This window comes from bacterium, from assembly GCA_036504735.1.
In the GTDB taxonomy this organism is placed as follows: Bacteria; Electryoneota; RPQS01; order RPQS01; family RPQS01; genus DASXUQ01.
Window position 1 is genome coordinate 115344 of record DASXUQ010000017.1, and the last position, 57671, is coordinate 173014.

Genomic DNA, 57671 nt, shown 5'->3' on the forward strand with positions numbered 1-57671 from the left:
GCACGCTAAGAAATGGCCGGGACAGGACCGAACTGTTGCGCTCGATCCGAATTGCGCCCGTGCTGCCACTCCTCTGTTCGACGATGAATATCCTCGCGGTATCGCCCAACGGGGCCGTTACCAGGACGGGCCGCGACAGCCCGGAGGCGACGCGAATGGTGTGAGAAGCTTGGGCGGGAGTGATCTTCAATAGACAAATGACTAAGTAAGCACAGGTTAAAAGTTGTCCCAAATAAGGTCGTTGCATACGGTGCTCCTTTCGCTTGTTTAACCATCGGGAGAATTACCGGCCCCAAGTGCGCACTTGATCCGCAAGCTATAGATTCTATATTGAAGGAACGTGAGTCGACGAGCGGATGTTTCTTGCTGGAGGTCCTGATCCTATGAATGAGCGCATCGAAGTTATTCAGGGAGACATTACCCGTCAGACGGTGGATGCCATTGTCAATGCCGCAAACAGTACCCTGCTGGGTGGGGGTGGAGTGGATGGGGCGATTCACCGCGCCGCCGGACCGGAACTGCTCGAAGAGTGCATCACCCTCGGCGGCTGCGACACCGGCGATGCCCGCATTACCAAGGGCTACAGGTTGCCGGCGCGGTTTGTGATCCACACGGTGGGACCGGTCTGGAAGGGCGGCGAGTATGAGGAGGATGACCTGCTGGCCAAGTGTTACCGAAGCTCACTGAAGCTGGCCCTCGAGCACGGCGTAAAGAGCATCGCCTTTCCCGCCATCAGCACCGGAGCCTACCATTTCCCGCTGGAGCGGGCCACGCAGGTCGCCGTGCGTGAAGTCCATGAGTTCTTGAGCAAGAACTCGACTTTGGAGAAGGTGGTTTTTGTGTGCTTCGACTCCCAAGCCTTTGAAGCCTATCAGGAAGCCTTACGGGAGACCGGTATTGTCTCCCATTCGTAGCGGAGTTCTGCTGGCACTTCTGGCCGCCGTCAGCTTTGGCGCGACAGCGCCGCTGATACAAAAGTTCGGACAGGGCACCGGTCCTTTCGCCACAGCGGCGTTGCTGTATGCGGGTGCGGCTCTGGCGGCGCTGACCTTCCGCCGGGGCATCTCCGAGGAGGCCCCACTGAGCCGGCGGCATATTCCCCGTCTGCTGGCTGTGGCCTTTTGCGGTGCCTTTCTGGCGCCGGTGTTTCTGGCCTGGGGACTGCAACGCAGCAGTGGCACCGCAGCCTCGCTCATGCTCAATCTCGAAGCCGTGTTTACCTTCAGCCTTGGGTTGATTGTCTACCGGGAATATGTGGGGACCAAGGTCTGGCTCGCGGCTAGTCTTATCACCGCCGGTGCGGCTTTGCTGGCTTGGGGAACATCTGCGGCGGGACCTGCGTCCATGCTTGGTCTGGGAGCGGTGGCTCTGGCAACGGCTTTCTGGGCCTTGGACAATACACTTTCGCGGCCCCTTTCCGACTTGAATCCTGCGGCGGTCGTCAGTGGCAAGGGGCTAATCGGCGCGGCGCTCTCTGTGGTCCTGGTGCTGGTCTTCGGAGAAGTCCTCCCGCTGCCCGGTGCCGCTCTTGGCCTGCTGCTTTGTGGAGCCACGGGATACGGGCTAAGCCTGCGGTTCTATCTGCTGGCACAGAGACGGCTCGGCGCGGCCCGCACCGGGTCGGTGTTTGCCGCCGCTCCCTTTGTGGGGGCCTTAATTGCCTTGGGCCTTGGGCAGACGCTGGGTGGGATTGCTGTGCTGGCCGCCGCAGGGCTGATGCTCTGCGGATTGTACCTGCATTTGACCGAGCAGCATGAGCACCGGCACAGACATGCGGCCTTGGAGCATGTCCACGCGCACCATCATGATGACTCTCATCACGAGCACCGTCACAACGCGCCGGTGGTGGGCACACACAGCCATGCCCATCGGCATGATCCAATGGAGCACAGTCACTCTCACGCATCCGATAGCCATCACCGCCACAGTCACGGATAAAACACAGAGAGGCATGGGGCATAGAGATCTCAATTCGGTCAAAAATTATAAGCCGTTGACTATATTTGCTTTGGGAAAACGGTTCGATTTATCGTAAGTTTTTAACAAAAGTGAAATTAGTCGTTTTTGCCGTGTCGTTCTCTACCAAATCTGCCAATTCTTCATTATTTTCTGGAGAATCGTCCCCACTTAGGCGTATTATGGTGTGAGGGGCCGTCCAAACAGCGGCTCCGATCGTGTATGTCATCAGGCTGTAATTACAAGGTAACAACATGAGTCTTCCGACAGAGCAGGAGACGGGGCGGGCAACCGCAAACCGCAGAGTCCGCACACAGGAAGCCGAACCTTCGCTGTTCGAGGCCTTCGATCCGCTCAAAGGTGAGCGGCTGGAGATTATGAACCCGAACGGTGAGATTGCCAATCCGCGCTGGATGCCCCGGCTCTCCGAGCAGAAGCTGGTGGAGATCTACCGGATGATGCTCCTCGCGCGCATCGCCGACACCAAGGCCGTCTCCTATCAGCGGCAGGGCCGGCTGTTTACACTGCCTCCCAGTATGGGACAGGAAGCGGCGGCGGTGGGCAGCGCTTCGGTGCTGGAAGTCAAGGACTGGATTGCCCCGGCTTACCGGGAACTGGGCGCGCTGCTTACGCACGGCGTTCCGTTGTGGAAAATATATCTGTATCACAGTGGCAGTGAATTCGGCGCGGTCTATCCCGAGAACGTGCGCGTGCTGCCGCAGTCCGTGCCCATCTCTTCGCAGTTGCTGCATGCGGCGGGCATCGGCCATGCGATCAACTACAAAGGTTTGAAGGAAGTTGTGATCACCTACTTCGGCGACGGCGGCACGTCCGAAGGCGATTTCCATGAAGCGCTGAACTGGGCGGCGGTCTTCAGTTGCCCGGTGATTTTCTTTTGCAACAATAATCAATACGCCATTTCCCATCCGCGCACGCATCAGACCAAATCGGCCACACTGGCGCAGAAGGCGATTGCTTACGGGATGCCGGGAATTCAGGTCGATGGCAATGATATCTTTGCCGTGTATCGCGCGACCAAAGATGCCGCGGATTATGCCCGGGCGGGAAACGGCCCGGTGATGATTGAAGCGGAAACCTACCGCCTCGGCGCGCACACCACGTCCGATGATCCGACGCGTTACCGCCAGCCCGACGAGGAAAAACTCTGGCATGAACGCGATCCGCTGCTCCGCATGCGCCGCTATCTGGAAGCCCAGAAGCTGTGGAGCGAGCCGCAGGAACAGCAGGCCGCGGAAGAAGCCACCAAGATTGCGGATGAAGCCTTTAAGCAGGCGTCGGCTGTCCCAATGAACACACCTGAGGAAGTGATGAGCCATCTGTTTGAGACGCCTCCCGAAGAGTTGAAGAAGCAGCTTGCTTCCCTGAAAAGCTTCCTGAGCTGGAAGGAGGGCCGCTGACATGGCCGTTATGACGATGGTGCAGGCGATTACCTCCGCGCTGGATGCCAAGCTCGCCGATGACGAGAATGTGCTCTGCTTCGGGGAAGACGTTGGCGTAGAGGGCGGCGTCTTCCGTGCGACGGAAGGTTTGCAGAAAAAATACGGTGTGAAGCGTGTGTTTGATACGCCGCTGGCGGAATCTTCGATTGTCGGCGCGGCGATTGGTATGGCCATCGCGGGATTAAGGCCGGTAGCGGAAATTCAGTTCGACGGCTTTGTGCATCCCGCGACCAACCAGATCGTGTCGCATCTGGCGCGCTACCGTTACCGGACACGCGGCAAGCGACCCATGCCGGTCGTTGTGCGCTTTCCCAACGGCGGCGGTGTGCGCGCGCTGGAACTGCACAGTGATAGCAACGAAGCCATCTATGCCCATTTCCCCGGACTGAAAGTGGTGATGCCGTCCACGCCGTACGACGCTAAGGGGCTGCTGATCAGTGCGATTGAGGACAATGATCCGGTGATCTTCATGGAGCCCAAGCGGGTGTATCGCGCCATCAAGCAGGAGGTGCCGGAAGGCATTTACCGCATTCCCATCGGCAAGGCGCGTGTACTGGCTGAAGGCAGCGACCTCACCGTGGTGGCGTACGGCGCGATGGTGCGCGTGGTGCAGCAGGCGATGATCGAGGCCAAAAAGGAAGGCATCTCGGTTGAACTGATTGACTTGCGCACGATCTATCCGATGGACACGGCAACGATTGTCGAGTCCGTGAAGAAGACCGGGCGCATTCTGGTGGTGCATGAGGCTCCCGAGAGCTTCGGTGTGGCGGCGGAAATTATCGCTCGCGTCAACGAGCAGGCCTTCTATTATCTGGAAGCGCCGCCTGCCCGTTTGACCGGCACCGATACGATTCCTCCGCTGCCGAAGAGCGAGGATCTCTATTTCTTCCCGCCCGAGCGCGTCCTTTACGAGATCAAGAAAACCCTCGAAAGCTGAAGGTGCAAGCACATGGCATTTGTCTTTAAGTTTCCGGATATCGGCGAGGGCATCCACGAGGGCAAAATTCTCGAGTGGCGCGTCGCGCGCGGCCAGATGATTAATGAAGGCGATCCGCTCGTTAAGGTGGAAACGGATAAAGTGGTGGCGGATATTCCTTCTCCTCGCACTGGGATGATCAAGACCCTGTTCGGCAAAGTCGGACAGGTGATCAACGTCGGCGACGTGCTGGCGGAACTGGATGCGCAGGGCGAAGAAGCCAGCGCCGAAGAAGTTGCCGCGGCTCCCACCAAGAAAGAAGAATTGAAGGAAGCCGGCTACGGTGTGGTGGGCGAAATCGAAGTCGCCAAGACCGACGCCTTTTTGCCTGCAACCGGTGAGGGCTTCGAAGAAAACGGCGGTGGCACCACGACGGTAGAACGCAGGCATGTGCTGGCGTCACCTGTCGCCCGGCGCATGGCGAAGGATCTGGGCGTGGACCTGCGCGCGGTGCAGGGTTCGGGTCCCGCTGGCCGCGTAATGAAAGAAGATATTGAACGCGCGTCACAGCGGCGAACGCCAGCATCTGCGCCGTCCGCACCCGCACCGCGACCGGCGGCACCCGCACCGGCGCCGCGTCCCGAGTATGCCGAGCGTGAAGAGTTCGAAGATCTCACGCAGATCCGCAAGACCATAGCCGCGCGGATGGCGCAATCCAAGTATACGGCACCGCATTTCACGGCCTTCGATGATGTAGAAGTATCGAGACTGGTCGAGATCCGCCGAGAACAGAAGGACGTGCTGGCCCAGCAGGGGATTACGCTATCGTATCTGCCGTTTATTGTACGCGCCGCCGCCGTGGCGCTGCGGGAACACCGCAAGTTGAATTGCCGACTCGATCTGGACAACAACCGTGTGGTCTACCACAACTATGTCAACATCGGCATGGCGGTAGATACTCCCGACGGGCTGATTGTGCCTGTCATCAAGGATGCGGACAAGAAGAGCATTCTCGAACTGGCGATGATCATTCAGGATCTGGGCACTCGCGCACGCGAGCGCAAGTTGGCGCTGAGCGAGATCCGGGAAGGCACGTTTTCGATTACCAACTTCGGTTCACTGGCCGGGCGCTATGGAACGCCGATCATCAACTATCCGGAAGTGGCGATTCTCGGCATTGGCCGCATTCAGGAACAGCCGGTGGTCCGAAACGGTCAGATCGTTCCCGGCCAGATGCTGCCGCTATCGCTGAGCGCCGATCATCGCATTGTGGATGGCGGCGACGTCGCCCGTTTCCTCAAGGATCTGATGGCCTTTCTGTCCGATCCGGTCAACCTGCTGCTGAGATAAGGAGCATCTATGAAAACCTTCGATGTGGTGATCATCGGCGGCGGCCCCGCGGGATACGTGGCGGCCATTCGCTCCGCGCAGCTTGAAATGACCACGGCGATTATCGAAAAGTCGCGCCTCGGCGGCATGTGTTTGAACTGGGGCTGCGTCCCTTCGCGCCGCTTGATGGAGAGTGCGCGGCTGTACCGGCGCTTCCTGAGCGCCGGTTCCTTCGGAATCGAAGGCGCGGATCCCGATCACATCCATTTCAACTGGCAGAAGTCCCTTCAGGAGAAAGACAAGATCGTCACGCGCCTCGTCAAAGGCGTCGAGTTTCTGATGAAGAAGAATCGCGTGGAGGTCATCAGTGGCGAAGGGCGGCTCCTGAGCAATGCGCGCGTGGAAGTGAACGGCGAAGCCATTGGCGCGGGCAAGATCATCATTGCCACCGGTTCGCGGCCTAATCGCGCGCCGCTGGCACAGTTGCCCGACGCTCTGGTGATGGAAATTGACCAGCTTTACTCCAGTCCGACTCTGCCGGATAACATTGTGGTCGTCGGTGGCGACGTGGTGGCCTGCGAAACCGCGTCCCTGCTCAGTCTGCTCGGCAAGAAGGTAACGATGGTGGCCTCGCAGGAGCGGCTGGTGCCGTGGATGGACGACGCGATCATCAAGTTTGTCACCGACCGTTTCAAAAAAGACGGCATTCGGGTGCTGATGGGCTCTCCCGTGCCCGTGGCGGCCAAGGGCGGGATCAAAGTCGGAAGCGAAACGATTGCCTGCGACCTGGTGCTGAACGCGTCGCGGCGCACGGCAATTCTGCCGGATTTCGGCGACGTGCCGGTGGATCTGGAAAACGGCTTCATCCGCGTGAATGAATTCATGCAAACCAGTGTGCCGTCCGTCTATGCTGCGGGTGACGTGACGGGGCAGATTTTCGCTCACATCGCGTCGGCACAGGGCGCGTGCGCGATCAATCACATGGCCGGATTGCGCGAGCCTGTGGACTACCGCACCATGCCGACAACCATTTATATGGAGCCGGAAGTGGGGTCGGTGGGCCTGTCCGAAGTGCAGATCACCGATGCAGGCACCGAGTATGTCAAGGGCGAGTTTCCCATGTCGGTGAACAGCCGTGCGATGGTGGAAGGCACCCCGGAAGGCTTTGTGAAAATGCTGGCCGATCAGAAGTACGGTGAACTGCTGGGCGTGCATATTGTGGCCGAACATGCGGGCGACCTGATTGCCGAGGCGGCCATGTGTATTAAGACAGAAGGCACGCTGGATGATCTGTCGCGCGTGGTGCATGCTCATCCGACGGTGAGCGAGACGTTGCTGGAAGCAAGTTTCAAAGCGATGGGCAAGCCCCTGCATGTGTGATGCGCGAGAGTGATGCTGTGAATCTGCTGCCTTACGATTTGCCCGATGCCGGTTTGCTCTACCCATCCAACGGGGATGCAGGCCGCGCCTGTGTGTTTGTCCCCGAGCGGGTGCTGGTGGTAATCGGCAAGGGTTCCGACCCCGAACTCGAAGTGCACGCCGACACCGTTCTGCGGGACGAGGTGCCTGTGCTGCGGCGTGGCACCGGGGGCTGTGCGGTGGTACTGGCGCCGACGATGCTGGTGGTGGCCTTTGCGCTTTATGAAACGGAGCAGGGCAAGTCCTCCGACTACTTCCGCGCTTTCAATGATATGATTATCCGCAGTCTGGAGGAATTGGGAATCTCCGACATCGTGCAGGCGGGCATTTCCGATATCGCTCGCCACGGACGCAAGATCGCGGGCAGCGCCCTCTACCGCAATAAGACGACGATCTTCTATCATGCGGTGATCAATCTCTCCAGCGGAACAAGTCTGATGGAACGCTACCTGAAGCATCCGCCGCGCACTCCCGACTACCGCGAGAACCGTTCGCATGAAGATTTTGTGACCTCGCTGGCGGCGGAAGGATTCGTGATCGACACCGAACTGTTCAGGGAGAAGGTGGAAGTGGAATTCCGCACCTATCTTCAGAAAGCACACGCCGCGTGAAACCCGGACTGACCAAAGGCCTGAAGCACACGTACGACGTCACGGTCACGCCGGAGATGGTGGTGAATTTCGCCGGGCACGCGCTGCATCCCTTTTATCCGACGTATTGGGCGTGCCATCATGCCGAGTATACCTGCCGGCTGCTGTTGGAGCCGTTTCTGGAAAGCGATGAGGACGGCATCGGCTCGGGTCTGTTCATCCGCCATCACTCGCCGACGCTGGTGGGGCAGACGATCCACATTGTCGCCACCGTGACTCATGTGCGCGGAGGCAATCATCTGGTCTGTCATTTCGAAATGACCGAGCGTGGCCGCCGCGTGGCGCACGGACATGTGCATCAGGTGATTCTGCCCCGGGAGCGTATCGAGCAGATGCGTGCGGACCTCGAGCGGGAGCAGCGCCTGCAAACCGCCGACACCAACTTGTGAGGGTTTATGTACCAATTGATTGCGCTGTTTAAGCAGCCGGCGGATCCCGACGCCTTCGAACGCGCGTATCAGCGGGAGCATCTGCCGCTGGCGCGGAAAATCCCCGGCGTGATCTCCATCGAACTCTCCAAATTCACGCCCGGCAAAGACGGCCCCGCGCGCTACTATCAGATGTCCGTGCTGACCTTTGCCGACAAAGACGCCTTTAAGACGGCGATGAAGTCTCCCGAGAACGCCACGGCGGGCGCGAACCTCCAGGCCTTTGCGGCGGATCTTGTGGAGTTCTTCACGGCGGAGAAGGTTGCGGCGCATGAGTGACCCGCAATTCCTGCGTATCGAGCGCGCCGAATCCGTCGTAACAATCTTTCTCAACCGTCCCAAGCAGCTCAATGCGCTGAGTCTGGCGCTGATGGATGAGCTGGTGGCCGTGCTTAATGAGCTTGAAGCGGACGATGCGGTGCGCGCGGTGGTGCTGACAGGCAACGAGCGGGCCTTTGCCGCGGGTGCGGACATCGGCGACATGGCCGAAGCGACGCCTGTCACTATGCTGCAGCGCGACCAGTTTGCCAAATGGGACCGCATCCGCCGTTTCAAAAAGCCGCTGATTGCCGCCGTGTCGGGATTCGCGCTGGGGGGCGGCTGTGAGCTGGCCATGCTCTGTGACATGATTATCGCCTCCGAGAGCGCACAGTTCGCCCAACCGGAAATCAAGATTGGCGTGATGCCCGGCGCCGGAGGAACCCAGCGGCTGACGCGTGCCGTCGGCAAAGTCCGCGCAATGGAAATGGTGCTGACGGGTCGCCCGATTTCGGCAAAGGAGGCGCTGGCCGCCGGACTGGTCAATCGTGTGGTACCCATCGAGGTCTACCTTTCCGAAGCGCAGAAGCTGGCGCGGGAGATTGCGGCCATGCCACCTGTAGCGGTAAGGCTCGCCAAGGAATCGGTGCTCAAATGTTTTGATTCCTTCCTGCAGGACGGCCTCGAGTTCGAGCGCAAGAATTTCTATCTGCTCTTTTCCACCGAGGACCAGAAGGAAGGCATGGCGGCATTCTTGGAGAAGCGCGCGGCAGAGTACAAGGGACGGTAGAACCTGACAGGGGAGGCGAGCGTGGCGGACTTCGAGACAATCCTGTACGACAAAGGCGGCGCGGTGCTGACGATCACACTGAACCGCCCCGACCGCTACAACGCGCTCACGGAGCAGATGCATAAGGAACTGAGCGCGGCCTTAAAAGAAGCGGCGGCGGATCAGGGCGTGCGTGCAGTAATTCTCACCGGAGCGGGCAAGGCCTTTTGCAGCGGACAGGACCTGAAGGAGATCAAGGATCAGCCGGGCCGCAATCTGGGCGATTCGCTGCGCAAAAACTACAATCCGAATATTCTGCGCATCCGGCAGCTTGAAAAACCGGTGATTTGTGCGTTGAACGGCGTGGCGGCGGGCGCAGGGATGAGCGTTGCACTGGCCTGCGACGTGATTATCGCCGCCGAATCGGCAAGCATGATACAGTCCTTTGTCAATATCGGCCTGGTGCCGGATTCAGGTTCGACATGGTTCCTTGCGCAACAGGTCGGTTACTATCGCGCCTTCGAAATCACCTCCAGCGGTCGCAAATTGAACGCGGCGGAACTGAAGGAATTGGGATTAGTACACGAGGTGGTGTCCGAAACCAATCTGCTGCCCCGTGCGCGCGAACTTGCCGCGCATTACGCCGCCGCACCGACGAAGGCGATTGGTCTGATCAAGCGCGGCCTTCATCGCATGTTCACCTCCGACTTGCCCGCCGCGCTGGAGTATGAAGCTTACTTGCAGGAGATCGCGTCGCAATCGGAAGATTACCGCGAGGGCGTCGTGGCCTTCAACGAAAAGCGCAAGGCGGTGTTCAAGGGCGCGTGAGGCATAGTCGAACGATTAATCATAAGATTACAGGAGCACATCATGACGGACCAGGAAAAGGATCAGCGAATAGTCGAAAAGGTCTCGCGCGGGGACACGGTCAACAGCCCCGACGAGATGAGTGAAGGCTATAAGCAGAGTCTATCGCATTTGATGCTCATGCAGGCGGATTCGGAATTGGCGGGGGCGTTCGGTTACGTGCCGTGGATCATGAAAGCGATCTCCACCAAGGAGATGCTGACCGTCTCGGCCATCACCCACGATGAAGTGCGGCACGCGCGGGTCATGTATCAACTGCTCGAAGAACTGGGCGTGGACGTCGAATCACGCGTCAAGCAGTTCGATTACACGCTGCGGGTCGGCGACGAGATCGAACTGGGCACGACCCGTCCGGCCACCGATCAGCGCGTGAATATCTTCTATTATCCGATTCCCACGTGGTACGATTTCATCATGTTCAACGTGCTGCAGGATCGTGGCGCGGGACACCAGTTGCAGGATGCGACGGAGAGTTCCTACGGGCCGTGGCGCGCAGTGATGGAAGGCATCATGAAGGAAGAAGAGATGCACATCGCGCACGGCGACTACTGGCTGAAGCGGCTGGGACGCGACCCTAAACACAAGGAAGCGACGCAGGAAGCGCTCGACCGCTGGTTCCCCCGCGTGATGAACGTCTTCGGCAGACCTAACAGTCCGCGCAATGCGACCTATCGCAAGTATGGCCTGAAGAAACGCGACAATCATGAAGTGCGCATGACGTTTGCCAAGGAAGTATTCGGCGTGGTCGACGAAGCCGGACTGAAGCATCCGGTGTGGGACGCTCCCGCGGATTGGGAAAAATTGCCGGCCGATGGCGTGGTGGCGGGGTAAACATGTCCAAGAAGAAGATCACCCGCGAAACCACCGTCGCCGAAATCCTCGCCGTCAATCCGGCGCTGATCGAAGTGTTCGACGACTGGGGTTTGCACCTCGTGCCGTCCACCGCCGTGGCGATGAATGCTCCGCTTTACAAGGCGGCCTCGTGGCATGCGATCCGCGACGCGGACAGGCTGGTGGCCGAACTCAATTCCAAACTGCACCAGGACCCGCACCAGACCGTTTTGAACACCAACGGGCATAACGGCCACACATGAGCGATGTGCCGTTCCGCAAAGTCTGCCGTGTCGAGGATGTCCCCGATGGCCGGGGAATCACCGTGCAGCTCGATAATAGTGAGCTGGCAATCTTCCGCGACAAGGAGAAACTCTGGTGCACCGAAGGCCGCTGCCCGCACGCCTTCGAACTGATGAGCAAGGCGGTGCTCGAAAACGGCACGGTGGAATGCCTTGCGCACCACTATTGCTATGAACTGACGTCAGGCAAGGCCATCAAACCTATACCCGGCGCGGCATTTCTGAAGCTCTACCCGCTGAAAGTGGAAGACGGCGACGTGCTGGTTGCCTTCGAAGGAGGCGACGATGAGTGGTGATCGCATCGAAGGCAAACGGTTGCGCCTGCGTCCGGCGAGACGCGAGGATATTCCCGTCCTTTATGAATGGTACCGCGATCCCAAACTGATGTCGCTCTATGACGGCATCGCTTTCTCCGCCGAAAGCCTCGACACGTTCCGCGATCAATACGGCTTCTGGCTGGACAACGACGTGGACTTCGGTCTCGCCGGATCTTTCATCATGGAATTGCTCGAGACGGGCCGCGCTATCGGCGAATGCTCGTGGATGATGGTGGACCGCACCGGACCGGACAGCCCCGGCATCTATCAAATCGGTGGTTTGATTGGTCCGCCCGAACTGCGCGGCAAGGGCCTCGGCACCGAAGCGCTGCGGCTGCTGCGCGATTTTCTGTTTGCCGAACAGGACGCGCACCGCCTTGAAGCGCTGACCGTGGCCTTCAACACCGGCGCGATGAAGACGCTGCATCACAACGGCTTTGTGCGCGAAGGCGTGCTGCGGGAGGCCGTGATGGTGGACGGTCAGTGGCGCGACCGCGTCATCTTTTCCCTGCTCCGGCGGGAATGGGAGAGCGGCGCGGCTCCTCAGACCGATTTCCCGGCCGATTAAGCGATTCATATTCCCTAAACCTATTCGAGATTTTATGACCACCTTAACACCGATTCAAGAAAAAAAAGCTACCGATACCGTCTATTCCAATCTGATCGGCGGCAAGCGCGTTCCGGCCAAATCAGGGCGAACGCTTCCCATTACCAACCCCGCCACGGGAGAATCCCTCGGCACGTGTCCGGCCTCGGATGCGGCGGATGTGGATGCCGCGGTGAAGGTCGCGCGCAATGCGCTCGATGGCAAGTGGGGACGCATGGCGCCCGGCCAGCGCACCAAACTGCTGTTTCGCGCCGCGCAGCTCCTCGATGAGCGCGCCGCCGAACTGGCCGAGATCGAAAGCCGCAACAACGGCAAAGTCGTAGCCCATGTGATGGGCGAAATCAAGCAGGCGGTGGAGGATCTGGAGTTCTTTGCCGGCGCGGTGACCAAGGTCAGCGGCTCGGTTCCTCCCCTGCACGGCGCGTTCTTCGGCTATACGGTCAAAGAGCCGGTCGGCGTGGTTGGCGCCATCACGCCGTGGAACTACCCGCTGATGCTCGAAGTGTGGAAGCTTGCCCCCGCCCTCGCTGCCGGTTGCACGGTGGTGCTCAAGCCTTCCGAACTCACACCCATCACGGCCAATCTGCTGGCGGAGATTCTGCTTGAAGCGGGAATCCCCGAGGGCGTGGTAAATGTGGTGCACGGTCTCGGCGCGGAAGCCGGCGCGGCGCTGGTATCCCACCCGGATGTGGACAAGATCACCTTCACCGGCGGCACCGTGACGGGCCGGGCGATCATGCGCGAGGCCGCGGCCACCATGAAACGGCTCACGCTGGAACTGGGCGGCAAATCTCCCGCCATCGTGTGTGAAGACGCCGTGTTCGAAGATGCGCTCTACGGCTCGCTCTTTTCCATCTTCTATTCGGCGGGGCAATCCTGCGAAGCCCGCAGCCGCATTTACGTCCACGAATCCATCTACGACAAGTTCGTGGACCGCTTCGTGTCCGCGGCGCAGGCGCTGAAGGTCGGCGATCCGATGGACAAGGCCACGCACATCGGCGCGCTGGTGTCTCCCGAACGCATGGCCTTGATGGATTCCTTTGTGGAAGCGGCCAGGCGCGACGGCGGCAGGATTCTGACCGGCGGACACCGCCTTACCGAAGGCCCGCTGGCTCGTGGCAACTTTTATGCGCCGACCGTCATCGACAATTTGCCGGAGAGCAGCCGCTGCGTGCAGGAGGAGATCTTCGGCCCTATCGCCGTCATTTCCAAATGGACAAATGACGAGGAAGTCATCGGTATGGCCAACGGCGTTATCTACGGCCTCGCTGCCGCGGTGTGGACGCAAAACCTGAACCGCGCCCAGAAATTCGTTCGCGCCATCCGGTCGGGAATCGTGGCGGTAAACACCTTTGCCACGGCGTTGCCCGGTCTGCCTTTCGGCGGCTACAAGCAATCCGGTTTCGGCAGAGAACTGTCTCTGGAAACCATGGAAGCCTATCTGGAAACCAAGACCGTGTTGATCGGAGCCAGCGGCAAGCCGGTGAATCCGTTCGGTCTAAAAGCGTAATCCAAAATCATACTGGAGTTCTTATGTATGCCATTATTGGGGCCACCGGCAATACCGGACGCGTCATTGTGGAGGAGTTGCTTTCTCATGGGCAGAAGGTGCGAGCCATTGCCCGCAATGCTGATCATCTCAAAGCACTGTCCGCCAAAGGGGCGGAGGCATTTGTCGGGTCGGTAGATGACGATGAGGCCATGACTCGCGCCTTCACCGGCGCGACGGCGGTGTATGCGATGATTCCGCCAAACTACGCCGCGCCGGGCGGATTTCGCGCCTACCAGAATGAAGCCGCCAATGTGATCGCCACGGCCATCGAGCGCACGGGGGTGAAGTATGTGGTGGTCCTGTCCAGCATCGGCGCGGAACACGCGGAGCACACCGGCCCGGTCAAGGGCCTGCACGATTTCGAGCAGCGCCTGAGTAAACTGTCCGGCGTGAACGTGCTCTTTTTGCGGCCGACGTTCTTCATGGAAAATACTCTGGCCAATATCGGTCTCATCAAGCAGATGGGCATCAACGGCGGGGCGGTCAAGGCGGACCTGCCGATTGCCATGATTGCCGCGCGCGACGTCGGCATGTACGCCGCCAAGCGTCTGCTGGCCCTCGACTTCTCCGGCAAGACCGTACAGGACCTGCTGGGTCCGCGCGAGATTACCTGGACCGAAGCGACGCGGATCATCGGCGACGCCATTGGCAAGCCGGAACTGCGTTACGTGCAGTTTCCTTATGACGACGCGGTGAATGGCATGGTCTCGATGGGACTGCCCCGGCAGATCGCTGAACTGTTCATCGAACTCAGCCGCGCGGCCAATGATGGACTGATTGTGCCTTCGAAGCCGCGCTCTCCCGAGAGCACGACGCCCACGCCGTTCGAACAGTTTGTTGAAGAAGAATTCGCGCCGGCAATCATGCGGCCCTAAGCACTTTTCTCACCGCGCGCCTCCGCGTCGGGATCTCCGGTTTTATCTTCGCTCACGTCGTTCCTTTCCATGTCTGTTATCGCTTCATCAGTGTCCGACGGCTTCACCGCGGTGCGCGTTTCCTGCGCGCACTGCGGCTTGCCCGTGCCCGCCGCTCGGCGGTCTGTCAGCCGTGACGAGCAGTTTTGCTGCACGGGCTGCGAAGCCGTGTGGCAAATTTTGCATGAGTGCGACCTGACCGAGTATTACCGGCTGCGTGACGCTTATGGCGAAGACTCTCCCCGCGCCGCACACATCAGCGGCAAATCCTTTGACTATCTGGACGATCCGCACTTCCTCGCCCGCTTCGCCTCGCCGCGCGACAAGGGCGGTGTCCGCGTGGAATTTTATCTTGAAGGCGTGCATTGCATCGCCTGCAGTTGGCTGGTGGAGAAAATTCTGCTGGAACGCGAAGGCGCGCGTTTTGCACGGCTGGATCAGGGCAAGGCCACGCTTGAAGTGATCTTCGACCCGCTGACGGTCAAACTCAGCCGTCTGGCCACGGCGCTGGACCGCATAGGCTATACGCCGCACGCCATTGCCGAGGATGATCTCTCCTCCGCGCGCAAAAAAGAAACGCGCCGTCTGCTGGCCCGCATGGGTATTGCCGGAGCCTCGGCGATGAACATCATGCTGCTGGCCATTTCCCAGTACGGCGGCGACTACACGGGTATGGACGCCGGAATCTCCGCGCTCTTCCGCTGGGTAAGTTTCGGCCTGGCGCTCCCTGCCGTGCTCTATTCAGCCTTCCCCTACTATCGCGGGGCGTGGAGCGGACTGCGGCGGCGAATGCTGCACATGGACCTGCCCATCAGTCTCGGCATTGTTTCCGCGTTTCTGGTCAGTGCTGTGGCAACATTTCAAAATCGCGGTGAAGTTTATTATGACAGCGTCTGCATGCTCATCTTCCTGCTGCTGGCAGGGCGGTTGCTTTTGCAGCGCGCAGGCCGCTGGGCCTCCGATGCCGGGGAGCGGTTGCTGGCGTTGACGCCACGCACGGTGCACGTGCTGACAGAAAATGGACTGCAAGACACGCTGCTGGCCGAGGTCGGCCCCGGTGCATCGCTCCGCATTCTTCCCGGCGAAATCGTGCCGGTGGACGGCACGGTGCAGAGCGCAAGCGGCTGGACGCGGGAGTCTCACCTGACGGGAGAAGCCGCGCCGGTAAAACATGTTCAGGGTGAGCTGGTGTATGCCGGTTCAGTGGTTGAGCAGTCGCCGCTGGATATCTGCGCAACTGCCGTAGGCGAGACCACGCGGCTTTCACGGCTGGCCGCCATGATGCAGGATGCCGCACAGCGCCGCGCACCGATCCTCTCCCTGATGGATCGTATCGCCGGCTATTTCGTTGCGGGCGTGCTCATCCTCGCGGGCTTGACGGCGCTGGTATGGGCGTTCAAAGACCCATCCAAAATTCTTTGGAACACCGCCGCGATGCTGGTGGTGGCCTGCCCCTGCGCGCTCGGGTTGGCGACGCCTGTCGCGCTGGCCGTAGCTATGGGCCGCGCGGCGCGTCGGGGAATCTTCATTAAAGGCCATGACGGCGTGGAGCGTCTCGCTTCGGTCGATCATGTGATTCTTGACAAGACCGGGACACTGACCGAAGGCAGACTTTCCGTTGTTGACGCGCGTTTTGCCGGCGGCAGCACGGAAGCCGGGATTCTGAAAGCGGTCGCTGCGCTGGAAAAGCTCTCGGGCCATGCTATCGCCACGGCCTTTCAGGAAATCGAAACCTCCGACAGCCGCGTGGAGGCCTGCCATGTGCATCCCGGCGCGGGGGTAGAGGGGGATGTGGATGGCGTCCGTTACGCCGTCGGCTCCGAAACCTTTGTGCGCCGTCATGTGCCGGCAATTCCCGCCGCGCTGTCCGCCTTTGCCGCCGAATGTGCTGCCCGTGCCTTAAGCGTGGTCTGGGTCGCCCGGGGAAGCGAAGTTGTTGCCGTGCTCGGTTTGGGAGACCGCATCCACAGCGACGCCCGCGCTGCCGTCGAACGTGCCCGTTCTCTGAACCTTGAGCTGGAAATTCTCTCCGGAGATCAACCGCAATCGGTGGCACATGTCGCCGCGGAGTTGCATATTAGCCAGTGTGCCGGGCACGTTTCACCGGAACAGAAGCTGGAGCATGTGGAGAACCTGCTGCGACAGGGGCACCGCGTGGCGATGGTGGGGGATGGGGTCAATGACGCCGCCGCCCTCAGCCGCGCCACGGTGGGCATTTCCGCTGCGGGCTCTGCCGAAGTCGCGCGCGATGCGGCTGATGTGTTTATCTCCGCACACCGTGGACCGGCGGCCATTGCCGACGCCTTGAGCCTCTCACGCCGCGCCATGAGCGTCATCCGCCTCAATCTGGCGATTGCCGTCGCCTACAATCTTTTCGGCGCTGCGCTGGCGATCACCGGCCATGTCGGCCCGCTGGTTGCCGCGATCCTGATGCCGATTTCCTCGCTGACCGTCCTCTTAATTGCGAGCCGGGCCTGACCCATGAATATCATCTACCTGCTTCTGCCTCTCGCCCTCGGACTCGCCCTCGTCTTTGTTCTCTTTTACCTCTGGGCAGCCCGCCACGACCAATTCGACGACCTCGAATCGCCGGCCCGCCGTATCCTGTTCGACGATACTCCTCCACCGCAAAAATCTACAAAAAAATAATTCAGTGATCATCGCGCTATGACAAACATCTGTCCCCTTTCGGATGGGGAGGCTCGGGAATGACATCACAAGGCTCCCCCTCTCTCGAAACCTTTGCTTATGATGACGCCATCACCCGCAAGTTCACCCTTGCCGCCCTCGTGTGGGGCGTGGTGGGCATGGCAGCGGGCATCATTGTCGCCGCCGAACTGGCTTTCTATCAACTGAACGGCGGCATTCCGTGGCTCACCTTTGGCCGCATGCGCCCGATTCACACCAATGCGATCATCTTCGCGTTCGCCATGAATGCGATCTTCGCCGCGGTGTACTATTCGACGCAGCGGCTCCTGAAGACGCGCATGGCGTCAGATCTTCTTTCCCGCATCCATTTCTGGGGATGGCAGGTCATCATCGTGCTCGCGGCGGTATCGCTCTCGTTGGGACTCACCAGTTCCAAGGAATACGCCGAACTCGAGTGGCCGATTGATATCCTGATTGCCGGCGTGTGGGTCATTTTCGGCATCAATTTCTTTATGACCATAGCGAGGCGGCGGGAACGGCATCTGTACGTCGCACTCTGGTTCTACATCGCCACCATTGTCACCATTGCCCTGCTGCACATCGTCAATAATTTGGAAATTCCGGTCAACTGGATCAAAAGTTATTCGTTGTACGCGGGAGTGCAGGATGCGGTTACACAGTGGTGGTATGGCCACAATGCGGTGGGATTCGTGCTTACCACGCCGTTCATCGGTATGATGTATTACTTCCTGCCCAAAGCGGCGGGGCGTCCGGTGTACAGCTACCGTTTGTCCGTCGTGCACTTCTGGGCGCTGGTATTTGTTTACATCTGGGCCGGCCCGCACCACCTGCATTACACGTCGCTGCCCGACTGGGCGCAGACGCTGGGCATGGTCTTCAGCCTTGTGCTCTGGATTCCTTCCTGGGGCGGCATGCTGAACGGTCTTCTGACTCTGCGCGGCGCATGGGATAAGGTGCGCGAAGATCCGATTTTGAAGTTCATGGCCGTGGCGGTCACCTTTTACGGCATGTCGACCTTCGAAGGTCCGATGATGGCCATCAAGTCGGTGAACTCCCTGACCCACTACACCGACTACACCATCGCTCATGTGCATGCCGGCACGCTCGGCTGGGTGGGCTTCATGGTCTTCGGCGTCTTCTATTACATGATTCCCCGCCTCTGGCGCCGGCCGCTGTTCTCGCAGAAAATGGCCAACACTCATTTCTGGATCGCCACCATCGGCATCCTGCTCTACATTATTCCCATCTGGACGGCGGGTATTATGCAGGGGCTTATGTGGCGCGGTTTCGACGCCGATGGCATGCTGCTCTATCCCAACTTTATCGAGACCACGCAGAAAATTCTGCCCTTTTATCATCTGCGGTTGCTGGGCGGTCTGCTTTATCTTTCCGGCTTCTTTGTGATGCTCTACAACCTGCGCAAGACCTGCGCCGGAGCCACAGACCTCTCGGATGAGCGCGCGCAGGCGCCGTCGCTGGCCGTGCAGGCCGCGCCGCAACTGGGTCCGCGCACGAGCTGGCATCATTTGCTGACCGGACAGCCCCTTGCCTTTACCATGTTTGCGCTGATTGTCGCGACCATCGGCGGTGTGGTGGAAATCGCGCCCATGCTCATGCCCAAGAGCTATGTGCCCTTGTATGCGTCCGCTGCGGTGCCGTATACCCCGCTGGAACTGGAAGGCCGCGACATCTATATCCGCGACGGCTGCAATAATTGCCATTCGCAACAGATTCGTCCCATGCGCGACGAAGTGCTGCGCTACGGTGACTATTCCAAGCCGGGAGAGTCGGAATTCGACCATCCCTTCCTGTGGGGTTCGCGCCGCATCGGACCGGACCTTGCGCGCGTCGGCGGCAAATATCCCGACAACTGGCACTACCTGCACTTCCAGAATCCCCGCGCCACAACGCCCGGTTCCATTATGCCGGCCTACCCGTGGTTCTTCAAGAACAAGCTGAACACGGAAAGCACCGTCGACAAGCTGAATGTCATGCGCCGCCTCGGCGTACCCTATACGGATGACGACGTGAAGAACGCCTTGCCGGACCTGCACAATCAGGCCGCACAGATCGGCGCGAGACTTGCTGCCGAAGGCTACACCGGCATGGAAGACAAGGAGCTGGTGGCGCTGATTGCGTACCTGCAACGGCTGGGCAAGGTGCCGCCGCCGCATTTCGTCGCGGAGCGCCCATGATTCACGATGTCTTCAGCCACCTTGGATCGGTCTGGCCGCGCGTCGGCCTGCTGATCTTCCTGCTCTTTTTCGCAGTCGTACTGGCGTGGACGCTGCGCGGCGGACGCCACCGCTTCGACTATGAACGCAGTCTGCCGCTGGATGACGGACTGCAACCCCAGAACGCTGATTCCGACTCGCAGAGGATTTCCCATGAGCAAGGATAAACACACACCCGCCGATCACGCGCAGGACGACCGCGTGCTGCCGGATCATGATTACGATGGCATCCGCGAAGAGGACAACTCGCTGCCCAAATGGTGGGTGGGCCTGTTCTTTCTCCTCATTCTCTTTTCGCTGGTCTACATTCCCGTTGTGCATGTGCTCGATATTCTGCCGCGCGGCGAGTTGCAGAGGTCCGTAGCCCTCGCCGCGCGCGTGCAGGAACAGCGGCAACTTGCGCTCGAAGCCTCCGGTGCGCTGGATAAAGACCCGGTCGCGGCTGGACAGAAATATTTCAAGACCTTCTGCATCAACTGCCACGGTGCCTACGGTGAAGGTGGTCTCTGTCCGAACCTCACCGATGCCTATTGGATTCATACGCCCTATGCCGACAGCATTCGCATGGTCATTACCAATGGTGTGGCGGCCAAAGGCATGCCGACGTGGGGACCGGTGCTCGGTGACCGCAAGATCAAGTGCCTCGCCGCCTATGTGGGCACGCTCTATCTCAAGCCGCCGCCGGTTCCCGGCAAGAAGGCCGAGGGCATCGAGTATGATCTGGCCGCCATTCGCGCATCCGAAGGAACGAAACTTGCCGTAGCCGCCGATACGACTGCAAAGAAGAACTGATGGACTCTCATGCACTGCATCCACCGGACCTGTCGGTGACCATCGGTGAACATGGCCGCCGCAAATGGGTCTATTCCGACGTCGCTCATGGCCGCTTCACCCGCGCGCGTACCATTCTCTACAGCGTGCTCGTGCTGTTCTATGTTGCGGCGCCGTGGCTTTCGATTGCCGGTCAGCCCTTTCTACGGTTTGACATCCCTGCTCGCCGCTACAGCATTATCGGTATGACGTTTGTCCCCACCGACCTGTATCTGCTCGCGCTCTTTCTGCTTCTGGCCGCACTGGGAATGTTCTTTTTTTCCGCGCTGCTGGGGCGGCTGTGGTGCGGTTGGACCTGTCCGCAAACGGTTTACCTTGACGGCGTATTCCGCCGCATCGAACGCTGGATCGAAGGCACGCCGCTACAGCGCCGCAAACTGGATAATGGCCCGCATGATGATACCTACTGGGCAAAGAAGCTTGCCAAGCACACGCTGTTCGGTGCGTTCTCGCTGTTTCTCTCGCTCAGTTTCACCGCCTATTTTGTTGGGCCGCAGGCCAGTTTCGGCATGGTGCTGGGATCCGTGGCGGGACATTCTGCGGCGCTTATCACGGCGCTGATTATTGCCGCGGCATCCTACGCCAACTTCGCCTGGTTTCGCGAGCAGTTCTGCACCTTCCTCTGTCCCTATGCCCGCTTCCAATCGGTCATGCTGGATGACCACTCGCTGATTGTCGGGTATGATCCCCAGCGCGGCGAGCCGCGCGGCATGCTGCGCCCCACCGATCTGGCCAGTCGCGGCGATTGCATCGACTGCAAGCGTTGTGTGCAGGTCTGCCCCACGGGAATTGACATTCGCGACGGCCTGCAGTTGGAATGCATCAGTTGCACCGCCTGCATTGATGCCTGCGATACCGTGATGGACCGCATCGGCAAACCGCGCGGTCTGGTACGTTATGATTCCCTCGCGGGAATTGCCCGCAAGCCCCGCCGCGTCATCCGTGCCCGGGTACTGCTCTACGCGGTGGTGATGGCGGTACTGCTCGTGGGCTTCATCACCCGCCTTTCCAGTCGCGAAGCAGTGGCGCTGACGGTAGCGCGCGCGCCGGGATTGCCCTACCTTGCGCAAAATGACGGCAAGGTGCGCAACACCTTTAACCTTTACATCACCAACACCGAAGCCCATTCGGAAACCGTCACGGTCTCTGTCATCGGCCCTGCGGGGGTGGACCTGCTTGTTCCCGGCCAGCCCTTTGAAGTGGGTGGGGGAGAGCGCATCAACGCCGAAGCCTTTGTAATGCTTCCGGCGGCGCAAATCCGTTCATCGGAAACTCCCCTCACCTTCCGCCTGACGCAGGGGGACAACTTGTTAAGCACGCAGCCCGCCGTATTTCTTGGCCCCATTCACTCGACGGCAAAATAGACTTATGACTCCACGCTCTTTTCGTATTCGCTTTTGGCCGACCGGCCTGCTGATGTCCTTTACCGCCTTCATCGCCGTGGATGTCGCTTTCGTCACTACGGCCTTCCGCCATCAGCCGCAGATGGTCAGTGAGCATTACTATGCGGACGGCTTCAATTTACGGCAGATCGCCGAACGCAAAGCCGCCACGGATGCCACCGGCTGGGCCGTGCACGCACGCTGCCTTCCCGCAACGGAGTCGGAGAGTCCGCTGGTGGAACTGAACGTCACCGGGCGTGACGGTCTGCCCTGCGATTCTCTTGCAGGCACAGCCAGCTTCTACCGTCCCAGTGACAAATCGCTGGACATCCAGCCGCTCCCCTTGCGCTTCATGGGCACAGGCCGTTACTTCGTTGTGCTTCCGCACCCGCTTGCCCACGGTGGATGGCAGGTGGTGGCGCACCTGGCGCGCGGCTCTCAGCAATCGGACATGCGGCTCAATCTGTTTGCGGAGAACTAAGTGGACGCTGCGCTTGCTCCTGATCTGGCCGCTGCCTTTGCCACGGGGTTGCTGAGTTCTTTGCATTGCATCGGCATGTGCGGGCCGCTGGCCTCTCTCGGCTGCCGTGCAGGCCTCTCGCGTTCTTCCATAATCGCGCCGCTGCTTTTTGTTTCCGGCAAAATTGTCAGTTATTCCGTGCTTGGCTTGCTGGCAGGCTTCGCCGGTGCGGTGCTTATTGGTACGAACCTGCTTGGGAAGGCTACAGCGATTGCCTCTCTGGCTGGCGGTGCGCTGATGCTGATCATTCTGGCGCTGAACCATTTCCAGGTCAGCTCTCGCCATCTTACCCGGCTCTCGGCGGGGATTGCCAAAAGTTCGTTGAAAACGGGCCGCCGCGCCCCTCTGTATCTGGGGATCGCGGCGGCGCTCTTGCCGTGCGGTCTGCTCTATGCCATGGTCGCGCGCAGTGCCGCCGCCGGAGCGCCGCTGGCCGGAATGACCCTCATGCAGGCTTTCGGACTGGGTACCTCTCCGGCTCTGATAGGCGTGGGCACTCTGCTACGCCTGATTCCGCCGCGCTGGAGCAGGTTCGGAAGCATCGCCGCGGAAATCGTCATGGCCCTCACCGCTCTCATTCTCCTCTGGCGCGGCATCGCCGGCTTTACCATGACTCCCGTGCATCACTCCTGCTGCCCCTAAGTTGACTTCGGCAGTCGAACGCATGAACAGGCCTCGCAATCTTGCGAGGCCTTTGCCTTTAGTCTGCCCGGCTGTTTCTGCGCATTATCCTCTCGCGCTCTATCCGTGCCTTGTAACTCCCGGGCACACCCGGAATCTCGGAACCGCGCTTCTCTGCCCAGCGAATAAGAAGAGTATCTTCCCGACGCGCAGCCGCGCGCGGCAGGCTATGGTTCTGATAGAATGTGATTCATGTATTAAGAAGAGAGGATGTTACGATGCGTATCAGGAACCTGCTTTTGCTCGCCATTTTGACGTGCGCACTTTCGCTCCCGGCACTGGCCTCGCGGTTCTTCACCGCCCATCTAACCGGCTCGCAGGAAACACCGCCCAACGCCTCACCGGCCGCGGGCAACGCAACATTCTTTCTGGATGACACGGGCGACAGCCTCCATTTCAATTTGGCTTGGAGCGGGCTTACGGGTACGTTCACGGCGACACACATTCACCATGCCCCTCCGGGTGTGCCCGGGGCAATCGTCTTCAGCTTGGTTCCATTTGTTCAGGGCAACACTGCCATCGGTGCATGGGCTATTCCCGAGTCCAGCAAAACGGACCTCCGCGCGGGTAATCTCTATGTCAATGTGCATTCTTCCGTGTTCCCCGCCGGAGAGATTCGTGGCCAAATTCTGTCCGGCGCCGACACGGCTCAGTTCGAGAACGATGAAGTTGGACGGGGATACTGCATCCACCTGCAATCTGATACCTCGGCCCCGTCGGTCATTCGCCTGATCGGTGTGAGAAGTGGACAGCGTCCGGTGGTTACGATCCGTCTTGGCTGTCTGTTCAACGGCACGCCCTGTGATACGGTCAACGATGAAGGCGGCGGCATCGATACCAGTTGCACCCCTGCCACCCAGTTTGTGCTCTCGCCCGATTGGGTCTTCGCCGACAGCGTCTTTACGCGGACCATAACCGGTGACGGCTGTGTCTGTGTCACCCTTGACCAGATCCTGCCCGTGGAGTTCGGGCGTCTGACTGCGGAGGTAGAGGGCAACTCGGTGGCCCTGAACTGGAATACCGCATCGGAAAGCAACCTGAACTACTTCGAGGTCTCGCGGAATGTCGTCGGCCACGATCAGGCTATTCTGCTCGGCCGGGTCAACGCCAGCAACACGCCGACAGGAAGCACTTACCGTTACCTCGATGAACATGCCATTGCCGGTGTCACCTATCGCTACACCTTAAGCGTCGTGGATATGTCCGGGGCAAGCACCACACTGGCGAGTGTGAATGCCACTCCCGGCGGAAGCGCCACAGAGGTCACCAGCTATGCCCTCTATCCGAACTACCCCAATCCCTTCAACCCGTCGACCCAGATCAACTTCGATCTGAAGGAAAACGGCACGGTGATGCTCACCGTGTACGATTTGCTGGGCCGCCACGTGGCCGATCTGGTCAACGCTGCCATGGCGGCGGGGCATCATTCGGTGGCTTTCGCCGGCGCCAGCCTGCCCAGCGGCGTCTATGTCTATCGTCTCGAGGTTAACGGCTTCACAGACCAGAAGAAGATGGTGCTTCTGAAGTAATATCACCGGCGCTGCGTTGTCATAAGAAGAGCGGACCTTTCGGGGTCCGCTCTTCTGTCATCCTGCTGTTTCAACCGCCAAAACCTATTTCAGCAACAGCACCTTCTGTTGGGCGATCTGGTCTGCCGCCTGCAGCCTCACCACATACACCCCGCTGGCCACGTTGACCGGATTCCACATCGCGCGGTGCTCTCCGGCGCTGACGCTGGAGTTTACCAAATCCGCAATATGCCGCCCCAGCACATCATAGACTGCAAGCCGCACGTAGCCTGCCGCCGGCAGACTGTACCGGATGTTTGTCGATGCGTTGAAGGGATTCGGATACGCTGCGTCCAGCATAAAGTTCTGCGCGGGTTTGGCCGCTGGCTCGGCACTGAGTTGCCCTTGGTACACGGTCAGCAGGTGGTTGATCTGAGAGGGTACCACATCGGAGAGCTGCGGATACTCTTCGGGAGTCATTACGGCGCCGCTTGCGAAGTAAATCCGCAAATCGTAGTGCCCATCCTCATTCAGCACGAAATAGTTGTTGAACCCGTCCCGAGCCACGTTGGAGTAATTGAGTTCAGACACCTTCAAAAGGGTAGACCCGCTGTGCGGATAGACTTCGACACGCGTGTGCCAGCGGTCCTTCTCCCCGTTTGGGCCAAGAACATTCACTTCCAGCCGATTGGAATGATGGATCAGGTCGTTGCGGAACAACCGGTCAGGCAGGTCCTGCTGAGCGAGATAGAGATCAAGGTCCCCGTCCCTATCGTAATCCGCCCACAGAGGAAAGCCATCTGCGGCAAAATCCATCCCGAGTTCCGGCGCAATATCCGTGAAGTAAATATCCATACCATTCAGGCTGTCCATCCGGAAAAATTGATTTGCCGCCTGACCATCTCCACAGCCGCCCGGACGCGCGGCATAGAAGTCCATGTCTCCGTCCATGTCATAGTCCGCCACGGCATACCGTGCTCCGTACGGGAAGCCTCCCCAACTGCCGGTCGTCGTGCCGTGCACCGTCATTTCGGTAAAGGTTCCGTCGTGGTTGTTGTGCCAGATGCTGTGATAATTGGTGCCGGGAGTCAAGAGATCAGGATACTTGTCATCGTCAAAGTCTACCCAAGCGCAGCCGAAGTCCGAAGGTATCCCGGCCAACCCGGCGGCTGCGGTTGAATCCCGAAAGACTCCGTCGCCCACGTTTATGTACAGGTGATTGGCCCCACCAATCGTCGTGGTATACAGGTCAATATTGTGGTCCAGGTTGATGTCGCTCTCGATGAAGAATGCGCCCCAATCAAGATTCGGCAACTGCGACCTTGCTGTGACATCCGTAAAGTGATTATTCCCGTTATTCAGATACAAAGCCCAGGAATCACTGAACTCCAGCATCAGATCCATCCATCCATCATGGTTGATATCCAGCCAGGTGGGACGGGTTCCGCCGTAACGGGGTGTGATCCCCAGTTCTTCTGTGCGATTCACATAAGTGCCGTTTTCATTGACCAGCAGACGGATGTGCGAACTGTAGCAGTCAATATACACATCGTAGTCGCCGTCGTGATCGAAGTCCATCGGCACGCAAGTTCCGGCATCCGCGTCTGAAGGCAGACCAATATCCGTCAGTCCGGTAAAATGATCGCCGTCGTTACGAAATAACATGCTGGGTTCAAAAAAACGATGGGTTCGCAGGAGGTCCAAGTCTCCATCGCCGTCATAATCATACCAGAATACTCCTCCGCACGACCCGGTCTGATTCAACCCCAGTTCCGGAGCCACGTCCACAAAGGCCGGCTGGGCCAGTGCGGTTGTCGCCCACAAACACACGACCAATGCGCCGATCCAGAGCCCTGCCGCAGTGCATAGCTTAGTAGTGCTTTTCATGTTCGCCTCCCGTGATGGTATTCAGGCCCGATGTCTTTTCGGATACTGCGGTCTTGCCGCACATTCACCGTCTACTGCCTTCCGCCAACTACCATCTGCAATTTTACTACCAAATTCCTCGAAAGTCAATAATCGGGATGTTCCTGTCCGGATTCTTCATTTCAACATAACATGCTGATAATATGAGGCTGGCGTACCACTGCCGGCAATCATGCAGGAAAGGTGCTGTATCCTATCGTCCAAAGGCCCTGGTGTGCCTCCCCGCAACATCCACAAAAAAACCGGTGGTTGATCGCTCAACCACCGGTCTCCCGCCTTGCCCGCCTGGACAACTCAAAATAGATAGATCGTAAAGAAGAGAAAGATCCAAATCAGATCGACGAAATGCCAGTACCACGTCGCGGCGATGAAGCTGAAATGCCGCTTCGGATCAAAATGCCCCAGCCGCAGCCGGATCCATACTAGCATGAGAAAAATCAGCCCCACGGTCACATGCAGCCCGTGGAACCCGGTCATCGAGTAGAAGGATGTTCCATACGTGCCGCTGGTCTGGGTAAACTTGTCGTAGACTTTCAAAAAGCCCCAATCATATCCCTGAAAGCCTAAGAAGACGACGCCCAGCACAATGGTGAGCAGCACCAGCCAGCTCGCCGCGCGGCGCTTGTCGCGCAACAAGGCCGTATGTGCCCACTGCATCGTGGCGGAGCTGAACATCAGGATCAGCGTAGCTATCGCCGGCAGATGCGTCGCCAACTTGGGCGCGCCCTGGGGCGGCCACTGCGCCGCGTGAAACCGCGCGTAGTAATGGTGCGCAAACAGCGCTCCAAAGATCGCCGATTCCGATGCCAGAAAGAGCAGCACCCCCATGCGCAGGCCGCGATCCTCCTGCATTACATTGGGAATATGCTCCATCTCGCCGATCATGTGATTCGCCCAGCCCATCAGGCAGATCACCGTCGCCAGTCCCGAGAAGACGAGCAGTCCCGTGCCCCAGGACCCGGCCCACAATTCCATCAGCAGCCCAAGCGCCAGAAATCCTAAGGCGATTGCCAGTGCGAACGGCCAGAGACTCGGCGGAGTCACATGGGCGCTCCCCTGATCGCCCTTATCGGCTGAAACCGAAGACATCGCCATCAGTGGTATCTTTCCGTCGAAGGTGATGTATTGAATCCGTAATGTCTGAGGTACAGACTGCCCCAAGTGGCCATGCCCAGCATGATCGCCACCAGTATCCACACCAGCGTGCGGTTCTTCTTTCTCGTCTGAGAGTCGGGCAGGTTTAGAGTCTGACTATGCATCGCGCTTCCTCATTGCCATCCTTCACTTCGTAGCCTCGGCCACATTGGGAACTTTCCGCCCTGTCTGCATGTCTTCGCGTTTCTTTTCGAACAGCGTGTAGTTGATGGTCACCTGTTGCACCGAAGAATCCAAATCGGCGGAGATCACCGAAATCACCGGAAAGACCTTTTCTTCGCGCGGTCCGAGAGCCTGATCGTCGAAGCAGAAGCATTTCATCATCGTGAACTTCTTGGCCGCGTCCTCCGGCAGCACCGAATGCACGGGACGGAAGTACACGCTGTCGTCCGACATATTGACAAAGTGATATTCGTTGTTGAACCGCTGCCCGGCCTTCACCGTCTGAATGGCGTACTTCGGACGGAAATAGACCGGCAGCTTGCCCGCCACCACACCCGTAAACAGGACTTCAATCTCGCGCCCGTTACTGCTTTCCTTCACGTTGGACAGCGGCGAGATGGCAAACCCCAGCTTCTGGCACACCATGCGGAACAAAGGCACCTGCGCAAAGGCAAAGCCGAACATCGCCAATAGAAACGGCACAATTACCAGCAAGGCCAGCTTCCTGTTCCGCCTTTTCAGAGTATGGATATCGTTCATAAGATCATCACTAAAACCTATCCTATAGCCTTGTCCACCATCAGCGCCACAAACAGCGACATCAGGTAGACAATCGAATACTTGAACAGACCCCAGGCCTCAGCCGCCTCGCCCTGCCGCCAGATGCGGAAGGCTTTCCAGGCAAAGGTGCCGCCGAGTCCCAGTGCCGATACAAGGTAGAATCCTCCCGCGCCCAGCCACATCAGCCCAAGGCTCAGGGCCAGCAGCCACAGCGTGTAGATGAAAATTTGTTTGCGGGTTTCGTCATCGCCCTTCACCACCGGCAGCATCGGCATCCGCACCGTCTCATAATCGCGTTTCAAACACAGTGCCAGCGACCAGAAATGTGGTGGAGTCCACAAGAAGATGATTCCGAACAGCAGCCAAGCCGTCACGCTCACCTCTCCCGTCGCCGCTGCCCATGCAATAATCGGCGCCATGGCTCCCGCCGCTCCGCCGATCACGATATTCAAATGGGTGCGCGGCTTCAGCCAGAGTGTGTAATAGAGGCTGTAGAAGAGAATGGTCGCCGCCGCCAGTCCCGCCGCGAGCCAGTTGAACATCAGCCCGAAGATCGCCACGGAAGAAATGCCGATCGTCAACGCAAAGGCTAACGCTTCATTCGGCGTCACCTTGCCCAGCGGCAGCGGTCGCTTGCGCCGCGTACGGCTCATCCGGGCGTCGATCTCCCGTTCGAAGTACTGGTTCAGAGCGTTGGCCGAACCGCCTGCAAGCTCCAGCCCCAAAATGATCGCCGCGAACTTCAACGGTTCGTGCAACAGACTTCCTTCCATCACCACCGCCGTTGCCCCGGTCAGCACCACCAGCAGCATGATTTCCGGCTTGGTGAGCTGCGCCAGATCCAGCAGTTTCGTCAGCAGGGCCCGCAGCGAGAAGGCCATGCCGGGATTCGATTCAATCAGTTGCTGAGGGAGAATATGCTGCTTCATGTGTGATCATCAGTAGTATTACAAATAGAGTTAGTCCCGTAGCCAGATGCGCCAGTGACATCCAGAAGGGCGCCTTCATCATCAGAGTGCCAATGCCGAGCAGCATCTGCAACGCCAGGATCGTCGCCGCGCCGCGCAAAGCAATCCGCCCGCGCGCGCTCAAAGGCACCTTCGCGCCGCGAATAATCAGCGCCACCACATGCGCCGCCACGACCCACGCCAGCCAGCGATGCACAAACTGGATAAATACCTGGTTCTGCACCACGTTCAAAATTCCCGGCTGAAACCAGTCCGCCCACAGCAGATGTCCCGGCGGAATCAAAAACCCGCCCATGCTCGGCCACGTGTTCAGAATCAAACCCGCCCCCGTCCCCGCCATCAATCCACCGAACAAAATCTGCAAATACGCCGTGCCCGTGGTGATCCACGAAAGACGCCGCAGCCGCTTGCGCTCCACCGGCGCCGTCAGCGGATCTATCGACAACCGCAGCGTCGCCCACAGCAAAACTCCCAAGAACACAAAGGCCGTTCCGAGGTGCGCGGCCACCATCGCCGCCTGCAAATCGCTCTTGACCACAATCCCGCCGAGCCCCGCCTGCACAAACAAAATCACCGCCGCCGGAACCAGGAGTCCCCGCACTCCGGGCCAAACGCCCTTTTGCCGAATGGCCTTTACTAAGACAATCAGAAAGCCAATGACCACCAGTGCCGCCAGCAGGCGATGCATATACTCGATGGCAAACATCGTCTTGAACGTGCTCAGTCCCAGATCTTGCACGTTGTACTGCCCGCTGGACCGCGCCACTTCCTGAGCATAGGTCTGATACACGGCCTGCCAGCCGCTCTCCGTCATGGGCGGCAAGAGACTGCCGTTGATAATCGGCCAATCCGGAATCGACAGTCCCGATCCCGATAGCCGGACCACTCCGCCCCACAGAATCAGCACGGAGGAAAGAATACACAGAAACAGCAGCCACGACGCTAATTTCCGCGCCGCACTCCTGGTCACCCCTGCCTCCCTAACTGCTTCCACGTGCCGATCATACGGTAAACTGTGCTCCATGTGCGTGCCTCACTATAAGGTTCATGAATATTCGAACTCTGCCGCGGTGTCGGCTGCTCGCAGCCGGCCCTTGTTGCGTCGCCGCGTGGGGTGTCTTTACCCCGCGCGTACTCATCCCGCTCTCATCTGCCGGGTATCTTTACCATACAAACACCAGCGCAAACTCTCCCAGTTGCTTCGTGCCTTCGGTAAACTTTCCATGCACAGCCACCACGGTGTGCGCTTCCCGCACGATGCGTTTATCTATCTGAACATCCACCTTTGGCTTCTGGCGTTTGCCTTTCAGCATTTCAGCCTCGTGCCGTTTCAATCCGTTGTCCTTCCACTTCCGGCAACTCTTCGAAATTTTCCTTGGGCGGCGGGCTGGAGGTGCGCCATTCGAAGGTTCCTTGCACCGCTTCCGCGCCCCACGGGTCATTGCCCGCCCGAGCGCCCTTGCGCAGCGAGCGGATCAGATTAATCACAAACAGCACCCCCGCCGCCAGAATCAGCAGATAGCCATAAGACTCCAGCCTGTTCAGTGGCTCGAATTCGGGACGGTAGGTGTATACACGCCGCGGCATACCCATAATCCCCAGCCAGTGCATCGGCAGAAACGTGACATTCATCCCGATGTAGGTCAGCCAGAAGGTCCACTTCCCGAGCTTTTCCGACATCATTTTGCCGGTCATCTTGGGAAACCAGAAAAAGGTCGCCGCGATCAGTGCCATCAGCGAGCCGCCGAAAAGGACATAGTGAATATGCCCCACCACAAAATAGGTGTCTTCCATCTGCACGTCCACCGGCACGTTGGCCAGGAAAATGCCGCTGATCCCGCCCATCACAAACAGCGACACGAAGCCCATCGCAAACAGCATCGCCGTGGTGAAGCGGAGCTTACCGCCCCACATCGTCGCCAGCCACGAGAAGACTTTGATTCCCGTCGGCACGGCAATCAACATACTCATAAAGGCGAAAAACATCCTCAGCCCGGGGGCCATACCGGTCACGAACATATGATGGCCCCACACCAGGAAGCCAATGAACCCGATGCCCACCGTGGCGAAGACCATTCCCTTGTAGCCGAACAGCTTCTTGCCCGAAAATGCCGCCACCACCTGACTGATGGCGCCGAATCCCGGCAGAATCATAATGTACACCGCCGGATGGGAATAGAACCAGAACAGATGCTGATACAGCAACGGGTCGCCGCCCAGTGCCGGTTGGAAAAATCCGGTACCGAAGTGCCGGTCTAAGAGCGACATCAGCAGCACGCCCGCCAGCACCGGCGAGGCGATCAAAATCATCGCCGCGTTGACTTCCCACGTCCACACGAACAGCGGCATCTGCATCATCTTCATGCCCGGTGCCCGCATGTTGTGGATCGTCACAATGAAGTTGATGGAGCCGAGAATGGACGCTAAGCTGCCGAGCTGTACCGCCAGAATCCACATATCCACGCCCGGAGTTCCGCTGAACTGATGAGAGGATAGCGGCTGATAGGCCGTCCAGCCCGCCGCCATCGCGCCCCCCTGCACGAAAAACGCGGCAAAAGCCAGCACGCCCGCGGGAATCAGCAGCCAGAAACTGAACGCGTTGAGTCTCGGAAACGCCATATCGCGTGCGCCGATCAGCAGCGGCACAAAGTAATTGCCGAAGCCCGTCATCGCCGGAATCATCACAAAAAAGATCATCAGCGTCCCGTGCATCGACATGATCTGATTGTACATCTCCGGATGCAGAAACTTCGCGTTCGCCGAGGACAATTGCAGCCGCAAAAGCCCCGCAAACAGGCCGGCCACAATCACCATCAGCACCACATACCACAGGTACATGATGCCGATGTCCTTGTGATCGGTCGAGGCCAGCCAGTCCAGGAGCCCCCGGCGAGAACGTGGAACCGGCAAAGGTTCGGATACAACGGCACTCATCTATGGTTCCCTCGAGGTTGAGGTTGCGGACGCTCCGGTCGTATCGGCGGGCATCCGCGCTTTGATCCAGTTGTCGAAATCTGCTTGCGGAAGGACGTTCACATCAATCAGCATCTCGCCGTGCAGCGTGCCGCACAGTTCGGCGCACTGCCCCTTGTAGCGGCCTTCCCGCGCACTAAACCAGGCGTGGGAAATCCGCCCCGGATTGGCATCCTGCTTGACGCCGAATGCGGGCACCCACCACGCGTGAATCACGTCTACGCTGGTCGCGTTGATCGTCACCACTTTATTCGCCGGAACCACCAGCGGCTCATTTGAGATGATCACCCCATAGCGCGGATAACGGTATTCCCAGAAGAACTGGTGGCCGATCACCTCCACGACGAGGTCGCTTTTCGGCGGCACTTCCATCTTCACCAGCACAGAGTAAGCCGGGATCGCCACCAGAATCAAGGTCAACACCGGAATCGCGGTCCACACGAACTCCAGTTTCGGATTCTCGTGCCATGTGGCCGCCGCATGCCCGAGCGAGGCCCGGAACTTGAAGATCACCAGTACCAGCACTATCTGCGGAATTAGCAAAAAAGGCAGAGTGAGCCAGAAGTTGTTCCAAAAGTCCGCCCGCACTGCCTCTGCCAACGGCGTCACCGGATTCTGCAGCCAGTTGGTGATCGGCGCATCGGCCAGTGCCGCGCCGCAGGCCGCCAGCATCGCCAGAGACGTAAGTGGGAAAAGGTACTTTCTCATGAGTTTTGCCTGACAAGACCCATTCACAGGTGACCTATTCAGATAACTATAAGACAATTAGACCAAGTAAGTCGTATTTTTAAAGAAAAAAAATCGGTTCGCAGCCCGCCAAAAAACAACAGGCAACCACCGATTTCAGCGAGTCTTGACCAAGCTGCGGACGAAGGAAAATAGGTCGTCAATCTGGGCTGACGTCAATGTGGCCTGTCCGGGCATAATCCTGCCCGGCAATCCTTGAACGACAAGCTGCGCGAATTTGTTTCTGTCATGTGTCCACGGAGCGGTTGAAATCGTCAAATCCCCCGTCACCTCATAACGATACGGAGCCACACTGATCACCCGTGCCCGCTTGCCTTCGCCATTGTCTCCGTGGCATCCCGCACACCGCGCCCCATAAATCGCCGCACCCGCCGAGGCCGATGGGGCGGAGGCTTGCGTTCCCGCAACAGGGACTGCGTTCACCGTCATCTGTCGCATCGCCACCTCAATCGGAATCCTCACCGTGTCCGCAGGGGCGGGAGTTTTGGTCTGATTCTTATTCTGTGCCGGAGGCGGAGTGCCCGGCGCGCCTGCCTGTGGAGGAGTTGTGCCCGCTGACGAAGCAGAAGGCGTCGCTGCTCCTCCCGTAGCCCCGCCCGGAACCTGCGCCAATTGCTGATCCGTGATCGGCGGCGGATTCGGAATCAGGGTGTAAACATAATGTGCAATCGCCCACGTGTCTTCCAAGGGCAGCAGCGCAAAGGATGGCATCGACGTGCCCGGCGAGCCCTTCATAATCGTGTTGTGAATGGACACGATGTCGTTGCCGAACTTGAACTTCTCCGAATGATAGTTGCGCGGCTTGGGGCTGAGACTGGCCGCACGCGGTCCGTCACCATTTCCATTCGGCCCGTGACAGCTTGCGCAGTTGGTCTCAAACAGCGCCTTGCCCGGCCCGGCCAGCTTGGTGTTCTGTGCCAGCGCCCGCTCGTCCACCGTTTTTGCCGCTCCCGTGGTCCCTTCCGCCGGAGGCGGCGCCAGGCTGCCAGCCTCTTCCCCCGCATGGAAATTGCGCAGAAAGACCACCACCGCAATCACCGCCGCGGCAATCAGCACGATCACATAATAGAAGAGACTGGTCTTCGTCGGCGGGCGGCTCATTCCCAGAACCTCCAGTTCACGCTCTCCAGAATGTACGGGTCACGGTAGGCCAGCACCGGGTAGCGCGAATAAAAGCGCGATACCGACAGCCCGAACAGGCCGGCAAAGCCAAGGAACGTTCCGATCTCCATCCAACTGATGCCCACAATAATCCGGTTCAGCGCGGGTACCACCATCCAATAAATGTCGAGGAACTGTCCCACCAGCACCAGCGCGCACACCGTCATCAGCCACTTCTCGTTCTTCTTTGCCGACTGCGACAGCAGCCCGAAAAACGGAATCGCGAACTTGAAAATCGGCAGCATCGCAAACATCCACACCCAGCCGCCGTCCTGCCGCTTCATAAAATAGAAGGTCTCTTCGGGCAGATTCGCGTACCAGATCAGCATATACTGCGAGAAGCCGATGTATGTCATGAAAATCGTAAAGGCAAACAGCAGCGTGCCGATATCCTTCACATGGGATGCCGTCGCCACCCGCGCAAGCGGCCCGTCATCCCGCTTCATCCACAGAAAGATGATCATGATCAGCGCCACGGTGCTCTGGAACAGCCCGGCAAAGGTGTACACCGCAAACATCGTCGAGAACCAGTGCGGCTCGATACTCATGATCAGATCATAGGAGATCAACGTAAAACTGAAGGCAAACACCGGCATAAACACGATAGACCAGTTGATGGCTTTCCGCGTCAGCATCACCTCGCCCGTGCTGTCCTGCCGGATGGAAAAATCAAAAATAATTTTCCAGGCAAAGAATATCCAGATCACCAGCACCAGCAGATCACGCGGCAGCATCCACGACGCCGACAGCCAGTGCGCTTTGCCCGGATCCGTCGTCACCGCGCCTTGCGCCCACGGATAGATGTGTCCCGCGCCGATGAAAACGCCCAGCAGCAGCACCAGCGCCACGGGCAGATAGGCCGCCAGTCCCGAAGACACCCGCCGCGCCACAACCACCCAGGACGCATTAACCGCATAGTGCAACGCCGTAAAAAACAGCCCACCCACGGCAAAGCACAAAAACATGAAATAGTCGATCAGGTAATTGTTCCATGCCCGCGCGGGATCCACAGCCAGACCCAGCGCAAACGCCAGCGCGCCCACGCCCGTCATGGCCACAAAGATCGTGCGCCACCGCGCCGCCAATACCAGCGGCCCCGGATTCTCCACAACTGTTACAGGTGCATCATGCATGGGCATAAAGGGAAAATGGGAAATTCGAAACGTGAAAGTTGAAACGAAAGCGATCTTGCCGCCTCGGCGACCGAAGGTCAACCACGCGTCGCAAGACGCGGTCGGAGGGGCCGATCTAAGATCGGCCCGCCGTCACCTCGATGCCTGCTGTTTATTTCTTCGGCCACGGCTCCGCTTTGCCCGTATCCGGCAGATCGCTGTCCAGTGTAATCGTGCTCTGCCGCGCGGCCTGCAAATCCTGAGCCGTCGGATGGGCCGCCTTCTGCAATGCGCGCACATAGTAGACAATGGCCCAGCGCTGCTCCGCCGGAATCTGTGTCGCATAACTCGGCATTAAACCTTGGCCCATCGTGATCGTGTGATAGATCCGCCCGTCCGGCCACGCCATCACCTTGTCGCTGTACAGAATCGGCGGCATGGTGAACTTGGGAACGATATATCCCCGCCCGTCGCCCCGCGCACCGTGGCAGACAATGCAATACGTGTTGAAATACTTCTTTCCCGCCGCCATCACATCCGCCGTCGGCATTAAAGGATTGGACAGCGCGTTGGCCGCCACAGTATCCATGATCGCAATGGTATACGGATCATAGCCGCGCGGCACAGTGCCCGCCACCGGCGGCCGCATCCCCTCGCCGTTCGGCGTCGCCGGATCGTACTCCTGCGCCTGCACCGACATCTGCCGGTACATGTCGGGCATATATTCGAGCTGCGTAAACGACTTGGTCTTGCAGGAAACCGCCAGCATGGCCAGCAGAATGAGCAGGCTACACTTCCACATGCCGCACCTCTTCCGCGCCTTGATCCGACAGAAACTGCGAAACCGATTCTTCATTCATGCCATTATCCAGCGGCACAATCAAGGCAAACTGGTCATTGGTCAGCCGCTCATCGAGAATTACCGCGCGCCGCTTCGGCAGCTTGGCCGCAATCAGCATCGCCACAAAGGTCGAAATACCGCCGATCAAAATCCCGCATTCGAACGTGATCGGCACATACGCCTGCCATGCCACCGGCGGCTTGCCGCCGATGTTCATTTTCCAGTCAATCGCCAATGTCCAATGCTGTAGGAAATACCCGCCTATCGCACCTAACAGGCCCATCACCACCGTGACATACGGCACCCACGACATTTTCAACCCAAGGGCCTTCTCCGAGCCGTGCAGCGGGTACGGCGTAATCATATCCAGATCGCGCCAGCCTTCATCCCGCGCCTTCGCAGCCGCGTGCAGCACGTCGTCGGGATCGGAGAAAATCGCCACTAATTTCGGAAAGGGTTTAGCCATGGCGCAGCGGCTCCCCATGTTCGGTGAACTTCTGCTTGCGGCCCGTGGGATTCGGCAGCGTGGCTTTCATTTCCGCCATCGAAATCACCGGCGCGATCCGCACAAACAGCAGAAACAGCGTAAAGAACAACCCGAAGGCGCCGACCGTCCAGCCGATATCGAAGATCGTCGGCTTGAACACGTGCCAGATCGACGGCAGATAGTCATTATACAGCGATGTCACGATAATGTTGAACCGCTCGAACCACATGCCGAGGTTCACCAGCAGCGAGACCACGAACATGATCCCCAGCGACATCCGCGCCTTCTTGAAAAAGAAGATCTGCGGAATAATCGCATTGCAGGTAAACATGATCCAGAAGGCCCACCAGTAATGGCCGAACGCGCGGTTCAAAAAGACAAACCGCTCAAAGGGATTCACGCTGTACCACGCGTTGAACCACTCGGTCATGTAGGAAAAGCCCACCATCAGCCCCGTTACGGTAATGATCTTGCACATCAGTTCGAGGTGCCGCATGGTAATCAGATGCTCGAGCTTGAAGGCCTTGCGCATGATCACTAACAGCGTGAGCACCATCGCGAACCCCGAGAAGATCGCGCCCGCCACAAAATACGGCGGGAAAATCGTCGTATGCCAGCCCGGCACCACCGACGTCGCAAAGTCATAGCTAACTACGGTGTGCACCGACAGCACCAGCGCCGTCGCCATGCCCGCAAACAGCAGATAGGCCTTCTCGTAATGGGCCCAGTCGCGCACCGATCCGGTCCAGCCGAAGGACAGCACATTGAAAATCCGCTTGCGCAGCGCCGACTTGGCGCGGTCGCGGATCGTCGCAAAATCCGGAATCAGTCCCGTATACCAGAACAACAGCGAAATTGTAAAGTACGTCGACACCGCGAACACGTCCCACACCAGCGGCGAGCGGAAGTTGATCCACAACATCCGGTGATTGGGGTAGGGGAACAGCCAGAAATCCAGCCACTGCCGCCCCACGTGGAACGCCGGGAAAATGCCTGCCGTCATCACCGCAAAAATTGTCATCGCCTCCGCCGAGCGGTTGATCGCCGTTCTCCATTTCTGCCGCAGCAAAAAGAGAATCGCCGAAATCAGCGTGCCCGCGTGGCCGATACCGATCCAGAACACGAAATTGGTAATATCAAACGCCCAGCCGACCGGAATCTGCAAACCGAAAATCCCCTGTCCGCTCATCAGCAGCCACGTCAAGGTGCCCGCTCCCGCGAGGGCCATGGTCGCGGAAATCAGAAAGGCTACCCACCAGAGCCAGTTTGGGAACCGCTCCAGCGGACTGACAATGTCGTCAGTGACCTGCGCCAGCCGCAGATCATCACTCAGAATATTCTCCGTCGGCAGAACCTTCTCGATCTCAGCGGGAGTCGGCAATGCGTGCGCGGGATGGCTCATGCCTGCCCCCCCTCATGGCCGGCCTTCTTGCCGTGCCCGGGCCGGTTCCGCAGCTTCGTCCAATAGGCAATCGATGGCCGCGTATCCAACTCTTCCAGCACTCGATAGCTGCGTTCGTCCCGCATTTCCTGCGATACCTGACTGTCGGGATTATTGAAATTTCCGAAAACAATCGCGTCGGTCGGGCAGGTCTGCTGACAGGCGGTCTTCAGATCGCTGTCCTGTACCTCGCGCCCGAAATCCTTGGCCCGTTGCTTGGCCTGCCGGATGCGCTGGAAGCAGAACGTGCACTTTTCCATCACGCCCTTCTCGCGCACCGTCACATCCGGGTTCAGCGCCAGCTTCAGCGGCTGCTGCTCATAGGCCGCCTTGGAGAACTCATGCCAGTTGAACCGCCGCACCTTGTAAGGGCAGTTGTTCGAACAGTACCTCGTTCCCACACAGCGGTTATACACCTGCACATTCAAGCCTTCATTATCATGCAGTGTGGCAATCACCGGACAGACCGTTTCACACGGCGCATTTTCGCAGTGCTGACAGAGCATCGGCTGGAAAACCACGTCCGGATTGGCCGCATCGCCCGAGTAATAACGGTCCACACGGATCCAGTGCATCACCCGCCCGCGCTTTGTCTCTTCGGCTCCCACCACCGGAATATTGTTTTCCACCTGGCAGGCCAGCGTACACGCATGGCAGCCGATGCAGGAACTCAAATCAATCCGCATTCCCCAGCGGTTGCCCGGGTAGTCCCACGGCTTCCACAACGAGCGCGGCGTCTCTTCGTCCGGATGCCCCGACCGCGGATTCGCCTGATAATCCCCCACCGTGGCTTCATAAATGATGGGCCGGTCTTCCGTGGCATTGTGCTGCTGCACATTGGCCATCTCCGACATCCGCCCCGTCTTTCCCAACGTGCACGCCAGTCCACTGGCCTTCAGACTCCAGCCCGCGGGCTGCCGCATGAAAAAGCCATTCGCGCCCAGACCGTTGCCGATCTTGCCCGCATGGGTTCGTCCCCAGCCGGACTGCACACTGATCACACCATCCACGTCTCCCGGCTGATGATGGGCCGGAAGTTCGATCATCATTCCCTGCGCTTCAATCCGGACCATTTCACCTTCCAGCACGCCGAGCTTCTGCCCGGTCACCGGAGACATGCTGGCATAATTGGTCCACGTAATCTTCGAAACCGGATCGGGACACTCGCACAGCCACGCGTTGTTGGCCTCGTGCCCGTCGGTGTGCACCGGAGAAGGGTAAACCACCAGTTCCAGTTCGGCAGGCTGCCTGCTGGTCACGGAGTAAGCGGTAGGCTGCAGGGCGCGTGGCCGCGCCGCTTCCGCAGACCGCGTATCCAGCACGCCATTCCGTAGCGCGCTGTTCCAGAAATTCTCAAAGGTTCCGTCATAGCGGCCCGCCGTATAGACCCATGTCTTCCACGTGTCCATCAAATACGCGTGCCAATCCCCGGCGAACGTCGCCAGCCCTGTCTTAGCGCCCGCCTTGGCAAAGTAAATCAGAGAATCTTCAGTCGAGCGATTATCATACAACGGATAAATCGCCGGTTGCGTCAGACCGTACAATCCAACCTGCGGCTCGCTGTCCGCCCAGCTTTCCAGATAGTGCAGGCCCGGCAGCACATAGCGCGCCGAAGCCGCCGTTTCATCAATCCGGTCGGACAGACTCACCACGGTCTTGACCTTCGACACCGCCTGATCAAATCCCGCCACGGCCGGTAGCCAGTAACCCGGGTTCGTTCCCGAGATAATCAGCACATCCACTTTGCCCGCGCGCATGTCATTGATCAGCGTGAACAGGTCCTTGTGGCTGCCCTGCGATTGCTGGGACGGCGCACTCGCCCCGTCAATCGTCATGCCCTCGTTTCCGAGCTGCGAGTTCAACTGGTTTGCAATCAACTGCAAGGTATCATCGTCCGGCGCAATCACAATTCCCTTGCCCGCATTCGCCTTCAGATCCTGCACGACGCGCTCCAGCGTCCCCGCCGGCAATCCAGCCTCGCCCTCGGCATCCGCCAAATGCCCGTTCCCCGAAGAGATTGCCTGAGCGATGGCCCTCGCCACCACCAGCATCTTCGCCGGATGGACCCGATACCGCTCATCCGCATTCGCCCCCGTCATGCTCATGAACGGTTCGAAGGTTACCAGCTTGTTGATCTTGCCGTCATGCACCTTGCGGGCCTTGCCGAAATCCACCTGCCATTGCAGCGCCGAATAACCCGACCCCATAAAATCACTGCCGAGGTCCAGCACATAGTCCGCTTTGTCGAAATGGTAGGAGGGCAGCACCGCCTTGCCGTAGCACATCTCCTGTGCGTTGCGCGTGGCTTCGTGCGTCCAGGCATCGGCCATCACATGCCGCGCTCCGGGGAACGTCGCCAGAAAATCCTGAATCAGCTTCATCCGTGCCGGGCCATGCATGGTCCCCGTCAGCAGCACAATCCTGCCGTTGGCCTCCGCCAGCGCCTTGCCGATCTCCTGATCCGCCGTCTGCCACGGGATCTGTGCCGGAGCCACCCGCTGACCGGGCACCAGTGCCACTGGAGCCGTCAGCCGGTCCGGATCATACAAATTGAAAATTGAAGCCTGTCCCCGCGCCGTCAGTCTTCCCTGGGATAGCGGATGATCCGGATTGCCTTCAATCTTGATCGGCCGGCCTTCCCGCGTCTTCACCAGCACTCCGGTCCCCGCCGCATCCAGCAGGGTGGAAGCATAGTAGTTGGGCACACCCGGAGTCACTTCCTCCGGAGCCTTCACATAGGGAATCACCTTCTCGGTGGGCCTGAGCGCGCAGCCCGCCGTGGCAAAAGCCACCGCCGCCGAGGAAAGCTTCAAAAAGTCCCGCCGCGAGAGTTCCGCTTTGCCGCCGCCGTTCTCAATCAGGGCTTCTTCCATAAAGCCCGCCGCCTCCAGCGCTGCCCCGGGCCGCTTATTGCCCGCGTGCCGCGCCATTTCCACGGCGTCGAACAGCCGCTCCTGGTGGGACTCGCCAACCGGATTCTCCAAATCGGAGAGCCGATTCCAGTACTTCGGAATGTCGGGCGTCTTATCTACTGATGACATGTGTTACACGTGGTCGGAGCGCCGTTCTGCTGATGGCACTTCACACACTCTCCCATATCCAAACGGCGATATTGATACACTCTATTCATCGTCGCCACCGGTCCATGGCACACCGCACAGTCGAACCCCTTAGCCAGATGCCGCGAGTGATCGAAATGCGTGAACTCCGGCAGCTTGTAAATCCGGATCCAGGGAATCGGCTTGTCGCTGTTGTACGCCTCCGTCAGCTTGGCAATGTTCGGCTTGTTCACCGCAACCACGCTGTGGCAGTTCATACAGACATTCAACGCGGGCACTGTCGCATGGCGCGACCGCTCCGCGTTCGTATGGCAATACAGGCACGGAATGTGGTTGTCCCCTGCATGCAGCTTATGGCTGAAGGCAATCGGCTGCTCGGGAGCATAGCCGGTATTGCTCCAGACATTCACCCAGGCCCAGGCACCCACAATCAGAGCCGCCAGAACAAGGAACGCAATACGCAGCTTAGTCCACACTAAGCACCTCGCTTGCTTCGCGCCGGAAAAGGTGGAATTTTAGTCGAGATACCATCTATCTCTGCAACAAAATGGATCTAAGTTTATCAACTGCTCTATTCACCATCCCGCGTAATATAAGTGATTTGCCTTTTAAGCGCAATACCGGATATTGGTATTATCCCATGTTCTTCAAATGTTTCCGAATAATTGCTGGGGTGTGGTGTTACAGAATAGTAGTAAAGTTATCTATATTAATCCTCTAAAATATCCATAACGGTTATTCAGGTCCTTGTGAATCCATGCCCGGCACGGCGCAAAACCATGGCTCATCACGCGGCAAACCCTTATCATCAGAGGCATATTCAAATAACCAGAGCGCCCTGCCGAACAGCTCATCGTTCGCAGGGCGCTCTCAAATGCCTATGCAAAAGTCCTTCCCTTATCGCACAGGTCTCCTGCCTTTCATCTCTCGCGGCTGGGCGGGCAATTCCAGCGCGGACGTCCCCCCAACGCCGCCATTGGCTACCGCCTTTACATAGTAGAATAACCTGAAGACGGGAATGTTCGCCCGTGTCGTGTCCACAAACGTCGTATCCATCGCTCCAACTTGCCCGAACAGCGCAAAGGCCGTATCCAGCCCTGCGGTACGGTAGATCCGGTACCCGCTTGGAGTCAGCGCCTCGCCGCTTGAATCCTGAGTCACCGGCGGCCAGCACAGCCGGACCCCGTTAATACTATCCAGGAATGCAACCACATGGCTCACCGGCTGCGGCGGCGGGGCAGGAGAGGATTCAACCTGCGCCTGCAAAACTATCTGATCGAGGATCATGGTCCATCCTATTGAGGATGGGTTGCGCCCCGCCACCTCGAACCGAACGGTATGCGGTCCCGCTGCCAGCGGTTGCACCCGTCCCCGCACCGAATCCGACCGGTCCCACCTCCAGACAATCGGGCCGTTATAAGTATCCTGCCCCGCCACGTCCACACTGTCATCAATCTTCGTGCGGACTATCACACCACTGTTCGTGGTTCCGAAAAAATACACAGGTTGGAAGACCCCCCCGCTGGGCAAGGTAAACGCAAACTGCCCGTAATCCCCCACACCATTGGCCGAAATATCTCGCACGAGGTTTCGTCCCCAAGGCTCCGTGGAGGTCGGCAGAATCCAATCCGGCGCGTACCCAATGAACTGCGTGCTCCACCTCCAGCTTGTCAACGTCAGCGCCTCCAGTTCGTAGCGCACAAAGGGCCGCACCTTGAGCGCCTGCCCGCACACCACATCGGCCATCGGCGGCGCGGTTGCCCTCAGCGCATGGTCCCCGTAGGACAGAGTTCCCGGTATCAATGCCAATCCGTGCAAATTCTCATTCCCGTCTGCCGTCGGCGTCGCTCCCATCCAGCTCAATGGCGTACTTTCCGCAAACAGGCTCACCGTGGTTCCGCTCGGCAATCCCGAAATATCGACCGCCAGCGTGTCCCCGCCAAAAACACAGGTGTCGAGATCCTGCCGGACCGGTGCAAAGCTGAACTCCGGCGCCGCAAAGTACGGCCATGCCGCTGCCACCGTTTCCGTTCCCGTACTGAGCACAGCGCTGAGCGGATAGATGCCGCTGGCCAGTCCCGATGGCATCGTCACCGTGACATCCAGCACCGAGTCCACGCTCACCTGCCCGGCTCCCGATCTCACGCTAAGGCTGGTTGTTCCCAAGTGTACGTCCGTGAGTTCCGCCAACGGCGTGAGCCCAGTGCCCACCAGCCGCAGGTTCTGTCCCGCAAAGCTCTGGCTGTCCGCATCCACCACCGTCCAGCGCGGCGGCGTCATGCAGAAGTAGGCCATGGTGCGGTAATGGCCCTGCAACTGGTTCCAGCCGCCGACCTCGATGTCCATCTGGAAACGGTTCGTAAACGGCACGGGATCGGTCACATGCCAGCGATACGCCGCGGCAATGTAGCCCGCAAACCGGATGCAGCCGTGAAATCCCAGAGCCTGATAGATCGCCCCATCATTCCAATAGTAGCCGCCATCAAAATAGTCTTCGGTGCCCGTTCCACGCCAGGAGGGAGTAGCCTCCCCGTCCAGCGCAATCGTCTCGTCGCCCTCCAGGATATGCCCGTCCGTGGTCTGCGCATCCAGCAGCATTCCCAGATAAGTGCCCGCGCCCTGCACATCCGCAATCTTGTGTCCGGCCCACGCCGGAGTCGGATTCTCTTCTCTATAAACTCCCCGCACCTTGAAGGGTGGAGTCTCCTGCGCCGATAAGGTCACGAGATCCGCATAGGTATTCACGGTCTGCGAACTCCCCGTGCGGTTCTCCAGTTCGACGCGAAATTCCGAGCGGAACACCAGCGGCAGATTCAAATACAGGCTGTCGCCGGAAAAGCCTGTAAATACCGAGCGGTACGGCCACCAGCCCAGCGCCGCGCCGAACACCGTCGAGAGCGGTCCCTCGATATCCGGCAGCGGATTATGGTCGCTGTACACCCGCAGCCACACATTCTCCAGTGCCGGCTGAGTATGCGTTCCAATCCGCACCATCAGTCGCCGGCAGCCACCCCGTCCCGTATAGTGCAGCAACTCCTGAGATTGCCCCGCCGCGAGAGCGGCCGAGGCACTCTGCCGCACCGTGCTGCGGCTGGGCCATGCCGGCTGCAACGGATTGGCAAACCGGCTGCGCAGAGAATCCAGCCGGGCCATGTACGCCGAACCGGGCGGCATGGTCAACGGTGTCATCGTGGTCCCTGCGGGATACGTCAGCGCGGTCACATGAAAATACAGCGGCGGTCCGTTGTAGGTGATCCGTGCCCGCGAGGAAAAGGGGATGGGCACATAACTGAAAAAACCGCCGGACGATGTATCAGCCAGCGGCGGAACAAAAGGCGCGGCGCGGCCGAAGAAGCTGATCAGCGGAGTATCGATCAGCGCGGTCGTAAGATTGTCCACATACAACCGCAGCCGGATGTCCGGCGCCAGCGGCAGCATCGTACTCCACACTTCGGCAATCACACCCGGTCCCGTCACATCGCACAGAACCTGCCAACCCGCGCTATCGGTTCCATAATAATTGCCTTGGTCGTTATTCCCGCTTCCGCGATCATAACTGGAGAAATGCACTACCTGTGCCTGCAGGGTGTCCAGCAATGCTTCTGTGTGTAGCGCATGACGCCAAAAGCTGTCACTCTGTGCTACACCTGATCCACAGGTCGCCAACAAGAGCCCCACCGCGATCCACAACCGCAACGCGCAGCCTTCGAATCTGCCCTTCCTTCTTACACACTCCTGATTTTTCATGCTCGTAATAAATTTAGCGTCGGATATTCAGTTAAGACTCCGTTATATGCAGTACTACTTCCGCATCCCAGAAGTTTCTTTGCGTTTGAATGGGGTACCATCCCAGCAAAAAGGCGGATCCTTCGATCCGCCTTGCTCAAAAAAAGAGAAGTGTGAACTACACGGGGTCGCCGTAATGCTCGTTGACCGGTCCCCATCTTTGTTCACGCGCCGCCGCAATCTGTATCCAGGATACGATCTCTTCGCTGCTCGGCACCTGTCCCATGCACTTGACCTCCCCGTCAATGATCAGCGCCGGCGTCATCACCACACCGTACTTCACGATGTCGTCGATCCGTTCGATCTTGCAGAGGTTCGCCTCCACCTCCGTCCGCTCAATCGCCCGCTCCGCCTCCGCATACAACCTCTTGCACGTCGCCGACCCATGCCCCAGAATCTTGATTTCCATGATCCACTCCTTCACCATCAGACAAAAGGCTGAAACGCTGAAAATCTGAACTGCTGAATTAAGGTGGTCGTAGGGGAGGGTTAAGCGCAGGAATTTGCTATGTGCACACGGCAACCCGCGCAACCCTCCCGCCTGACCTTAAGTCTCAAGTCTCCGGTCTCGGATCTTTCTTCCCGCTCCCCCCACCCAAACCCCCAGCGCCGCTATGGCAATCACCACAAAGCCCCACGTGTTCGCAATCACAAAACCGTTGCCCGTCCCCAATCCCTGCGCTGCCAGAGAGTAGATCGTCAAGCCCGCCGCCAGAGCCAACAGCAGCACCGGTCTGCCTGCCACCAGGTACCGCAGCACCACAAAAGCTAGCGCCACCCGCACAATGTTCGTCAGCAGGGAGTAGAGCCATTCATTGGCATCCGGCGAGGAGGTTGGCATTACCATCACCACCGCCGCCAGCAGCAATACGGCTCGCAGCAAGGGCGTGCGCATCCGGCCTTCCCACAAATAGGCAAAGAAAGCCAGCAGCAAGGCCGAAACCAATGTTCTGCTGAGGCCGCTTCCCAACATGAGCAGTAACGGCATGGGAGCGGATAGCCACTCGGGAATCGTCCAGCCTTCAAAGGGAATCCATGCCGGATTCGCCGCCGCCAGCAGCATTGAAATATCCTTGGCCAGCAGCAGTGCGCCGATCCCGCCCAAAATCGTGAACCCCGCATCCAGCCCCGCCGCGCGCCGCTCGGGCCGCCGCAAGGCCGGCGCGGCCTCCGGGTATAGCGCACTCAATACGGCCAGCCCCACCGCAAAAAAGACATACAGCACGCCTGTGCTGATCAGCCATTGAGTAATCACTCCCGTGCGAAACACCGACCACGGCGTCGCCACCATGTTGAAGTACGTCGCCTTCGACAGATAGAATTCATTGGTCCCCGCCAGAAAAGCCACCACTGCGGGAATCGCGGCATACAACAGCGCGCGCCGCCACGGCACAAATCCCCGCCGCATCCGGTACGCCAGCACCCCCACCGCCCACACCACCAGCGCCGCAATCACTAAAAACGTCAGCGTGGATTTCACCGTCCGCAGCACCGTGCCCGCTTCCCGTTCCCGTTCCCATGTCTCCGGAATCTTGTACCACGGCGGTTTGACGACGTGCAGCCAGTTTCCATCCACACCGCCGTTGCGCCGGTATTTCGCTTCCGCCACATTGCGCGGATCTCCCTCCCGTGCTTCGTAGGTAAAGCCGTGATCCAGCCGGTGGGGCCGCGTCTCGGTGCTCTGGTTCTTTACGTCCAGCTTTGAAAGATCCTCTCCCTGCATGGCCAGCGCGCTGTCTACCATCAGCCGTGCGCGATCCACACTCAAACTCTCGCCCGGCATCTCCTACGGCAAAAGCGGAATCAATCCTTCTACCTGCGCTGTTCGCGAATTCACAGCCCCGATAAACTGCAGCCGGTTCTCCGGAACCCAGGCCAGCACCCGCCACCGTCCTTCATGCAGCCGCTGATCCGCTATCCGGTTGAACTCCTCGACCGACCCCACGTGTTTGAGAATATATGACCGTGGATCGGACTTCCCCGCATTTTCATCCTGTCCCAGACTGCTGAAGGCCGCCATTTGCAGCGTGTCCGGGTTGGCCCATCCGGTTGCCCTTAGAGTATCCGCAATCAGCCGCGTCGCCGTCTGCTTTGTCACCGGATAAGAGAGGAAATCTCCCACTCGCGCCACCGGCAAAAAGGACAGCGCAATCCCCACAATCAGCAGAAGTATAGCCAGCGCCCGCCTGTTGGATGGCAACGGCTGATAGTGCACCGGCCCCACAGGAATCACCTCCACCGGTGCCGCTACCGGAGCCTCTTCCGCCGCCGTTCCCATATCGCCGTTGCGCACACCTTCCTCTGGCGCAAAGTGTCCCTTGCGCAGATAGGCCACCAAAGCTACCAGCATCGGCAGCACCAATAATCCCACCGCCACCGCGGCCGTCATTACGAAATACGGATTATGGCTCCGGAACAGCAGCATCGCCGTGTACAGCGCGTCTACCGTGTAGTGCCACACCAGTGTCGCCAGAATGCCGTACTTCAGCATGATCACGCCGATCACAATCCCCGCCAATCCCACTTCCAGCCCGCGAATGTAAAACGGCTCGTTCGGATATGTCGCATGTCCGAAACCCCAGATCACTGCCGGAATCACCAGGGCCAGCCACGTGTACCGGTTGCGGAACAGCTTCTGCAAGAAAGGAATCGAAAACATGCGGCTCATGAACTCTTCGCTCACCGCCGGGAAGAAACCCATAAACAACACCGCCAGCCACGGCGCCGCTGTATTCAGCAAATTATCGTAGGGCACGTCCGACGGGCTCCAGGCGCCGAAATGCCCGGCAATCAGGTAAAAGGCAATCTGGTAGGAGAAGAAAAAAGACGTCAGCGTCACGCCCAGCAAGATGCTCTTGAACGCCCGCTTGGTCCGCAGTCCCTGGGCCGAAAACATCCGTGGCAAGGCCAGCTTCTGCGGATACTGTTCGCGGTACACCGTCTCCGCCGCCGCCGTCATCAGCATGATCGCCAGACCCATCCCGATTGCGCTCAAGATTCCGCTCAAAATCGTACTCGTCCAGAACCCGGACCACGACGTCGTCGTGTCATAGCTGTAGAGCGTCAGCGGAATCTCGTTGATGTGGTTCAGGAGCACCAGCACCGCGCAGATCACCCCGAAGGTAACCGCCGTCCGCCAATGTATGTCCCGCCGCCGCAGCCTCTGGAACACCACCACCACCATCGCCACAGCCGTCAGCAGCAACCCGATCCCGTCCAGGGATCCTGCCATAGTGTTGTAGCTGCGCAACCGCTCAAAAGACGCTTCCCAGGCCTGCGGCACATGCAGAAACTCGCTGTAGCTCCCAATCCGGTCCCCGATAAGTCCCACCGTATAGCGGTAGTCCGAGCCCTTCACGGGCTCAATCCCCACCGCCTTATAGGTAAAAGCCCAGTCGCTCCGGTGGGGTCTGCCGGTGCGCTGGGCCTCCAGAAAAATCAACTTCGTACTATCCTGCTTCATCGGGCCGAACAGAAACCTTTCGGCAATGACGCGCGCGTCATGCTCGGCAAGATCTGCCCCCGGAGCCTGTTCCTCTACCTCGTGCAGCAACTGCACGACCTCGCCTTCCGGCGTCACATAGACCCGGAACTCCTCTTTGGTGCTGGGCCGGAACCACCGGTGCTGCCAATACCAGAGCCGGACCGGATGCCCGAGATACCGCCGCGCACTGTCGACCCCCAGTTCCTTCTCCAGATACGTCTTGGCGTCATCATCATAACTGAACCGGCTGGCCGCATGATACCCCTGCGGTGGAGCAAGATCGAGCGATTGCAGATAAGCTTGAGCCATCTCCCGCGTCTGACCCCGGTCGTACCGGAAATCCACCGCCGCCTCGGGAAACGCCTGTTTGAAGTATCGCAAGCCAACAAGCAGACCGGCTACCAGAATGATCAGGCAAACCGTTATGAAGAGTCCATCCTTGCGGTTCAGGCGAAGCTCATCCATAAAAGACCTCATGGTTGACGTCAACGTCCGGCATTTCGGAGCAGCATGTACAAGATACGCTATCGCATGTGCGAAGTCAACACCCAACGGCTTACCACTCGAACATGTAAGATGACTTCTCCAACAATCAGGATAAGCAACTCTGCTACTCGCCGTGCCACGCGCATAGAGCGGTGGCCCGGGAGATGTGGCATAGAGTATGCGTGAAAGTTGTGCAGGATTGGAGGCGTTGCGATCTCGCGGCGTCGCCCATTCCCGCCGTGCAGTGTGCCCGAAGGTTGCGCCGCCGCAACACCATGCGGAATAACCACTGTGAACCACCCCATGATCGTAGTCGCGTCCATCGAATCCCTGAATCACCTTGCTGATCGCACTGTCTGCTGCGCTCGCCGCGCGGGCTTGCCTGTGTTGTCCACGCCTCGGCTTCGTAGAGCGCGCAACGCATCCGCCCCGCGCCGGATCGTCTTATGAGCACATCGTACGCCGATCCCGCACAGGTCCAGTTCGAGGTGGTCGCCAAGGGGTTTGATACTTGGGACATTCAGTTTCGCATTGACACCGAGGAACTGGTGGATCAGAAGATTCTGCTCGGCCACCTTCGTGCCATCAAACAGAAAATGGCCGAGGCCCAGCGGCTTCCCGATAACAGCCTGCTCTTCGATGGCATTCTCAGCAAGACGCGCACCGCGTCCGCGGTGGATGTGGTTGTGCGCATCAAAAAAGTGCAGTTTGAGAAGGGCAATCCCACCGTCTCCTTCAAGGACGGCATTGCCCTTGACGGCACACGCTACGCCCGCATGAATGCGGTGCTCGATATGTGCTACCTCGACCGTTTCGAGCGCGTCATCACTCTCGAACGCGTCATGAACGTCGTGCGGGAAGCGGCGATCGCCCCCGACCTGATCGATGAGGAGTTCATCTCTTCCAAGGTTCAGGTGGTTCTCGGTTCGCAGGCGCCCTTCAAAGGGGCTCCCATCGCCAAGGGTGTGTTTCCCGCCATTGGCCGCGATGCTGAACTCGAGTTCTATTTCCACGCTGTGCCCAGCCCCGAGGCCGTGGAGTCCTATCTGTCCTCCCGCAAGGTCAAGCGCGGCGATCTGCTCTGCCGCCGGATTCCTCCCACCACCGGAGATAAGCCCGGCCGCAACGTGCTGAATGAGGTCCTGCCCGTGCGCACCGGCCTCGATACCACGCTCACCGCCGGAGCCGGTGTGATCCTCTCGCTGGATGAGTGTGAAATCACAGCCGACGCCGACGGTGTCGTTGTCGTCACCCGCACCATGACCCGTGTCAATCTGCCGCAGGGCGTCAAAGAGATTCCCGCCACGGTGGCCCTCAAGATCAATCCCGTGCTTACGGTCTCGGGTGATCAGGTGCTGGACATCACTTCCAGCCAGACCATCGAGGTCATCGGCAACCTGCGTCTGGGCAGCCGCATCATCACGGACTGCGAGGTCTTTGTCTCGGGAAATGTCGAGGAAGGCACCCTCATTGAAGCCGCGGATGACGTGACCATTGCCGGCTCCGTGAGCGGCTCCAATCTGAACAGCCAGTCCAACATCACCGTCGGCTCGGTAGACGGATCAAGCGTGGTCAGCGCCGGCGGTCATGTGCAGATCAATGGTCAGGCCAGAAATTCCCGCCTTGTCGGCGGCACAGTCACCGCCGGATCCGTGGCCGGATGCGATATCCTGGCCCGTAGCGGCATCAGTCTGGGCCGTATCGACTCGGACGAGAGCAACCTCTTCTCGACCATCTGCGTCGGCATGAATGACTTCTTCCAGCAACGCCTTAAGGACAATCAGGCCTTTCTGACGTCGGCGCGGGATAACCTTGCGCGCATCGAAATCCTGATGGGCAAGGAGATCGTAAAAGAGGTCACCGCCGCCAATGTCCAAACCATGCTGCTGCGCTTCATGGCCCGTGCCCGCATCGGGAAAGATCCCCGCTATCATCAGCAGATTGACACCTATCGTGCTCTGCTTCAGTCGGTGCCGCCGACCCGCACACTCATTGCCCAGAAGGAGCGGGAGGATGCCGAACTGCGGCAGCGCATGACCGAGCAGCCGTCCCGCCCGGAGAACATCGTCATCATCCGCGAGAAAATTGCCGCGCGCGCCGCGCTTGTGGTCGATGGCGTAAAGACCGACCTGAATCCCACCGATGGCCCGGTCACCGTGAGCGCCAATCCCGACGGTTCTTTGCGCGTCAAAGAGGAATCCTCCAAAGGCGCGTAATCGCTTCCGCTAAACACAGAGCGGGCCGCCCGATGACCGGGCGGCCCGCATCTCTCTATGCCGTGATGCTTCGGTGATGCTTTACGCTTTGGCCGGTTGCACCCGGTTCCGCGTCTGGAAATAGTACCAGAGCATCGCCAGCGTCGATACGGTGCCGATTCCGCCCAGCACCACCCACACCAGCCACGGATGATGGATGTCCCACAACACGCGCGTGGCATCTTCCACCGACATGGTCTTCCCGCCCGCGCTCATCATCGAAGCCATCGTGTCCATCACCTTGTCCTGCGGCAGATCCTTGGCGGCGCTGGCGCTCATGCCGAAATTCGCCACCATGTAATCCCGCGCGAACTGGATCTTGTCGCCCAGCTTCTCGTACAGGCTGCCCGACACGAGGTTGCCCAGCGTCCAGCCCACGGCAAAGGGGATATTCGAATAACCCATATACAGCGCCTTCTTGTCCGCCGGCGCCGTCAGGCCGATATACTCCGAAAACTTCGGGCTGCAGCACATCTCGCCGATGGCAAAGATGAAGATGCCCAGTGACACGATGAACCCCAGGTTCGACATGCCGCTCATAAAGAATCCTACCAGCGAAATCACCATGCCGCCGATCAGCGCGATCATCGGATGGAATTTGCCCGTCAGCCACGCGATGGGCAGCATCAGCACGATAATCGCAAAACTGTCGATGTTAATCAGCACTTCCGGCTTGACGTTGCCCGACGAGAGCACCAGTCCCGAGCCGAAATGCGAGAACAGCGGCGCTACGTCCCGCGAGGTCACCCAGTCGTCGATGAAGTTGGGAAGCAGATCCCAAAGCTGCATGAACATGAACCAGAAGCCGCTGAAGATCCCGAGGAAAATGAGGAAGTTCTTGTCCTTGAAAATAACCCCGACGTCCTTCAGCGTCTGCCCCACGGTCTTGCGCTTGGCGTCCTTGGCCCGTTCCGGCTCGCGGTAGAAAAAGAGCATCGGAATGAAATTGAAAGCCGTCACGCCCGCCGCGCAATAGAACACCAGCCGCCAGTTGGTCTCGCCGCGCACCATCGCCGCCAGCAGCGGAGCCAGAAAGCCGCCGACGTTCACCATCCAGTAAAACACGCCCCACGCAATCGAACTGTTATGCTCGTTAGAGGCCTTGGCAATCGTCCCCTGCACCGGCGGCTTGAAAATCGCCGTGCCCAGGCCGATCATGCACGATGCCGCCAGGGCGCTGCCAAAGCCGCTGGCATTGGCGAACAGAATGTAGCCGATAATATTGATCGTGAAGGCAATCGCCAGGCTTTTTTTGTAGCCGTAAGAGTCCGTAAATCCGCCCGAAACCATCGGCACCAGGCACTGCACCAGCGCCCAGATGGCGAAGATCAGGCCCTTCTCCGTATAAGAGAGCGCGAGCCCGTTCTGCGCAATCGAGGCGATCATATACAGCGGCGCAATCGCCCGCACTCCGAAATAGGCCAGCCGCTCCACGGCCTCCATCCAGTTCGCAATCCAGAAATTGGATTGCAGCCCCCGAACCTGCTGCATCACCGTCGGCTTCACCGCCACGGTATCTTTTTCCGCCAAGCTAATCGTTTCTTCTGCCAAGGTTGCTCCTTTACCGTGAGATGTGAAATATGGGGAGGTCGGTCACGACAATCTTGTAGGATGGACGATGCTGGCAAATGCCACTCTGCTTTCAGCATTTCAGCGTTTCAGCGTTTCAGCATTTTCGGATTCCTACTGCGCTTCCGTCAGCAGCTTCTCAATCGCCGCCACCAGCTTCGGATCTTCGGGCGTGGTCTTGCTGTCGAAGCGCGTAATCACCGTGCCGTTGCGGTCCAGCAAAAACTTGTTGAAATTCCACGTGATCTCGCCCGGAGCCGGCGACTGCTTGGTCAGGTAGGTGTACAGCGGATGCTGCCCCTCGCCCTTGACCGAAATCTTCGACATCAGCGGGAACGTCACGTCATAAGTCGTCTTGCAAAAGGTCAGGATCTGGGCGTCGGTGCCCGGCTCCTGCTCTCCGAAATTGTTGGCGGGAAATCCGAGAATCACCAAGCCGCGATCCTTGTACTTGCGGTACAGCGCCTCCAACCCCTTATACTGCGGAGTATATCCGCACTGGCTGGCCACATTCACCAGCAGCACCACTTTCCCCTTGTAGGCCGCCAGATCCGCCGTGTCTCCCGCAATCGTCTTGAACGGAATCGTCAGATAACTGCCGCTCTGCCCCTGCACCGCGGGCGCCGCTTCCGTCGTCTGCTTCGGCTGTGCCGACGAGCACGCCGCAATCAAAGCCACCATCGCCATTACGGCCATGAGTGTTTTCATGAGTACACCTTTTCTGAGAGTATATTTAGTCATGCGTATATTCCAATTTCCTGCATCCGCTGTGATCCCGGCGTGTACACCCCGTGTGGGGGCGGGTTAAGCAGAAGAAAGCCACACCTCAGAGAATGCAACACGCGCAACCCGCCCGTGCCACATCCTGCAATCGCTAACACGGGAGGGTTGTGGCAGACCTTAACCCTCCCCTACACGGTAATGGCAAGGGTATCGCCTCCGCCGTAGGGGATAGGGGTTCTGCCTTCCCCCCCACTTCAGTGGGGGGATTCAGGGGGGTGGCCGAAGGGCCATCTCCTGCCCGTCTTCGATGATACGGATTGCCCGAAAAACCTCGCCTTGCCCCCGCCACCCGCCTTTTGCGCTTACTGCGTCGCTCCGTGCTTCTTCAGAAACTCCACCATCTCCGGATGGTTCCCGTATTGTGCCACACGCATCGGCGTCCATTGTGTTTTCGTCATGAAATTCACGTCCGCGCCCCGCGCAAGCAATACTTCCGCCACCGCCTGATTACCCTTCAGCGCCGCCGTGTGCAGCGGCGTCATGCCGTTATTGTCCTGCGCCAGCACCTTCGCGCCGCGATCCAAAAGCAGTGTCGCCGTCGCCGCATTGCCGGACATCGACGCGCTGTGCAGCGGTGTAATCCCGTCCTGCGTGATCATGTTGACGTCCGCGCCCTTGTCCAGCAGCGCCCTGGCCGCCTCGGAGAAACCGCCCGCGCTCGCATAATGCAGCGGTGCATACCCTTCCGCATCGAAGGAGTTCGCATTCACCCCGCGCGCAAGGAATCGCCGCACGTCGTCCACATTTCCCGCCTTCGCCGCGGCATAAATGCTTTCCGTGGTCACCGGCTCCTGGGAAAGCCGCGTCTCTTCGGCAGACTTCCCCGGCGCCGCCGCCTTCTCGCCGCCCTTGTTGCATCCCCAAACCGTGATCAGCGCGGTGCACAATAGCAGCGCGGCACAGGTCCGAATCGTCCTCATGGTTCTCCTCTTAATCAACCGCATAGCCCCGGCTTTCGCTTCGCGGCGCGGGCGGCGGCGGTGGCGTCGCCAGAAATCCAATCGCCTCATCCAGCCCCGCATTCATCAACACCCGCAGCACCTGACCGCCCGTGCTCTCCGGCACATCAATCACCCGCACCGTGTTCTCCACCTCCGCAAACTCCGGCAGCAGATCGGTCAGAATATTCCGCGAATTCAGAAAGAAAGTCTCGTTGAATATCACTCCATTGTCGTCCGGATACAGCGGCAGATAGCGGATCGACGATTCCACCAGGTCCTGAAAGAAATGCGTTCCGAAGGAAAGGTCCGGCACATAGTTGCCGCGTTTGCGGGCAATCTCAATCAGCGCCGCCGTGTTCTTGATCTCCGAATACGTCACGCTCACGCCCAGCTTCACATCGCCGCGGCTGCCCCACCGTCCCGGCCCCATCAGAATAAACTGCCGCCGGGGGAGCATGGCGTTGAGCCGTCCCACCGCCCGTCCCACCATCATCAACGTCGGCAGGTCGGTGATCTCCAGATACTTCGCCGGATCCACATACACCACATGGGTAATGTCCGGCACCTTGCCGTTCGAGATGTAGCGGTTCGCCGTAAAAACGATCCTGTCCTTCGGCACGTCGCGCGGAATCGCCACCGGCACCGAATCGTTCGAATGCGACTGCGGCCGGCACTGCAAAAGGTAGAAATTCTTTCCGTCCGACGCAAACTCGATATCCACCGGCGTGCCCAGCGTCTGCTCCAGTACGTTCAGAATCGTCTTCATCAGCTTGACAAACGGCGTGCGCGTGATCAGCCCTTCGAAGGTCACAATCAGATCGCAATGCTCGCAGTCCAGATGAATGCTGGTCGGCTGTTGGATCTGATGATCGCGGTGCATCGACACATAGTGATGCAGTCCCGGCAGTTCCTCGCCATAGTCTTTCAAAAAGCGCGTCGCGTCAATCGTCTCGAAACAGTTGGTCTCAAGGTTGATGACGTCGATCTTGTTCGGCGCATAGCGGATGACCTCTTCGGTGGTAATATTCACCCGCAGCCCCGGCTGTCCCGGCGCCATCAAAATCGGATAGTCGTCGCTTAAGCGGTCCACCGCCCGCGTGCCCAATCCCATCACCAGCCGCACCAGTCCGTCCTCGCGGCGAATTCGCGGCGACCAGCGGAATTCATTATTGCTGAAGGCCACGCCCGCATAGGCCGGGAGGAAGTACTTGCCGATCTTCGTCCCCACCACTTCCTGAATCATAATCCCCATCTCCTCGGGGAAATCCAGCAGGCCGCGCTCTGCGCGGTACTCCACCGGGTCCGGGCCGAAGGTCGAGGAATACACCTCCGCCACCGCGTCCATCAGCGCTTCCAGCCGCTGCTGCTTCGGTCCCTGATTGGCCAGAAACAGGCTCTTGTATTTCCCCGAAAACGCGGCCCCGAGGCGGTCTTCGAGCAGGGAGGAGCTGCGCACAATCAGCGGATGCTCGCCGAAATCGTCCAGCGCCAGCGACAGCCCCTGCGCAATCTCCGGCGGAAAATCGCAGTGCTTGAAAAGCTGCACAATCTGGCTGTACTCCCGGCGGATCTCGTCGATGTCCTTGTACTTGTGCTCGACCAGCTCTTCAAGATTGTTATGATTCACAAACGCGAGAATCGCATCCGAGGTGATGTGCCACGTCTTGGGCGTCTTGATATTCTTCAGCAGATCGTTGCGCATCGCCTCCTTGCGCAGCACCCGCGACGCCAGAAACAGTCCCGCGCTCTTCCCGCCAAGCTGCCCGTGGCTCTCCTGCGGATAGGTGATGCGGTTCAACAGCTCGAAGAAGTCCGCGATCTCCACGTAGTTCTTCGCAATGTTGATATAGTCGAGCTGCTCGGTAAAGAACCGCCGGATCAATGACACCCGCAGTTCCTTGTCCGTATACGGCGAGAGTTCGATCCCCTCGTCCACGATATGCTCGAAGCGGCGCACGGCGTCCGCGATCTCCGAAAGCGACGTGCTGAAATTCGCCAGCAGTTTCACCAGGAAACTCGAGCGGTCCTCCTGAATCCATTTCTGGATGCAGGACAGAATCTCATCGTCGCTCATCGAGGTTGCGGCAATGCTGAACACCTGCGCGCTGAGCTTGGCGTAGTCGTGCAGATCGTTCTTCTCCGACGGCGTGTTCTCGTAGGAGTCGTGCCCCGGCGTCTCCAGCTTGCGGTCGCTGCTGATTTGCTGAAACAGCGTTTCCGCGTCCTGCACGCCGCTCCAGCAGAGCCGGATCAGCATCTTCTGGGAGATCCGCCGCACCAGGTTTTGATCGGTGCGGTTCAGCAGTTCCAGCACCACCCGCCACCCGCCCAGCGGGCTGGCCGCTACGTCCTGCTTGGCCGACTGCCACTGGCGGATTGCCTGGCGCAGCCGCTGATACTGGATAAACTGTCCCAGCCGGTCGGCGATGGTGTGAATCAGCCGCACCTCCTGCTTCAGGAACGGCCCATCATCGGCGGCGGGAGTCTCCCGCGTGTAATAGACAGAGAGCGTGCCCTGCACCTTGTTCTGCACGATAATGTGCGCGTTATGGAACCACGGCGTCTCGCGGAAACCCGGCGTCAGCCACGTCTTGCCGTCGAAGATAATCTTCGCCTTGCAGATCTCCGGAAACTGCCACGCCAGCGGCACCGCCCGCAGCACGCCTTCAAACACCGCGTCCAGCGTGATCGTCGGATCGTTCAGCAGCTCTTCGATCTTGTACAGACAGTTCAGCTCCTTGTCCCGCTCCTGCAGCGCCTCAAGCAGCTTGTCAATTGGCTTGTTGGGTTCATTCATAAGAAAGTCCCCATAAGAAAAATCCATCGGCCCTTTCGTAATCTCCTGTGGCAATCTTGCGGCGGTTGCGTGGGATGCTTCTCATAGTGAAGCGAGGTGGTAAGTTCAGCAATTGCGTGGCGGTCTTTACGCGAAAATTATTATTGACCGAACGAACTGCCTTACCTTAAGAAAAATCTGAAAATCTGAAGGTCTGAAATGCTGAAAAAGTGGGCAAAAGAGGCCCAATATGGGGTTGAAAGCGGGAGAATTCAGGTTTTTTTATGGGGGAGCGACGGTTATGTCAAGGAGCGAAGGGGGCGGCTGTTGGCCGGAGTCCGTCGCTCCCAATATATGAACAGATGTGCCGGAAAGCAAGAGCGAAAGATTGTGCACACCGATTGGAGAGAATGAAGTTGGAAAAGGCGAAACCGGGAGTGGAGGAATGCCTCTTAGTCAGTGGGGCCGTGCGTAGCCGCCCTAATAATTTGTCATGCTGGCCGTCTTCGGGAAGCACCTCGGGTTCGCCTCCCAAACCCCGCCGAGTCGGGTGTAGGGGCCGATTGCATCGGCCCACTCCCACCCCGCACCGAGCCC

At 59.1% G+C, this 57671-nt stretch carries 51 protein-coding genes (1 of these 51 only partly in view); 27 read left to right on the forward strand and 24 right to left on the reverse strand.

Features of this window, described 5'->3' with window-relative positions; translation table 11 throughout:
- A protein-coding gene (locus VGL38_13140; protein HEY3296366.1) for a PQQ-dependent sugar dehydrogenase crosses the window boundary here: on the reverse strand, nucleotides 1–247 show its start. Its footprint begins 1265 nt before the window's first position; 247 of the gene's 1512 nt are visible here — the first part of the coding sequence; the start codon lies at nucleotides 245–247; its stop codon lies beyond the left edge, outside the window.
- 136 nt (nucleotides 248–383) lie between these two features.
- On the opposite strand from VGL38_13140, the gene VGL38_13145 reads away from it, so the two are divergent.
- The 26 genes from VGL38_13145 to VGL38_13270 all read left to right on the forward strand — a co-directional run bounded on the left by VGL38_13145 (nucleotide 384) and on the right by VGL38_13270 (nucleotide 24422).
- Nucleotides 384–914: an O-acetyl-ADP-ribose deacetylase gene (locus VGL38_13145; GenBank protein ID HEY3296367.1), complete on the forward strand. Its 531-nt coding sequence runs from the start codon at nucleotides 384–386 to the stop codon at nucleotides 912–914.
- A complete protein-coding gene (locus VGL38_13150; GenBank protein HEY3296368.1) occupies nucleotides 898–1938 on the forward strand; it encodes a DMT family transporter in 1041 nt (346 codons plus the stop codon). The genes VGL38_13145 and VGL38_13150 overlap by 17 nt, the downstream gene beginning before the upstream one ends.
- A gap of 272 nt (nucleotides 1939–2210) precedes the next feature.
- Nucleotides 2211–3374, forward strand: a complete 1164-nt coding sequence (gene pdhA / locus VGL38_13155; GenBank protein ID HEY3296369.1) for a pyruvate dehydrogenase (acetyl-transferring) E1 component subunit alpha — start codon at nucleotides 2211–2213, stop codon at nucleotides 3372–3374.
- Between the two features lies 1 nt (nucleotide 3375).
- The gene (locus VGL38_13160; protein ID HEY3296370.1) at nucleotides 3376–4353 is read left to right on the forward strand and encodes an alpha-ketoacid dehydrogenase subunit beta; all 978 of its coding nucleotides are present in this window, start codon (nucleotides 3376–3378) and stop codon (nucleotides 4351–4353) included.
- Nucleotides 4354–4365: 12 nt separating this feature from the next.
- Entirely contained in the window at nucleotides 4366–5682 is a 1317-nt protein-coding gene (locus tag VGL38_13165; GenBank protein ID HEY3296371.1) for a dihydrolipoamide acetyltransferase family protein, read from the forward strand.
- A gap of 9 nt (nucleotides 5683–5691) precedes the next feature.
- On the forward strand, nucleotides 5692–7041 hold the full coding sequence (gene lpdA, locus VGL38_13170; GenBank protein HEY3296372.1) for a dihydrolipoyl dehydrogenase: 1350 nt from the start codon (nucleotides 5692–5694) through the stop codon (nucleotides 7039–7041).
- Nucleotides 7042–7058: 17 nt separating this feature from the next.
- Nucleotides 7059–7691, forward strand: a complete 633-nt coding sequence (locus VGL38_13175; GenBank protein HEY3296373.1) for a hypothetical protein — start codon at nucleotides 7059–7061, stop codon at nucleotides 7689–7691.
- The gene (locus VGL38_13180) at nucleotides 7688–8119 is read left to right on the forward strand and encodes a hypothetical protein (GenBank protein ID HEY3296374.1); all 432 of its coding nucleotides are present in this window, start codon (nucleotides 7688–7690) and stop codon (nucleotides 8117–8119) included. The genes VGL38_13175 and VGL38_13180 overlap by 4 nt, the downstream gene beginning before the upstream one ends.
- A 6-nt stretch (nucleotides 8120–8125) precedes the next feature.
- A complete protein-coding gene (locus VGL38_13185) occupies nucleotides 8126–8437 on the forward strand; it encodes an EthD family reductase (GenBank protein ID HEY3296375.1) in 312 nt (103 codons plus the stop codon).
- Complete coding sequence (locus VGL38_13190; protein ID HEY3296376.1) at nucleotides 8430–9206, forward strand: enoyl-CoA hydratase-related protein; 777 nt, start codon at nucleotides 8430–8432, stop codon at nucleotides 9204–9206. The genes VGL38_13185 and VGL38_13190 overlap by 8 nt, the downstream gene beginning before the upstream one ends.
- Nucleotides 9207–9227: 21 nt before the next feature.
- Nucleotides 9228–10013, forward strand: coding sequence for an enoyl-CoA hydratase-related protein (locus VGL38_13195; GenBank protein HEY3296377.1), 786 nt, complete (start codon nucleotides 9228–9230; stop codon nucleotides 10011–10013).
- 42 nt (nucleotides 10014–10055) lie between these two features.
- Nucleotides 10056–10883: a Phenylacetic acid catabolic protein gene (locus VGL38_13200; GenBank protein HEY3296378.1), complete on the forward strand. Its 828-nt coding sequence runs from the start codon at nucleotides 10056–10058 to the stop codon at nucleotides 10881–10883.
- 2 nt (nucleotides 10884–10885) lie between these two features.
- Nucleotides 10886–11146 carry a hypothetical protein gene (locus VGL38_13205; GenBank protein HEY3296379.1) on the forward strand — a complete coding sequence of 87 codons (261 nt, stop codon included), beginning with the start codon at nucleotides 10886–10888 and terminating at the stop codon, nucleotides 11144–11146.
- Nucleotides 11143–11481, forward strand: coding sequence for a Rieske 2Fe-2S domain-containing protein (locus VGL38_13210; GenBank protein ID HEY3296380.1), 339 nt, complete (start codon nucleotides 11143–11145; stop codon nucleotides 11479–11481). Before VGL38_13205 ends, VGL38_13210 begins: the two co-directional genes overlap by 4 nt.
- Nucleotides 11471–12070, forward strand: coding sequence for a GNAT family protein (locus VGL38_13215; GenBank protein HEY3296381.1), 600 nt, complete (start codon nucleotides 11471–11473; stop codon nucleotides 12068–12070). Before VGL38_13210 ends, VGL38_13215 begins: the two co-directional genes overlap by 11 nt.
- A 34-nt stretch (nucleotides 12071–12104) precedes the next feature.
- Entirely contained in the window at nucleotides 12105–13619 is a 1515-nt protein-coding gene (locus VGL38_13220) for an aldehyde dehydrogenase family protein (GenBank protein HEY3296382.1), read from the forward strand.
- A 23-nt stretch (nucleotides 13620–13642) separates the two neighbouring features.
- Complete coding sequence (locus VGL38_13225) at nucleotides 13643–14536, forward strand: NAD(P)H-binding protein (protein ID HEY3296383.1); 894 nt, start codon at nucleotides 13643–13645, stop codon at nucleotides 14534–14536.
- A 69-nt stretch (nucleotides 14537–14605) separates the two neighbouring features.
- Complete coding sequence (locus tag VGL38_13230) at nucleotides 14606–17053, forward strand: heavy metal translocating P-type ATPase (protein ID HEY3296384.1); 2448 nt, start codon at nucleotides 14606–14608, stop codon at nucleotides 17051–17053.
- Nucleotides 17054–17056: 3 nt separating this feature from the next.
- Nucleotides 17057–17224 (forward strand): cbb3-type cytochrome oxidase assembly protein CcoS, encoded by a 168-nt coding sequence (ccoS, locus tag VGL38_13235; GenBank protein HEY3296385.1) that lies wholly within the window; start codon nucleotides 17057–17059, stop codon nucleotides 17222–17224.
- 59 nt (nucleotides 17225–17283) lie between these two features.
- Nucleotides 17284–19440: a cytochrome-c oxidase, cbb3-type subunit I gene (gene ccoN / locus VGL38_13240; protein ID HEY3296386.1), complete on the forward strand. Its 2157-nt coding sequence runs from the start codon at nucleotides 17284–17286 to the stop codon at nucleotides 19438–19440.
- Nucleotides 19437–19646: a hypothetical protein gene (locus tag VGL38_13245; protein ID HEY3296387.1), complete on the forward strand. Its 210-nt coding sequence runs from the start codon at nucleotides 19437–19439 to the stop codon at nucleotides 19644–19646. Before ccoN ends, VGL38_13245 begins: the two co-directional genes overlap by 4 nt.
- Nucleotides 19633–20271 (forward strand): cbb3-type cytochrome c oxidase N-terminal domain-containing protein, encoded by a 639-nt coding sequence (locus tag VGL38_13250; GenBank protein HEY3296388.1) that lies wholly within the window; start codon nucleotides 19633–19635, stop codon nucleotides 20269–20271. The genes VGL38_13245 and VGL38_13250 overlap by 14 nt, the downstream gene beginning before the upstream one ends.
- Nucleotides 20271–21674 carry a cytochrome c oxidase accessory protein CcoG gene (ccoG, locus tag VGL38_13255; GenBank protein ID HEY3296389.1) on the forward strand — a complete coding sequence of 468 codons (1404 nt, stop codon included), beginning with the start codon at nucleotides 20271–20273 and terminating at the stop codon, nucleotides 21672–21674. Before VGL38_13250 ends, ccoG begins: the two co-directional genes overlap by 1 nt.
- 4 nt (nucleotides 21675–21678) lie before the next feature.
- Nucleotides 21679–22173, forward strand: coding sequence for a FixH family protein (locus VGL38_13260; protein ID HEY3296390.1), 495 nt, complete (start codon nucleotides 21679–21681; stop codon nucleotides 22171–22173).
- Nucleotides 22174–22854: a sulfite exporter TauE/SafE family protein gene (locus VGL38_13265; protein HEY3296391.1), complete on the forward strand. Its 681-nt coding sequence runs from the start codon at nucleotides 22174–22176 to the stop codon at nucleotides 22852–22854.
- A gap of 257 nt (nucleotides 22855–23111) precedes the next feature.
- Nucleotides 23112–24422, forward strand: a complete 1311-nt coding sequence (locus VGL38_13270; GenBank protein ID HEY3296392.1) for a CHRD domain-containing protein — start codon at nucleotides 23112–23114, stop codon at nucleotides 24420–24422.
- Nucleotides 24423–24506: 84 nt separating this feature from the next.
- Here the strand turns inward: VGL38_13270 and VGL38_13275 are convergent, their stop codons facing one another.
- The 19 genes from VGL38_13275 to VGL38_13365 form a co-directional block, all read right to left on the reverse strand.
- Nucleotides 24507–26288, reverse strand: coding sequence for a T9SS type A sorting domain-containing protein (locus tag VGL38_13275; GenBank protein ID HEY3296393.1), 1782 nt, complete (start codon nucleotides 26286–26288; stop codon nucleotides 24507–24509).
- A 333-nt stretch (nucleotides 26289–26621) separates the two neighbouring features.
- Nucleotides 26622–27422, reverse strand: a complete 801-nt coding sequence (locus tag VGL38_13280) for a cytochrome c oxidase subunit 3 (protein ID HEY3296394.1) — start codon at nucleotides 27420–27422, stop codon at nucleotides 26622–26624.
- 186 nt (nucleotides 27423–27608) lie between these two features.
- Nucleotides 27609–28139 carry a cytochrome c oxidase assembly protein gene (locus VGL38_13285; GenBank protein ID HEY3296395.1) on the reverse strand — a complete coding sequence of 177 codons (531 nt, stop codon included), beginning with the start codon at nucleotides 28137–28139 and terminating at the stop codon, nucleotides 27609–27611.
- A 62-nt stretch (nucleotides 28140–28201) separates the two neighbouring features.
- Nucleotides 28202–29134 carry a heme o synthase gene (locus VGL38_13290; GenBank protein HEY3296396.1) on the reverse strand — a complete coding sequence of 311 codons (933 nt, stop codon included), beginning with the start codon at nucleotides 29132–29134 and terminating at the stop codon, nucleotides 28202–28204.
- Nucleotides 29100–30143: a COX15/CtaA family protein gene (locus tag VGL38_13295; GenBank protein HEY3296397.1), complete on the reverse strand. Its 1044-nt coding sequence runs from the start codon at nucleotides 30141–30143 to the stop codon at nucleotides 29100–29102. The genes VGL38_13290 and VGL38_13295 overlap by 35 nt, the downstream gene beginning before the upstream one ends.
- Before the next feature lie 193 nt (nucleotides 30144–30336).
- Nucleotides 30337–30486: a hypothetical protein gene (locus tag VGL38_13300; protein HEY3296398.1), complete on the reverse strand. Its 150-nt coding sequence runs from the start codon at nucleotides 30484–30486 to the stop codon at nucleotides 30337–30339.
- 1 nt (nucleotide 30487) lies between these two features.
- The gene (gene ctaD, locus VGL38_13305; GenBank protein HEY3296399.1) at nucleotides 30488–32107 is read right to left on the reverse strand and encodes a cytochrome c oxidase subunit I; all 1620 of its coding nucleotides are present in this window, start codon (nucleotides 32105–32107) and stop codon (nucleotides 30488–30490) included.
- The gene (gene coxB, locus VGL38_13310) at nucleotides 32108–32854 is read right to left on the reverse strand and encodes a cytochrome c oxidase subunit II (GenBank protein HEY3296400.1); all 747 of its coding nucleotides are present in this window, start codon (nucleotides 32852–32854) and stop codon (nucleotides 32108–32110) included. It lies immediately after the preceding gene.
- Nucleotides 32855–32989: 135 nt separating this feature from the next.
- Nucleotides 32990–33994 carry a c-type cytochrome gene (locus VGL38_13315; GenBank protein ID HEY3296401.1) on the reverse strand — a complete coding sequence of 335 codons (1005 nt, stop codon included), beginning with the start codon at nucleotides 33992–33994 and terminating at the stop codon, nucleotides 32990–32992.
- The gene (locus VGL38_13320; GenBank protein HEY3296402.1) at nucleotides 33991–35193 is read right to left on the reverse strand and encodes a hypothetical protein; all 1203 of its coding nucleotides are present in this window, start codon (nucleotides 35191–35193) and stop codon (nucleotides 33991–33993) included. The genes VGL38_13315 and VGL38_13320 overlap by 4 nt, the downstream gene beginning before the upstream one ends.
- Before the next feature lie 145 nt (nucleotides 35194–35338).
- Nucleotides 35339–35968, reverse strand: coding sequence for a cytochrome c (locus tag VGL38_13325; protein ID HEY3296403.1), 630 nt, complete (start codon nucleotides 35966–35968; stop codon nucleotides 35339–35341).
- Nucleotides 35955–36473 carry a DUF3341 domain-containing protein gene (locus VGL38_13330; GenBank protein ID HEY3296404.1) on the reverse strand — a complete coding sequence of 173 codons (519 nt, stop codon included), beginning with the start codon at nucleotides 36471–36473 and terminating at the stop codon, nucleotides 35955–35957. Before VGL38_13330 ends, VGL38_13325 begins: the two co-directional genes overlap by 14 nt.
- A complete protein-coding gene (gene nrfD / locus VGL38_13335) occupies nucleotides 36466–37896 on the reverse strand; it encodes an NrfD/PsrC family molybdoenzyme membrane anchor subunit (GenBank protein ID HEY3296405.1) in 1431 nt (476 codons plus the stop codon). The genes VGL38_13330 and nrfD overlap by 8 nt, the downstream gene beginning before the upstream one ends.
- Nucleotides 37893–40976, reverse strand: coding sequence for a 4Fe-4S dicluster domain-containing protein (locus VGL38_13340; protein ID HEY3296406.1), 3084 nt, complete (start codon nucleotides 40974–40976; stop codon nucleotides 37893–37895). Before VGL38_13340 ends, nrfD begins: the two co-directional genes overlap by 4 nt.
- On the reverse strand, nucleotides 40964–41470 hold the full coding sequence (locus VGL38_13345) for a cytochrome c3 family protein (protein ID HEY3296407.1): 507 nt from the start codon (nucleotides 41468–41470) through the stop codon (nucleotides 40964–40966). The genes VGL38_13340 and VGL38_13345 overlap by 13 nt, the downstream gene beginning before the upstream one ends.
- Before the next feature lie 421 nt (nucleotides 41471–41891).
- Nucleotides 41892–44591, reverse strand: coding sequence for a DUF2961 domain-containing protein (locus tag VGL38_13350; protein ID HEY3296408.1), 2700 nt, complete (start codon nucleotides 44589–44591; stop codon nucleotides 41892–41894).
- A gap of 307 nt (nucleotides 44592–44898) precedes the next feature.
- Entirely contained in the window at nucleotides 44899–45189 is a 291-nt protein-coding gene (locus VGL38_13355; protein HEY3296409.1) for a thioredoxin family protein, read from the reverse strand.
- Between the two features lie 138 nt (nucleotides 45190–45327).
- Complete coding sequence (locus tag VGL38_13360; protein HEY3296410.1) at nucleotides 45328–46548, reverse strand: hypothetical protein; 1221 nt, start codon at nucleotides 46546–46548, stop codon at nucleotides 45328–45330.
- A gap of 18 nt (nucleotides 46549–46566) precedes the next feature.
- Nucleotides 46567–48729, reverse strand: a complete 2163-nt coding sequence (locus VGL38_13365) for a type II CAAX endopeptidase family protein (GenBank protein ID HEY3296411.1) — start codon at nucleotides 48727–48729, stop codon at nucleotides 46567–46569.
- Between the two features lie 467 nt (nucleotides 48730–49196).
- Here VGL38_13365 and VGL38_13370 point away from each other — a divergent pair, with 467 nt between their 5' ends.
- Entirely contained in the window at nucleotides 49197–50966 is a 1770-nt protein-coding gene (locus VGL38_13370) for a FapA family protein (GenBank protein ID HEY3296412.1), read from the forward strand.
- A gap of 81 nt (nucleotides 50967–51047) precedes the next feature.
- On the opposite strand, the gene VGL38_13375 is transcribed toward VGL38_13370, so the two are convergent.
- From VGL38_13375 to VGL38_13390, 4 genes are all read right to left on the reverse strand, one after another.
- The gene (locus VGL38_13375) at nucleotides 51048–52556 is read right to left on the reverse strand and encodes an MFS transporter (protein ID HEY3296413.1); all 1509 of its coding nucleotides are present in this window, start codon (nucleotides 52554–52556) and stop codon (nucleotides 51048–51050) included.
- Between the two features lie 132 nt (nucleotides 52557–52688).
- Complete coding sequence (locus tag VGL38_13380) at nucleotides 52689–53282, reverse strand: glutathione peroxidase (protein HEY3296414.1); 594 nt, start codon at nucleotides 53280–53282, stop codon at nucleotides 52689–52691.
- A 377-nt stretch (nucleotides 53283–53659) separates the two neighbouring features.
- Nucleotides 53660–54277: an ankyrin repeat domain-containing protein gene (locus VGL38_13385; protein HEY3296415.1), complete on the reverse strand. Its 618-nt coding sequence runs from the start codon at nucleotides 54275–54277 to the stop codon at nucleotides 53660–53662.
- A gap of 10 nt (nucleotides 54278–54287) precedes the next feature.
- Entirely contained in the window at nucleotides 54288–57095 is a 2808-nt protein-coding gene (locus tag VGL38_13390) for a PEP/pyruvate-binding domain-containing protein (protein HEY3296416.1), read from the reverse strand.
- Nucleotides 57096–57671 lie beyond the last annotated feature (576 nt).

What these genes read in the sequence shown, in the direction of transcription:
- coxB (HEY3296400.1), bottom strand. Translation starts at nt 32,854, where the DNA reads ATGAGAAAGTACCTTTTCCCACTTACGTCTCTGGCGATGCTGGCGGCC.
- VGL38_13230 (HEY3296384.1), top strand. Translation starts at nt 14,606, where the DNA reads ATGTCTGTTATCGCTTCATCAGTGTCCGACGGCTTCACCGCGGTGCGC.
- VGL38_13145 (HEY3296367.1), top strand. Translation starts at nt 384, where the DNA reads ATGAATGAGCGCATCGAAGTTATTCAGGGAGACATTACCCGTCAGACG.
- VGL38_13290 (HEY3296396.1), bottom strand. Translation starts at nt 29,134, where the DNA reads ATGAAGCAGCATATTCTCCCTCAGCAACTGATTGAATCGAATCCCGGC.
- VGL38_13260 (HEY3296390.1), top strand. Translation starts at nt 21,679, where the DNA reads ATGACTCCACGCTCTTTTCGTATTCGCTTTTGGCCGACCGGCCTGCTG.
- VGL38_13325 (HEY3296403.1), bottom strand. Translation starts at nt 35,968, where the DNA reads ATGTGGAAGTGTAGCCTGCTCATTCTGCTGGCCATGCTGGCGGTTTCC.
- VGL38_13210 (HEY3296380.1), top strand. Translation starts at nt 11,143, where the DNA reads ATGAGCGATGTGCCGTTCCGCAAAGTCTGCCGTGTCGAGGATGTCCCC.
- VGL38_13165 (HEY3296371.1), top strand. Translation starts at nt 4,366, where the DNA reads ATGGCATTTGTCTTTAAGTTTCCGGATATCGGCGAGGGCATCCACGAG.
- VGL38_13200 (HEY3296378.1), top strand. Translation starts at nt 10,056, where the DNA reads ATGACGGACCAGGAAAAGGATCAGCGAATAGTCGAAAAGGTCTCGCGC.
- VGL38_13185 (HEY3296375.1), top strand. Translation starts at nt 8,126, where the DNA reads ATGTACCAATTGATTGCGCTGTTTAAGCAGCCGGCGGATCCCGACGCC.
- VGL38_13190 (HEY3296376.1), top strand. Translation starts at nt 8,430, where the DNA reads ATGAGTGACCCGCAATTCCTGCGTATCGAGCGCGCCGAATCCGTCGTA.
- nrfD (HEY3296405.1), bottom strand. Translation starts at nt 37,896, where the DNA reads ATGAGCCATCCCGCGCACGCATTGCCGACTCCCGCTGAGATCGAGAAG.
- VGL38_13390 (HEY3296416.1), bottom strand. Translation starts at nt 57,095, where the DNA reads ATGAATGAACCCAACAAGCCAATTGACAAGCTGCTTGAGGCGCTGCAG.
- ccoN (HEY3296386.1), top strand. Translation starts at nt 17,284, where the DNA reads ATGACATCACAAGGCTCCCCCTCTCTCGAAACCTTTGCTTATGATGAC.
- VGL38_13315 (HEY3296401.1), bottom strand. Translation starts at nt 33,994, where the DNA reads ATGAGCCGCCCGCCGACGAAGACCAGTCTCTTCTATTATGTGATCGTG.
- VGL38_13365 (HEY3296411.1), bottom strand. Translation starts at nt 48,729, where the DNA reads ATGGATGAGCTTCGCCTGAACCGCAAGGATGGACTCTTCATAACGGTT.
- VGL38_13220 (HEY3296382.1), top strand. Translation starts at nt 12,105, where the DNA reads ATGACCACCTTAACACCGATTCAAGAAAAAAAAGCTACCGATACCGTC.
- pdhA (HEY3296369.1), top strand. Translation starts at nt 2,211, where the DNA reads ATGAGTCTTCCGACAGAGCAGGAGACGGGGCGGGCAACCGCAAACCGC.
- VGL38_13340 (HEY3296406.1), bottom strand. Translation starts at nt 40,976, where the DNA reads ATGTCATCAGTAGATAAGACGCCCGACATTCCGAAGTACTGGAATCGG.
- VGL38_13330 (HEY3296404.1), bottom strand. Translation starts at nt 36,473, where the DNA reads ATGGCTAAACCCTTTCCGAAATTAGTGGCGATTTTCTCCGATCCCGAC.
- VGL38_13355 (HEY3296409.1), bottom strand. Translation starts at nt 45,189, where the DNA reads ATGGAAATCAAGATTCTGGGGCATGGGTCGGCGACGTGCAAGAGGTTG.
- VGL38_13270 (HEY3296392.1), top strand. Translation starts at nt 23,112, where the DNA reads ATGCGTATCAGGAACCTGCTTTTGCTCGCCATTTTGACGTGCGCACTT.
- ccoG (HEY3296389.1), top strand. Translation starts at nt 20,271, where the DNA reads ATGGACTCTCATGCACTGCATCCACCGGACCTGTCGGTGACCATCGGT.
- VGL38_13160 (HEY3296370.1), top strand. Translation starts at nt 3,376, where the DNA reads ATGGCCGTTATGACGATGGTGCAGGCGATTACCTCCGCGCTGGATGCC.
- ccoS (HEY3296385.1), top strand. Translation starts at nt 17,057, where the DNA reads ATGAATATCATCTACCTGCTTCTGCCTCTCGCCCTCGGACTCGCCCTC.
- VGL38_13215 (HEY3296381.1), top strand. Translation starts at nt 11,471, where the DNA reads ATGAGTGGTGATCGCATCGAAGGCAAACGGTTGCGCCTGCGTCCGGCG.
- VGL38_13385 (HEY3296415.1), bottom strand. Translation starts at nt 54,277, where the DNA reads ATGAGGACGATTCGGACCTGTGCCGCGCTGCTATTGTGCACCGCGCTG.
- VGL38_13275 (HEY3296393.1), bottom strand. Translation starts at nt 26,288, where the DNA reads ATGAAAAGCACTACTAAGCTATGCACTGCGGCAGGGCTCTGGATCGGC.
- VGL38_13205 (HEY3296379.1), top strand. Translation starts at nt 10,886, where the DNA reads ATGTCCAAGAAGAAGATCACCCGCGAAACCACCGTCGCCGAAATCCTC.
- VGL38_13300 (HEY3296398.1), bottom strand. Translation starts at nt 30,486, where the DNA reads ATGCTGAAAGGCAAACGCCAGAAGCCAAAGGTGGATGTTCAGATAGAT.
- VGL38_13320 (HEY3296402.1), bottom strand. Translation starts at nt 35,193, where the DNA reads ATGCCCATGCATGATGCACCTGTAACAGTTGTGGAGAATCCGGGGCCG.
- VGL38_13225 (HEY3296383.1), top strand. Translation starts at nt 13,643, where the DNA reads ATGTATGCCATTATTGGGGCCACCGGCAATACCGGACGCGTCATTGTG.
- ctaD (HEY3296399.1), bottom strand. Translation starts at nt 32,107, where the DNA reads ATGAGTGCCGTTGTATCCGAACCTTTGCCGGTTCCACGTTCTCGCCGG.
- VGL38_13250 (HEY3296388.1), top strand. Translation starts at nt 19,633, where the DNA reads ATGAGCAAGGATAAACACACACCCGCCGATCACGCGCAGGACGACCGC.
- VGL38_13370 (HEY3296412.1), top strand. Translation starts at nt 49,197, where the DNA reads ATGAGCACATCGTACGCCGATCCCGCACAGGTCCAGTTCGAGGTGGTC.
- VGL38_13245 (HEY3296387.1), top strand. Translation starts at nt 19,437, where the DNA reads ATGATTCACGATGTCTTCAGCCACCTTGGATCGGTCTGGCCGCGCGTC.
- VGL38_13380 (HEY3296414.1), bottom strand. Translation starts at nt 53,282, where the DNA reads ATGAAAACACTCATGGCCGTAATGGCGATGGTGGCTTTGATTGCGGCG.
- lpdA (HEY3296372.1), top strand. Translation starts at nt 5,692, where the DNA reads ATGAAAACCTTCGATGTGGTGATCATCGGCGGCGGCCCCGCGGGATAC.
- VGL38_13280 (HEY3296394.1), bottom strand. Translation starts at nt 27,422, where the DNA reads ATGGCGATGTCTTCGGTTTCAGCCGATAAGGGCGATCAGGGGAGCGCC.